Origin of the sequence: Salegentibacter sp. T436 (assembly GCF_001932675.1) — a bacterium.
GTDB classification, from domain to species: Bacteria; Bacteroidota; Bacteroidia; order Flavobacteriales; family Flavobacteriaceae; genus Salegentibacter; species Salegentibacter agarivorans.
The window spans coordinates 1,035,275-1,092,945 of sequence record NZ_CP012872.1 but is presented as its reverse complement, the minus strand read 5'-3'; the positions used below and the strand labels follow the sequence as shown (position 1 = coordinate 1,092,945).

Below are 57,671 nucleotides of genomic sequence, written 5' to 3'. Positions count from 1 at the left end.
TCGGTAAATCATGTGGCTTTTAATAAAGCAATTCCGCTAGGAAGTGTAGTTACTGTAGAAGCTGCGGTTTCCCGTGCTTTTAAATCGTCTATGGAAATCTTTATCGATGTTTGGGTGGAAGATAGAGAAAGCGGAAACCGTTCTAAAGCCAATGAAGCTATCTATACATTTGTAGCCGTAGATGAAACGGGTTCTCCTGTTGCAGTGCCGCCTTTAGAGCCTGAAACAGAACTCGAAAAACAACGTTACGCCGCCGCTTTAAGAAGAAAGCAACTTAGCCTTGTTCTAGCCGGTAAAATGAAGCCAAACGAAGCTACAGAGCTTAAAGCTTTGTTTAAAGACTAACCGTCTGGGTTCTGTAAATGAAGCCTTACTCCAAAGCCAACTAGTAATAAGCTTTGCTTATTGAAATAATCGTTCAGAACTGGCGGGGTATCTATTTCCATTCTGTCCCAGCGCAATGTAGCTTTAATAAAAATCGCGGCGGTTTTATCTAACCGATATCCTAATTCGCTTCGCAACATTAAACTGTTTCCATCTTCGGTAAAACGAGAATCTGGAGCTCTACTTCCATTTTGTACCCTCCCAAAACCGGCAAGGCTATGTAAATTCCATTCTTTATTAAAAGCGTGATAATAACCCAAATGAAGGCCAAAATAATGGGAGTTAATTCTATTTATACGCCCGGTATTGCTTATATTTTCCTCTTTAAGATTTCCGCCCATAAAATTATATTGAGCTCCAATTGTCAAAAATGGAAACACAAACCAGTTAAAATCCAAACCAAAACCTAATTGGGAATAGTTCTCCCAGCTTGAATTATTTACACTATAACCTCTAAAAAATTCTCCAACAAAAAATACGGTTTCAGGATCTGTAGCTACATATTGATTTTTATGAGGTTCAGGAATGGTATCTTGCGCAGTAAGTAACAGCGGAAAAAAGATGGTGATTAGGAAAAGCTTAATAGCTAAACTCATACACAGGATTTTCGGGAGTTATTTCAACATTTATAGTATCGTAAACCGCTTCAGCACTAAATTTATAATAAAACTGAAGATCGCTGTCTTCTATAGTTTTAGCTGAAATTGTCATTTCATCTTCTCCAGGCAATATTCTATTCCAATATTCACTCTCCCCCTGAAACCAGAGGGGATTATCAAATGAATCTTCGTGAAGTTTTCTATATATTTCAGTAGAAGAATAAGAAAATTCAAAAAACAAAGTATCGTTTCTGTCCGAAGTATTATTCAGCTTAACCTGAAATTCTTGAATTTTAGGTAATTGTATATTTGTCAATTCAAAAGAATTTCCTCTCGAGCCAATAGAATCTAAAAAGTGAATAGTGCTAAATTCTTCCCGGAAATCGTCGTGATTTGGATGGTTTACACTTACCCCATAAAAACTATTATCGGTATCTAAGCTTACAAAAGAAAATTCCCCGGAAGCATTTGTAGAACTTTCTCCAAGCATTTGGGCCGGCCTTGCCCATAGCCTATCGTATTCTGAGCCCGATGCAATTACACTTATATTTTCTATCGGTGTATTTTCAGCATTTAAAATATTTCCCGATATCAGCATTCTCTTACTGCCAACCACTCCCACGTTATGCCTGACGCAACCGGTAAAAACAATAAATATTAAAAGAAGTAATACTTTTTTCATAATAATGAAGAATGAGCTTCTCTTTCTAAGATGCAGGAATTATCAAAAGGTTGCGTAAGAAAACTACATTTCCAGAATCCAATCTGCCGGATCCATCTTCTGCATGTTTTTGTAAATCAGGAAGTGTAAGGTAGTTTTTCCTGAAGTTCGGCTCGTAGCCACGGCGCCCAGTTCCTGCCCGGTATTTACCACGTCTCCTCTTTTCACAAAAACTTTCTCAAGATTATCGTAAATAGTTATGTAATCTCCATGCCTTACCATAACCGCTTTATTAGCTCCTTTCAACACCTGAACTTCACTCACGGTACCGTTAAAAACAGCGCGGGCTTTTCCGCCGGGATCAGTATCAATATTTACCCCGTTATTATTAATACTAATGGTTTTTACAACCGGGTGCGGTTGTTTTCCAAAACGGGAGGTAACAACACCAGACCTTACCGGCCAGGGCAAACGGCCTTTGTTTTTCACAAAATCGGCTGCGAGAGCTTTTGCTTCGGGAGTTAACTCGTAAACATCTCTTTCAGCAGAACCACTTTCTTCGTTGGATTTTGCAATAGACTCACGAATCATTTTCTCAATTTGCGCGTCTATTCTATTTATTTCCTGCTGTTTCTGTCTTATTTGTGCAGCAAATTCCCCTTCTTTACTTCTAATATTCTGCATTAAATCTTGCTGTGCCTTTTTATTTTTTTCCAATTGGGCACGGGTTTGCCTGTTCTCTGCGATAAGGGCATCTTTAGTTTCTTTTTGGTCGGCTAAATCGGCGTTTAGTTGCTGTAATTCTTCTGTACGCGCCTGTATCTCATCGCCCTGTTGTTTTCTGTAGTTTGTATATTGCTTCATATATTGCAGGCGTTTATAGGCCTGCAAAAAATTTTCTGAAGAAAGCAAAAACATAATTCTACTTTGGGTAGATTTACTTTTGTAAGATTTCTCAATCATACGGGCATAATCTTCCTTAAGCTGTTCTAATTCTTGCCTAAGACGGGAAATTTTATTTGTATTTGCACTAATTTGATTAGTAAGAAGGTTTGCTTGCTGGTTGGTTACTTTTATTAAATTCTCTGTGCTTCTAATTTGTTGATCCAGGTCTTCTACCTGGCTTAAAACTGAACGCTCTTTTTGTTTATTACTGCTTCGTAATTCGTTTATACGCGTAATTTCATTTCTAAGCTCTATCCGTTTTTTTTCCAGCGCCTCCCGGGTAGTTTGAGCTGATAGATTTCCAGCAGAAAGCAGTAAAAATATTAAGCAAAATAAGATGTTAGAAAATTTCTTAAGCTTCATTATAGACTAATTTCTTCATAACCCGACGGAATATCAAACGGAAAACTCAATTCTCCGCGATCAAATTCAAGAGAGCGGTATGTGAGTTCTATCCTGGTGCTGCTTCCAGCTTCATTAGCAATAATATTAATTTCTTCCGGAAAAATTTTTCCTTCTACTTCCTGAAAATCTGAATAAGTTACCGTTACACTTTTATTCTCCTGGGTTTGCGCCAGTTGCTGGGCAGCGGTTTTAAAATTTTTGGGATTCAACAGGAACATTTTCTTTATTAATCCTTCTTCAGCAGGCATAAATTGAAAGCCTTTGGCGGTTTGAGAGAATTCAAATTCTTCTTCCCTAAGATCGTAAATTGCCTGCCCTATTAGCAAATTTTGAAGTTTTTGAAAATCTAAAGGTGTCCCTAACAAATCACTTAGCAATCTAAAATCACCATCAAAATAAGTTTGACTCACTTTTTCGTAATAGCTTACTCGCGAAGGGGTAATGTAGGCTTTTGCCACCGGGAATCCCAGCACTGAAGCACTCATCCAAATCGCCTTATCTTTTTCCATTCTAAAACTAAGATTTACCGATTGGGTGCGTTCTTCGCTTTGATAAACCGTTCTTAATTTTCCGCTAAGAGTTTTAAAATCGGTTTCAGAATTATAATGACTTTCTATAATATTAGCGGCTTCGGCATTTTTAGTAGCAATCCCTTTTACTCCTTTTCGGCTTCCGCAGGAAACAACAAAAAGGCTTAACAATACCAATCCTAAAATCTTTCTATACATCTATTCAATTTCTTTAATTAATGCTTCGGCCTTCTTCAAAAATTCAACCGATTTTTCTTCTTCTCCCAGTGCTTCATGTGATCTGCTTAATTGGGTATAGAAGTCTACCTGCATTTTGGGACTATCTATTAAATAATCCAGGCCAAATGTAAGTATTTCTATGGCTTCCCGATATTCTTCCAGTTGATTTAAAGCAATTCCCTGTAATAAAAACAAAACAGGCTGTGCGGGAAATACCTCTAGCATTTCCTTACTCAAATCCCGGGCCTCTTTATACTTTTCTAACTCTATTTGCAATAAAATAGTATTCTTAACTAACTGAAAATCTTCGGTACTTTCTGCCAGCCCGGCTTCAAAAAAATTAAGCGCCTCTTCAATTTCACCTCTATTTAAATAATATTGCCCCAATTGGCCATAGAGTTTTAGAGCATTCTCACGTTCACTAAGCATTTTGCTTACCTCCATTAATTCCTCTTCAAATTCTGGATTATTATCTACAAAAAGCAGAAAATCATTTAGTACTTTAAATTTAGATTCGGGATCTATTTCTTCACTTTCAAAGACAATTTTCATTGAATTTACAGCGTCTTCTGGTTCTTGCCTTTCCAGGTGAAATTTATAAAGTGCCAAATGTACAAGGCTTGATCCAGGATTTGCAGCTAATAATTCCTGTGCAGTATTGTAAGCTTCTTCATTTTCCCCTAAATCGCTGTAGATATAAATGAGGTTGAGATAATTCTGTTCGTTTTCAGGATTATTTCTAATACTTTCTTCCAGATTTTCTATTTGTGCCGCGGTATCACCGGTGCGGGCAAAAATTTGTGTTCGTAATTTATTCCGGTAAGTGCTGGGGCCTTCCTGTTGGTCTAGTTCATCTATAGTTTGCAATGCCTCGTCATACTGCTGATTCAGTAAATAAATATTGGCAAGCTTTTCTTTATAATCATCGTCAAACTTTTGAAGTTTTACCAGGGTTTCTATAGCAGCATTATATTGCTGCGCCCGGGTGTAGCTTTTATAAAGTTCATTTAAAACATCTTCTCTTTCTGGGGCTAACTGATGGGCTTTTTCAAGGTTTGCAATCGCCTTATCATAATTCTCTAATTCATTATAATTTCTGGCCATTTCAAAATACACCACCGGATTACCAGGTTCTAACTTTTGGCATTCTTCTAATGCAAGTATAGCTTTTTCGTAATTTTCAATGCCTTTCTGTTTTAAGGCTTCAAAGAATTGCTCCTGAAATTCGTCGGTTACATTTCCAAGATCATCCTGATTTAGATCTTCAAGCACCACTTCTTTTTCCTGGGCAGAACTTTGTTGAAAGGAAAACAAGGCTCCTGAAAGCATAGCAATAATGAAGAAGTACTTTTTCATAAATAATTTTCAGGATAAAATTGAAGTAAAGAGGTTGTTTGAAGCTGAAACCAGTTCAGCCTGACGAAACCGCATTTTTCAAACAACCTCTTCAATAAGCTTATTCTAAAGTTGAATAATCGCCAATGCTAATTTGGGTAAAGTTCCCGTCAAATTTCGCAAAATTACCTATCATCGCATTATCCAGTTTTGCATTTCTCACTTCAGCAAAAGTTTGAATTAAGCTATTCTTTACTTCAGCATCAGTAATTTTAGTTCCGTCGCCTACTGAAACATTCGGGCCAATTTTAGCATTTACCAGCTCTACATTTTCGCCAATATAACAAGGCTCAGTAATTTCAGAATTAGTGATCTTTACAGAATCTGAAATCAGTTTTTCACCATCTTGGTGAAGGAAATTCAGCATTCTGCCATTGGTTTCCACTGTTACATTTTTGTTTCCGCAATCCATCCATTCATCTACGGTTCCGGTCTTAAAGATCCTGTCTTCAGCCATCATTTTCTTAATACCATCATTAATCTGGTATTCGCCACCGTGCATCAGGTTTTCATCAAGCACTTCTTCCAGCTTTTCTTTTAAAACCGCGATATCTTTAAAATAGTAAATACCAATAACCGCCTGGTCACTTACGAATTCTTTTGGCTTTTCAACCAATTCTATAATCTCGTTCTTTTCATTAAGGTTTACCACCCCAAAAGCTTCGGGATTCCCTACTTTTTTAGTCCAGATCACCGCATCTGCATCTTTGTCAAGTTTAAAATCAGCTTTTATTAAGGTGTCAGCATAAGCTACAACTGCGGGACCAGAAAGGGATTCCTTGGCGCTCATAATAGCGTGACCGGTCCCTAAAGGTTGATCCTGACGGTAAATAGAAGCTTTTGCATTTAAACCCTTTGCCAGTCCTTCTAAACTTTCTACGATATCATCTCCGAAAAATGCAGGATCACCCAAAATAAAAGCAATCTCGTCTATAGGTTGGTCAAGAACCTTTGCAATATCTTCTACCAGACGATGCACGATTGGCTTTCCAGCTACGGGAATTAAAGGTTTTGGTACTGTTAACGTATGAGGACGAAGTCGTGAACCACGACCCGCCATAGGAACTATAATCTTCATTTATTTAATATTTGTCATTTCCGCGCAGGCGGAAATCATTGATTAAAATTAATTTTATATAATATAAGCTTATTAGATAGCTTAATTACTTCCTGTACTGCCAAATCCACCCGCGCCACGAGTGGTTTCTTTCAGCGTTTCAACTTCTTCCCAGGAAATATGTTCGTGTTTAGCAATCACCATTTGAGCAACACGCTCACCATTTTCTATGGTGAATTCTTCGTTGGATAAGTTCACCAAAATCACGCCTATTTCTCCACGATAATCGGCATCTATGGTGCCGGGTGCGTTTAATACAGTGATTCCCTTTTTGGCAGCCAGGCCACTTCGTGGTCTAACCTGGGCTTCGTAACCTACCGGAAGTTCTATAAAAAGTCCGGTTTTAACGATAGCTCTTTCTAATGGTTTTAACGTAACAGCTTCAGAAATATTGGCTCTAAGGTCCATTCCTGCTGAAGCTTCAGTCTCGTAATGCGGCAGTTTGTGTGCCGATTTATTGATGATCTTTACTTGCATAGTTAAGATTGTAATATTTTAATGAGTTGTTTTCTTTCAGAAACATATACTGTTCCGAGAAAGACTATTAATAAGCTAATTCCAACGAAATAATTTCCGCGGAAAACATAAAAGGAAAATACCGAAAATAAGACGGAAAGTACTAAATAGCCGCCTATTTTTTTAAGGTTATATGGAATAGGATAATATTTTCTTCCGTAGAAATAAGAAAGGAGCATCATTACTCCGTAAGCAACCAAAGTTGCGATCGCAGAACCGGTATAGCTTATATACGGAATTAAAATAATATTGAGCACCAGGGTAAATAGTGCACCTACTACCGAGATATAACCTCCAAACCGGGTACGATCAGTAATTTTATACCAAACCGAAAGATTATGGTAAATGCCCAGAAACAGGTTTGCCAGTAAAATAAGCGGAACAATATGCATTGCCTCCCAGTAAGTACTATTCTGAATTAAAAGTTCTTTTAAAATATCTATAAAAACAATTACGGCTACGAGGATAAAACTTCCAAAAACCACGAAATACTTGGTAATAATCGCATAGGTTTCCTGGGCGTTTTTAGCTTCAGCGTGACTAAAGAAAAACGGTTCTATTCCCAGTCTAAAGGCCGTAGCAAAAAGCGTCATAAACAAGGCTAATTTATAGCAGGCCGCATACGCACCAATCTCATCTCTGGCAATATTCTGCGGAAGCAGATAATCCAACATTATCCTATCAAAAACTTCGTTTATCGAGAAAGCAAGTCCGGCGATTAAAACCGGAAAAGCATAAGACATCATAGCTTTCCAGAGTTTGCTATTAAACCTGAAATCTATTTTAAAATAGAAAGGAAGCATCATTAACAGCGTAACACTGCTGGCCACCAGGTTGGAAATAAAAATATAACTGATCTCAAAATCTGGAACATAAATACTTTGGAAAACTGAATTTTCTAAAGCCAAATCTTCCAAAAACAGTAAAAAGAAAATATTTAACCCCAGGTTTATGCAAACATTTATGATCTTAATTACAGCAAAACGCATAGGTTTTTCAGCTGCTCGAAGCCAGGTAAACGGTATAATAACCAGGGCGTCCAGGAATAGAATCCAAATAACCAGTTGAATATATTTAACCGGGATATTTACCATTTCCGCAATAAAATCCTGCACTAAAAAAGCCGCAGCGAAGAACACTAAAGAAGTCGTAACCAGAGACCAGCCGGAAGTACTTAGTACTTCTTTGCTATTCTTCATTTTATTGTAAAACCTAAAAAATGCGGTTTCCATCCCATAAGCAAGGATGACATTAAAAAACACAAAATAGGCGAAGATTATAGAAACTTCGCCATATTCTGCTTTTGGTAAAACGTGGGTATAAAGTGGTATTAATAAAACATTCAGCATACGCGGCAACACCGTGGCGAGGCCGTAAATAAATGTTTGCTGAAATAGTTTTTTAAAGGTACTCAACAGGAGAGAAAATTAGATTTTAGTTCTGTTCTTGGATTCCTGTTAACTTGTAATATTTGGTTTTCTCATTCTGGGAAAACACGAGAATTGCTTCATCATCTTCAATCTCAAAAGGCATTTGTTCTGTTTTTTGTGGTACCCTATTTTTGTTTTCTTCAGCAGGATCAGAGCTCATAATATCCATACCATTGGTACCGAAATTAGCAATAAATAAATTGGTTTGTTCGCTATCCTGAACCAATGGAGATTTCATTCCTCTAAAATAAACACTTTTCAAATTCACACGATTATCCTGAATAACGGCCACAGGAATGTGGAGATCTAACCCATTTTCACCCTGGGTATAATAAATACCCTGAAACTGTGCGGGTGCGCGCTCCTGCAGTTCTTTATTGCTACCGCAACCTGTAATTAAAGTTAAAGCGAATATACTGCTGAATAAAAAAAGTAGTTTTTTCATAATAGAAAGTTTGTTGTTTAAAAGTACAAAAACAAAACGCATACCAAATAAAAAACCCGTAGTTAACTTACGGGTTTTTAGAACGGAATTACTTCCGGAATATTATTTTTGGTTTTATCCATTCAATGCTTCGGCACCACCAACAATCTCAAGGATCTCATTGGTAATAGAAGCCTGTCTCGCTTTGTTATAAGACAATTTAAGATCGTCTCTTAGCTCTTTGGCATTATCGGTTGCCTTATGCATAGCCGTCATACGAGCGCCGTGTTCTGAAGCGAAAGAATCTCTTAATGCTTTAAACAATTGCATTTTTAAAGATTTAGGAATAAGCTCTTTTACGATTTCGATCTTTGATGGTTCGAAAAGATAATCCAACTGTTTTTCTTCTTCGGTATCAAATTGTTCAATGGGCAAAAATTGCTCATGCTGTACAATTTGAGTAGCCGCATTCTTAAACTGGTTGTACACCAATACTATTTTATCATATTTTTCGTCTAAGAACAACTGCATCAATTCTTCTGCGATTTCAGATACGTTTTCAAACGTTAGATCGTCGTAAATTTCGTTGTTATTCTTATATACTTCGAAGTCCTTTTTAAGAACATCATTGGCTTTTTTACCTAAAGTATAAAGTGAAACATTTTTAGACTGGTCATCGTTTTTGGTTTTATACCTAACGCCTTTTACAATATTAGTATTAAAAGCACCTGCAAGACCTTTGTTAGATGAAATAGCAACAACCAATACGTTTTTTACCTCACGGTCTTCGGCGTATTTACTGCTGGTATCATCATCCAGGGTTGCACTTAAATCCTGTAACAGCTGGGTTAATTTTTCAGAATAAGGTCTCATTTGCGTAATTGCATCCTGAGCCCTGCTCAACTTTGCCGCCGACACCATTTTCATGGCGCTGGTGATTTGCATCGTTGAAGATACTGAAGTAATCCTGCTACGTAATTCTTTTAAGTTTGCCATTTTATTTAGTATTGAGTATCGAGTATTTAGATTTTAGACAAAATACTCGATACCTATAATTTATTTAAAGTTTAAATATGAACTTAAGTTTCTAACTACTCTAAGCTCAATACTCAATACTATTTTTTATACTTAGCTGAAAGCTCTTTCGCTACTGAAACTAAAGTATCTGTAACTTCATCGGTTAATTTACCGGCTTTTAGAGTATCTAAAACATCTCTGTGTTTAGTATCTAAAAACTGTAAATAATCTCTTTCAAATTCTTTTACTTTTTCTACCGGCACATCCTTTAGCAAGTTTTTAGAACCTGCATAAATAATTGCGATTTGGTCTTCTACCGGGTAAGGATCGTTTTCTGCCTGTTTAAGGATTTCTACGTTACGCTTACCTTTTTGAATAACTCTTAAAGTGGTTGGGTCAAGGTCTGAACCGAACTTAGCAAAAGCCTCTAATTCACGGTATTGTGCCTGGTCTAATTTTAAAGTACCGGCAACTTTTTTCATCGACTTAATTTGTGCTGAACCACCTACACGAGATACAGAAATACCAACATCAATCGCAGGACGAACCCCCGAGTTAAATAAATCTGAAGTTAGGAAAATCTGTCCATCGGTAATCGAAATTACGTTGGTTGGGATATATGCTGAAACGTCTCCTGCCTGAGTTTCAATAATTGGAAGCGCGGTTAAAGAACCTCCTCCTTTTATTTTTCCTTTAAGAGAATCAGGAAGATCGTTCATATTTTGTGCAATGTCGTCGTCATCAATAACCTTTGCTGCACGCTCTAATAATCTTGAGTGTAAGAAGAAAACATCTCCAGGATATGCTTCACGTCCCGGTGGGCGACGTAAAAGCAAAGATACCTCACGGTAAGCAACGGCTTGTTTAGAAAGATCATCGTAGATAATCAAAGCCGGGCGACCGGTATCCCTAAAATACTCTCCAATAGCTGCACCGGCAAATGGAGCATAAACCTGCATTGGAGCAGGGTCTGATGCATTTGCGGCCACTATGGTAGTATAAGCTAAAGCTCCTTTATCTTCAAGTACTTTGGCAATCCCTGCAACGGTTGAGGCTTTTTGCCCAATCGCTACATATATACAATGTACAGGTTCCCCTGCATCATAAAATTCTTTTTGGTTAAGAATGGTGTCAATACAAACGGTAGTTTTACCGGTTTGACGGTCACCAATCACAAGCTCACGCTGTCCTCTACCTACAGGGACCATCGCATCAATAGATTTGATTCCTGTTTGCAACGGTTCTGTTACCGGCTGACGGTAAATTACACCTGGCGCTTTACGCTCTAATGGCATTTGAAAAGTTTCCCCTTCAATATCACCTTTACCATCTATAGGCTGTCCTAAAGTATCTACTACACGACCTACAATTCCTTCACCAACATTGATGGAAGCAATTCTTTCGGTTCTTTTTACTACAGATCCTTCTCTAACATCCTTAGAAGGCCCTAATAAAACGACACCTACATTGTCTTCCTCAAGGTTTAGTACCATTCCTTCAAGGCCGCTGTCAAACTGAACCAATTCTCCGTATTGCGCGTTGGCTAAACCATACACATTGGCGATACCATCACCAACAGTAAGAACAGTTCCCACCTCGTCTAAAGAGGCTCCGCTTTCAAAACCTGATAATTGTTTCTTTAATATTGCTGATACTTCAGCAGGATTTACTTCTGCCATAATTATTTAAGATAAAATGCCACTATAATCTCGTGACTGTTTTTATTAAATTTTTCAAAGCCCATTATAGGCATTTTATAAATAAGACCAAAAACGATTCGAAACTGCTTTTGACCGACAAATTTTATATAGTAGAACTATATGAATTATCTTTTAATTCTCTTTTTAACCTATTGAGGTTTCGGGATACGCTGGCGTCATATTGTAAATCGCCAATTCTTAAAACAAAACCTCCTATAATATCTTTATTGATAACATTTTTAATCTTAGCGCCGGCTCCGGTTAATTTCTTTACCTTGGCTAAAATCTTTTCTTCTAGTTCTGCTGTTAATGGAACTGCGGTAGTCACTATAGCTTCCTGAGACTTATTCAAGGTATTGTAACGTACTATATAATTTCTTGCTACAAGATCAAGAAGATTAATTCTTCCATTTTCAATAAGTACATCAAAACTGCCCTGAGTAATTTCACCGGCATCTTTAAAGATTTCCTTTAAACTGGCTTTTTTAACCGATGAGTTTACAACCGGACTTTTAAGCATATCGGCAAGATCTGGACTACTTGCAATGGTTTGAGAAATTTGCTGCATATCTGTAAAAACAATATCTGCTGTATTTTTCTCTTTTGCCAAGTCCAAAATTGCTTTGGCGTAACGTTGTGCTGCCCTGGTTCCTTTCATTACATCTTAGTTTAAGGTAGCGTCTTTCAACATCTTATCTATCATTTGATGTTGTTTCTCTTCGGTAGATAATTCTTTTCCAATCACTTTTTCAGCAATCTCAATAGAAAGTGTAGCTACCTGGTTTTTAATATCGGCCATTGCTGCACGCTTCTCCATCTCGATGTTTTCTTTAGCTTTGGCTACAATTTTATCTGCCTTTTCCTGGGCATCGCCTTCAGCTTCAGCAATCATCTTCTCCTTCAACTGGCGTGCTTCTTTAAGCATTTCGTCTCTTTCGGCACGAGCTTCCTGCAATAATTTTTCATTATCTGCCTTAAGATTTTGCATTTCTTTACGCGCATCTTCAGCAGAAGCAAGGGCTTCATTAATAGATTCTTCACGGGTTCTTACCGCACCAAGAATTGGCTTCCAGGCGAATTTGGCAAGAATAAGCATCAGCACTAAAAATACGATGGTTTGCCAAAATATTAGACCAACTTCTGGAGTAATTAAATCCATAATTCTTTATTTATATAATACCGTTAACATCATTTTTTTTAAAAAAGCCCATTCGCAACCAACCGTTACGAATGGGTTTTTGAAATCTTCTTAGGTGGTCAATACACCTAAAAGCGCAGCTACAACTCCAAAAAGAGCAACACCCTCTACAAGTGCAGCAGCAATAATCATTGCAGTCTGGATTTTTCCAGAAGCTTCTGGTTGACGGGCAATAGCGTCCATTGCGGCACCGCCAATTTTACCAACGCCAATAGCGGCTCCAACAACTGCTAATCCAGCTCCTAAAGCTGCAAGACCTACGTGTAATAATTCCATAGTATAAAAATTAAAAATTAAAATTAATGATGTTCATGTTCCGCAACCGCCATCCCAATAAACAGGGCCGACAGCATTGTAAAAATAAACGCTTGAAGGAATGCTACTAACAATTCCAGTATTGTGATGAAAAGGGCAAAAGGAACCGAAATCCCGGCAACTCCAGCGCTTTCCAATATAAATATCAATCCAATTAAACTCAATATAATAATGTGACCCGCGGTAATATTCGCAAATAAACGAATCATAAGTGCTACCGGCTTAATGATTAAGCCAAGCACCTCTACCACCGCCAAAATTGGCTTCACAAAAGTAGGTATTCCCGGCATCCACAAAGTATGTTGCCAAAAATCTTTATTTCCGTTAATTAAAATTAAAGCAAGGGTAAAAAGACCTAAAGAAACGGTTACCGCGATATTTCCTGTTACGTTGGCTGCACCTGGCAACAAACCTAAAAGGTTAGTGATCCAAATAAAGAAGAACACTGTTAATAAAAACGGCATAAACTTCATATACTTCTTATCACCAATTTGAGGTCTTGCGATCTCATCGCGAACAAAAAGCACTAAAGTCTCTAAAATATTATTGAAACCAGCAGGAGCTTTTTTATTCTTTTTGTGGTGACCGGCCAAACCGAAGAAGAAAATCAACATTAAAATAACAGTTAAGAACATAGCAGCTACGTTCTTGGTTATAGAAAAATCCCAGGGTTTACTGGCATTTAATACGTTATGCTCTTCATCAAACTCCACAGTTTCTGCACCTGCGTCTAATTTGTAAATATCTTCGTGATAATTCACAAAACGCATCCCATCTTTTTCTACCACGTGATGCCCTTCGGTATCGTGATGAAATTCACTAGACATAAAAGTTACAAAACCACCTTCTTCAGTAAAAAGAATTACCGGTAATGGCAATGTAAAAGAACTATCTCCTTCCCCAAAGAAATGCCAGCCGTGAGAATCACCAATGTGGTGCATAATCATATCGGTAGGATTAAATTCTTTAGATTCTTCTGCCTCCGGATCTGCTTTGGCAAAAGCGTTAAAAGGAAGTAAGGCTAAGGCTAGTGTAAACGTCACTATAATCTTTAAAGATTTATGTGCTATCATAGTACCTGGTCTGCTTAAAATTATGGGCTTTAAATTCGGCTGCAAAGGTATACTTTTAATTTTTATTTGAAAGCACCCCAACTAAAATTTTAGCAAAAGCGTTATTTTTATCATTATAACTGATAAACAGTATTTTAAGTCTTGTTTATTAGTTTCACTGCGTACAGGGTCTCAAAGACCAAAAACAAAAAGTAAGGAATAAAAAAAGCAAGAACATTTACAAAGACTGCATTTACCTCGCTCAAGACTAATGGCAGCAAAAAAATTACCGCCACTACCATTTTAAACAAGCTTAATCCCATAAATGCAAACCCGGTTTTATCGGTGAAATTCTTATAAACAAAAACCAGGCTTAAATAAATTAGAAATGTGGCCAGAAAATGAAAAAGATAAATACTAAAACTACTATAGTAAAATTCTACTTCAAATACATACTGCTGTAATAGGAATTGAATAAGCCATAGTAAAATACTAAAAGGAAGCAATCGCTCTAGGAAAGCTAATAATTCATTTTTCATTTTTTTCGTCTTCTTCGCTCATTTTAATTACACTTCTATAAACCTGGTAAAGCGCTATAAAAACGCCCAACAAGGATAAGGAAATTGTAAATGCCGAATATTTATTCGGAAATTTCCCGTCTAACCAAATGCCCAATAACACACCTCCGGCGATAATAATTCCCATCTGGAAAGCAATATTCACAAAACCCAGGTATTTATTTAAATTATCGTTTTTCATAATTTAAGCTGAAAAAATCTTAATTGATCGGTTGTGGGTATTCTTCTAAATTCTTTTGAATTTGTATAATCCTATAATTTTCTGAGGAAATAGGCATTGATTCTTGTTCCACTAAATAATCTTCATTTATTTGAAGTAATTCAGCAAAACCTTCTGCACGATTAAGATCTTCAAGGCCGTGTACCATTACAAAAATCGTTTCCGGATTATAAACATCTATAGAAACTGAAAGATGATCGTATTTAATTTCTGAAATCGCTGTCTCTATTTTTTCTTTTAAGGCTGAAGCTGCTTCCTGTTCTGAAATATCAAACCTGTAAAGTAGTTTATAATTCTGCTGAAGACTGTCGGTATTAAATTCCAAACCACTTAACTGTGGAATTGTTTTATTTAAAATTCCCTGGGCTTTTTTTCCTTCCTGGGTTTGCGGATAGGTTAAAGCCACGTGATTTAATGCATTTTTATAAGCTTCCAAACCTAAAAGTCTTCCGCTGGCCTGGGCTTTTAAAAGTTCAAGCTTTGCAACAATGGGATCTCCAGCAAATTCTGAAATATAACGGTTTGTTTCAGCAATAGCCTTTTCAAAATTTTGTGCCTCAAAATTTCGGTAAAGTTCTGCATAAATTGCTTCATGAGAATTTTCATCTTCTCTAATACTTTCAGGATTCAAAATATAGGCGGCATAGCGGGAATCTGGGTAATTCTCCAAAATTTCCTGCTTCATTTCTTCAGCCCTAAAACTTTGATTTGTGGCCTGGTAAATCTGGTACAAATTATACATAGAAGGCAAAATAAGGCGTTCGTCTGAAGAAATTTCTAAAACAGCCTCCAATCTATCCTGCGCCATTTTATATTCCCTGAAATTCTCTTTATAAATTATTCCGAGTTGATAATACGCAAAATCCCTGTCCCGGGTTATGGTATCCAAAACGGCCAAATCTGTCGGGATTTGATCTATGTAGGTATAAGGATCCAGCCGCGGATCGTTGTCTAAAACCTGCTGTGAAAGCCCGGCTTCTTCTGCCACTGCATCTTCCCTTTCAAAACTAACTTCTGCCCAGCGCCAGTTATCTGCTAACGGCCTATCTCCCCACTGATTCAAAAATTCCTGTCTCCCCTGTTGAACCCTCACTTCACTATAAAAATAAAAAGTACGCGCAGAAGCTGGTGGCTGCCTGCTTTCTATGGCCGGTAAATTCACAGGCATAGCAGCTGCATTATTATCGGCTTCTAATTTAGCTCGTAAATCTGTGGTATAATTCTTAAAATAATCCAGTTGTTCAGCCGGCATCATTTGGCTTAACTGCAAGATGCTATCGTTTTTATAAGCTATGTCTTCATACCTAATAACATCTTCCAGGTTATCCCTTTTCTTTTTTATAGTTCTAAATTCTCTTAGTTGCGGATCCATCTCTGCCAGGGTACTGTCAAAATATTTACTGGCGGCCAGGTAATTGCTTCGGTCAAAATTAATATTGGCCAGGATTTCATAATTAATGGAACGTAAATAAATATCACTCGCCGGTTCACGCAGCGATTTTTTATAATATTCTACCGCAGTATCTACAGAATCTAAACGGTTATAATATTCACCAATTTGGAAATAAATTTTATCTAAAAATGGTCGATTTTCGCGGTCTTCTTCCAATTCACGAAGCATTTCCCGCAATTGGTATTTATTGCCCTGCCCCATTTCAAAATTCCGGGCTTTTTGCACATAGGCATTAATCATATAAATTCTAGGGGCTTTCCTGTTCAAATCTATCACTTCATCAAAAGCAGCGTTTGCTTCAGAAATTTCTCCCAATCGATTATGAAGTTGGCCAAGAATATAGAAATAGCGTCCTTTTTCTTCGTTGTTTTCGGTAAATTCGGCTGCATTCCTTAAGGGAACAACCGCACTGTCTAAATGCCGCAGATTGATATAAGCCTGGGCCATAGTTGCACTGGCATCAGCAATATCCTGTTCTTCAAGATGCTCTAAATCCAGTACTTTTTTGAGATTATTCACCGCAAGACGATTATTATCCAGGCGCATATGGGTTTTTTCTCGCCAAACACGGGCGTGAATAATATTGTTGCTGGCAGGATAACGTCTTAAAATATAATTGAAAGCTTCTAACGCTGGAATAAAGCGTTGATCAAAATACCGGGCTTTTCCCAGCAATAAATAAGCTTCATCTATTTGCGGATTTCTTTCTTTTCCTTCTATCAGCATCGAGTGCCGCTGAATTGCTTTTACCGCTTTTTCTTCGGCGTAGCCAAAATTCTGATTTCTGATGCTATCTGGCAAAACGATGTTTTCATCAATTTGCATACGCTCAATGGGTAAGATATCCCAGTAATTATCGGCGTAGTTTTGGTTGAGTTCCTCCTTACCTTGCTCCAGGCCTAAATTACCGTTATAGAGCGTATTATACTCTGTAGTAATGGCGTGCCAGTTTCGGTTTACAAAGGTGTTATTTTTGCGTGAACAGCCAGCGATGCTCCCAACCAGGAGCAACAATAAAGTAAGTTTGGTAATTGTATTCAAAATTAACCGGTTCTCGATGGCTTTATAACTAAAAATCAGTTTGTTTAGTGTGCAAAAATACGCTTCTTTTTACAAACGCAAACCAATTTGCTACAGTTCTTCAGCCTGAGCCGCGCCTACTTCACCAGAAAAATAACTTTCCAATTCGTTTAAAGTAGCCTCAGAAGTTTTAATATCTTTTACCGGTATACCTTTAGCTAAAACCACAATTCGCTCACACACTTCGGTCACGTGAATAAGGTCATGACTGGAAATTAATACAGTGGTTTCACGATTTTCGGTAAGATCTTTAATAATCTTTTTCAATCGAATTTGAGTTGTTGGATCTAAATTGGCAAAAGGCTCATCTAAAATCACCACTTTGGGATTTCCTATTAGCGCCGCAACAATTCCCACCTTTTTCTGATTCCCTTTAGAAAGGTCTCGTAAATATTTTCTACGTCCAATAATTTCTCCATGGAAGAAATCTTCAAAATTGGCTAAAAAAGCATCAATATCAGCTTTATTAGCGCCACGTAAATCCCCTACGAAATAAAAATATTCTTCGGGAGTTAAATAGCCAATAAGGAAACTTTCATCTATAAAAGAAGCGGTAAAAGGTTTCCAGTCTTCACTCTGGCTTACGGTGATCTCGTTATTAAAAATATTCCCCGTGGTTGGCTGAATTAAATCCAACAATAAACTGAAAAAAGTGGTTTTACCGGCACCGTTGTTACCAACCAGGCCAAAACTTTCTCCTGTTGGAATATCAAGATGATCTATATTTAGAACTTTTGTGCCTCCGTATATTTTACTAAGGTTTGTAGCAGTTATCATATTTATAAATTTTATTCGCCGGTTTGTTTAAAACCATTAATCATTGCGTATTTTCTTTTTTGGTAAACTCCGGCAATGTATTTCATTAAACTAGATCGCAATAGCAGACCAAGAATTCCCAAGCCGGAAAGCCCAATTAAACCAGCTTCAAATCCTATGAAATAATCCAGAAGCCAGAAGATTAAAATTGGTAAAAACATTAAGGGTAGGCCAACTATCCATTGAGCTGCGCCTGTGCCCTGATAATTCATAAACGGACTTTTATCCAGGTCTATTCTCTTTTTATTAAAAGAGCCTGAATACAGCAAAATAGGAACATTTACGCCAATATTATATAAAGCGGCCACCATATTTATCAATAAAATATTCCAGCCAAAATAAATATAAGGTGTGCTTAAAATAGCCAGTATTATTACGCTAAAGCTAATTAACATCGCTTTGGAAGACAGGTAATCTTTTAACGGGATGTTTTGCGACATAATCATTGGATAATAAGATGCATCCCAGGAAGGCACAAATTGACCAAAATTGATCATAAAAATTCCGGTCATAAAAATACCGACAAATACATACATAGCTGGATGCCCATACATATCGCTAGGGTAAATAAATAAACCGTAGCACAACAAAAGCAAGGACATATAAATTGTTGTTTTTGGTCTTTTATTTCTCCAAATTAGTTTTAAATCTAATTGAAGAAAAGGCGCAAGGGCTCCAAATTTTTTAGTCCAAACAAAATCTTTTGTATCGGCATCTTTTTGTTTTTCCTTTAAACCGGCATCGAGATAAAACTTGCTTTCCAGGTTAAGTTGGTTCCATTTATAAAAAGCAATTACCAGAATTATAGGTACAATAGCCAGGTAAGGGTTTAAAACCAGGTAATCCATCATTTTGCCAAACCAGAAACTTATCTCAAAAACTTCAAAATATTCCAGTGCGCCCAAAATCACTACTAAAAGAATGGCGGGAATTAATGCTTTTAGATTATCGGTAAATTTCTTTTTAATAATAAAATTTAGAAAATTTATGCATTGAGTTGTGGCAATCATCGCTACCATCCAACCCAGAATATTCCAGATTCCATAATCACCTTTATAAATGCAAAAAATTCCGAAGGGAATAATTATAAATAATGGCAGAAAGTTAAAAAAGGAATACATAGACTTAAGCAGTACAAAATTCACCGCTTTTCGTCTGGGAATTGGCAAATTTAAAAGTGGTTTTATATCTAAAACCGGCAGTGTTTGCAGCATAAACCTAAAACCGAGTTCAAAAACCAGCCACAGTAAAACAAAACGGTTTACCATTTGTAAAGGATCCTGGTCTGGAAAAGTTTCCTGCAGCAAAGGATAAAGACCAATTCCCAAAGCGAGAAATGCTACAGAAAAATATAAAGCCAGGAAAATAAGCAGAACTTTTAATCCAATACTCTTCCCCACACTTGCGGAACGGAAAAAAGATTTCCATTCTAACCATAAAAACCGTTTAAACATAATTTAATAATTTAACCCATTAACGGGATTAAAAATACTAACCCAAAATGATTAAATACCCAAAATAAAACACCAGTATAATCAGGTTACGGGCATATTTACCTTACATGTATAGAAATTTAGGTATTTGTTACACTCTTTAATTTCACATACTTTGTATTTTTGCCAAAAATAAATTTTTGATGAGTCAGTTTTTTCCGTTAGAAATAAAAGAAGTTATTAGGGAAACCCCGCAGGCAGTGAGCTTGTCGTTTAATATTCCAGAAAATTTAAAAGAAGAGTTTAAGTTTGACGCGGGCCAATATATTACGATAAAAATAAAATTAGGCGACGAAGAATTAAGACGTGCTTATTCGCTTTGCTCGGCACCAAATTCAGGAGAATTCAAAGTTACCGTGAAAGAAGTTGAAGGCGGTAAATTTTCTGTAATTGCCAATAATAAACTTAATGCCGGCGATGTTTTAGATGTTCACCCGCCAGAAGGGAAATTTATTTTAAAACCTACCGGTGAAGCTAGAAATTATGCAGCCTTTGCAGCAGGAAGCGGGATTACCCCGGTGCTTTCTATTATAAAAACTGTTTTAGCCGAAGAACCAAAAAGTCGGTTTGTACTTACTTATGGAAATAAATCTCCAGAAGAAACTATATTTTTCAAGGAATTGCTGGAACTTCAGGCTAAATTCCCCGATAGACTTTTTATTGAATTTGTATATAGTCGTACCCGGGAAGACAATTCACATTTTGGAAGAATTGAAACCAGTACGGTGAATTTTGTGGTGAAAAACAAGTTTAAAGACCACGCCTTTGATGCTTTTTACCTCTGTGGACCTGAAGAAATGATTAACCAGGTAAGCGATGTTTTAAAAGAAAACGGCGTTACCGAAGACAAAATTCTTTACGAACTTTTTACTTCTGAAGAAACGGGAGCTATAGAAACCAATGTAGAAGGCCAAACTGAACTTACCATTATGGTAGACGATGAGGAAACCACTTTCTCTATGGATACCAAAGAAACGGTTTTAGACGCCGCTTTGGAGCACGATTTAGATGTGCCTTATTCCTGCCAGGGCGGAATTTGCAGCAGTTGTATTGCCAGGATCGTAGAAGGAAAAGCCGAAATGCGTAAAAATCAAATCCTTACCGATGAAGAGATTGCAGAAGGCTTGATTCTTACCTGCCAGGCGCAACCGCTTACCCCAAAACTAAAGGTAGATTACGACGATGTATAGTTTCTTACCGGAAAAGTCTGAAAAGCTTACCTTGTAGGAACAAAAAATATTTATGCTGAAACTCAAAAATGTCTCCTTTGCCTATGCTGAAGAACCGGTTTTAAAAGATATCGGTTTTACACTGGAAAAAGGAGAAAACCTATCTGTAATTGGGGAAAGCGGCTGCGGAAAAAGTACGTTACTAAAACTTATTTACGGCCTGCTGCATACCGATGGCAAGATTTTTTGGGGAGAAAAAGAACTTTTAGGCCCCAATTTTAACCTTGTGCCAGGCGAGCCGTTTATAAAATATCTCGCGCAAGATTTCGATTTAATGCTTCCTTTAAGTGTTGCTGATAATATTGGGAAATATCTTAGTAACCAATATCCTCAAAAAAAGAAAAAACGTATTAAAGAGTTACTGGAAGTTGTTGAAATGACCGAGCTAGCCAATAAAAAAGCGAAACTCTTAAGCGGTGGGCAACAACAGCGCGTAGCTCTGGCAAGAGCACTGGCCAATGAACCCGAATTGCTTTTACTGGACGAACCTTTTAGCCATATAGATCATTTTAGAAAAAATAATTTACGCCGCAGACTTTTTGATTATTTAAAGGAAAACAATATCACCTGCATTGTCGCCACCCACGATAGTACCGATGCACTTTCTTTTGCCGATAAAACCATTGTTTTAAAAAACGCAAAAATTTACGCTGAAAATTCTCCGGCAGAATTATATCAAAATCCGCCTAATAAGTATGTGGCGTCCCTCTTCGGCGATGTAAATGAGTTAATACTAAAGGAGCTGACTGAAGATGAAAGCAGTCGAAAAAAAGTAATTCTTTACCCCGAAGAAATTAAACTTACCCAAAAAGCAGGAATTAAAGCCGAAGTAAAAAAATCCTGGTTTAAAGGCGAAACCTGGGTAATTGAAGCCGATTTAAACGGGAAAATCATTTATTTTAATCATTCGAAAGCTTTAAAAGAAGGGAAAAAGATAAGTCTCAAAGTTTCCGAAAAATTAATTAAATCAAGGTTGAAGTAGTTTAAGCTTTGCCACAAATACACGAATTGTTTTAGTCTCTTTTCCGAAGTTTTTTTCTTCAATCTTAGCGTCAAACGAGCCACTCAGGAGCGCGGTAATCTTTGGAATGACTGTTTCAGTTGTGCAGATTGCTTCAGTCGTACCTTCTTCCTTGGCACAGTATTTATAGATATTTGCTCGGGAAAAAATATTAAAGCTCCTCCCATTTTTTCAAGGGGAGGTGGCCGTAGGCCGAAGGGGTTTGATATCAAAAAGTTTTTCAGTTGTTATTTTATCGGTTGTCCAACCACCCCGTTCTTCAGCTGCGCTGAATTCATTCCATCCTTTGAAAGTAGGGGAGCTATTTTATAGAATATTCGTGAATTCGTGCCTAATCATTTTAATTTAAAAGACTTCCAAAATTTCAGCTGATTTTCCATTAAATGTAATTTCTTCACCGGCTTTTTTATGAAGCAATAATTGCGCGATTGGGGAATTGGCGCCAATGGCAAAATACTCTTCGCCATCTACAATAATACGATCTGCCGGGATCGCGATAAAATAATTAGCCATATTGGTCTTTACCGCAGTTCCTAATTGAGCGGAACCATTGTTAGTTCGGCTTTTAGCAACATTAAGCGTATTTCTTAGATTTTTAAATTGCTGTAGCTGTTCGGCTAGTTTATTTATTTCCAGGTTTATCATTTCCCGGCCGGTTTCATATTTATCGCCCGCACTGCTTTTGGTTTCGTTTTCCAGATCACTTTCAAGTCCGGCCATAGCAGCTTCAATACGCTTTATACGTTCGTCCACATAAGCTTCACAGGCTATATAAAGTTTTTCTTTTATTGCATTCATAGATTATTCTCTTTTTGAAATATGAGAAGTTTGTAGAATCGTCATCCTGAATTTATTTCAGAGCATGCTCCGATATTTGTTCGGAGTTCTAAGCGTTCATTAATCCTCACCAATTAAAAAACTGAAACCAGTTCAGATTGACGGTAATTTTTTTACTGATTTACTCTAAACTAAACTTCCCGTAATTCTGCATTTGCCTTACAATCCAGTTTTTTCTTTGATTTATATAATTACTGGCAGGATTTGCCCGGTATTCTCTAGGATTCGGTAAAATAGCCGCAATTGCAGCAGCTTCGTAGACAGAAAGATTTGCAGCCGATTTGTTAAACCAATGCTGTGCAGCAGCTTCTGCGCCGTAAATTCCGCGGCCCATTTCAATACTATTTAGATAAACTTCTAAAATTCTTTCTTTACTCCAAAAAGTTTCGATCAAAAAAGTGAAATATACCTCCAGGCCTTTTCTTAACCAATTTCTCCCCGGCCATAAAAATACATTCTTTGCGGTTTGTTGGGAAATTGTGCTGGCGCCGCGTACCCGCTTTCCTTTCTGATTATCTTCAATGGCCTTTTCTATAGCTTCAATATCAAAACCATTATGTTTTACGAAATTTTGATCTTCACTGGCAATTACGCCAAGTTGCAAATGCCGGGAAATATCTTGTCGTGGCACCCAGGAATGTTGAATTTTCTCCTCAGGATTTTCAAAATATCGAATAGCCATTAACGGCGTAAACGGTACCGGAAACCATTTGAACAGCAATACAATTAAAAGCGAAAACAGGAGTAAAATTCCTGCAAGTTTCAATAGAAATTTGAATATTTTTTTAATCATTTTATCAATTCTGAAAGTTCTTTCCCTACTAAACTGCCAATAGCAACACCCATTCCGCCAAGGCGAACTCCGCAAAAAACATTATCTGAAATTTGTTTAACGACCGGATTTTTCTGCTTTCCAACGCCCATAATACCGCTCCAGCGTTCATCGATCTCAAAAGCAGTTTCAGGCAAAATTGTGGTTTTTAGTAATTTCTCCAGTTTTTGCTGAATAAGTTTCGTTTGAGCGATTTCGGTAGTTTCTTCGGTTTTAAAATCCAGGTTTCTGCCACCGCCAAAAAGAATACGATCGTCAATATTTCTGAAATAATAATAACCCTTATCCAAATGAAATGTACCCTTAATTTCCAGGTTTTTAATCGGTTTGGTGATCAAAACCTGGGCGCGGGCGGGTTTTACCTGAGCAATTCCCAATTTTTCTGAAAATCCATTAGTAGCGATCAATAATTTATTTGCTGAAAAATCTAATTTATCGGTTTTAATCTTTACTGAGTTCTTTGTTTCTACAAATCCTTCAACTGTAATATTATTCAGGATTTTGATGCCGGACTTCTGCACTTTATGTAGCAGAGCTTCCATCATTTTCCCGGTATTTAATTGCCCTTCAAATTGATTAAAAATGAGTTTTTTTTGAATATTTTTAAATCCAAAACTGTCTTTTTGAACACTAAAAACAGCGTCTCCAAATATTGGTTTCAGCATTTTATTAAGTTGTGGTAAAGCCGACCTACATTCTTCAAAAAGAGTTATATCCTCATTGACAAAAAGTTCGTAACCGCCATATTCTTTATAGCGAATATTTTGATCTCCAAGATTCTTCCGAAGCAATTTTAAACCTTTTAACCGTTTTTGTACTAGTTGTAGCACTTCCTCTTCAGAATGTGAATTTAGATCGTCAAGAATCTCTGAAACACTTCCAAAACAGGCAAATCCGGCGTTTTTTGTACTCGCACCATTGGGTAAAATTCCGCGTTCCAAAATCAGGATTTTCGATTTCGGGAACCGTGTTTTTAAATCAAGCGCACAATTTAGCCCGGTAATTCCGCTACCTACAATACAAAAATCGATATTTGAAAACCAGGTTTTGGTTTCCCAGTAAGAAAAGTTCATTGAATGAGTTAATTTTCAATGAAAATACGAAATTAAAAAAGGAGGCTGTCTGAAAATTCTAATCAACCTGGTTTAAGTTCAGAGCATATTTGTATTTGTAACTTGTTAGATTCTGATACAATCCCTGCTGAACGACAGGGCAGGTTCAGAATAACGTAAATCCAGTAAATAAAAAGACCTCACAGGTTTTGGAAACCTGTGAGGTCTTATATTTAGATTCACTGAAAAAACTTAATCCTCTTTTTCGAGTGGTTTCATTTTAAAATCTTCCATAAACTTAGTGGTGTAGTTCCCTTCAATATAATCGGGGTGATCCATAAGTTGCCTATGGAAAGGAATCGTTGTTTTTATCCCTTCTATTACAAATTCATCTAAGGCGCGTTTCATTTTATTGATCGCTTCTTCCCTGGTTTGGGCAGTAGTGATCAATTTCGCGATCATAGAATCGTAGTTTGGCGGAATAATATATCCACTATAAACGTGGGTATCTATTCGTACTCCGTGACCGCCGGGAGCGTGCAAATTCGTGATTTTTCCCGGTGAAGGCCTAAAACCGTTAAAAGGATCTTCAGCATTAATTCGGCATTCTATAGAGTGTAACTGTGGGAAATAATTTTTCCCAGAAATTGGCACTCCTGCCGCTACAAGAATTTGCTCTCTAATAAGATCGTAGTCTATTACCTGCTCGGTAATTGGGTGTTCTACCTGAATACGGGTATTCATCTCCATAAAGTAGAAGTTTCGGTGTTTATCTACCAAAAATTCTACGGTACCGGCACCTTCATACTTAATATATTCGGCAGCTTTTACTGCGGCCTCTCCCATTTTCTTTCGAAGGCTATCGGTCATAAAAGGAGATGGAGTTTCTTCGGTTAATTTTTGGTGACGGCGTTGTACCGAGCAATCCCTTTCTGAAAGGTGACAGGCTTTACCCGTGCTGTCTCCTACAATTTGAATTTCAATATGGCGAGGCTCTTCAATAAGCTTTTCCATATACATCCCGTCGTTTCCAAAAGCAGCGCCTGCTTCCTGGCGGGCAGAATCCCAGGCATCTTCAAGATTTTCTTCTTTCCAAACGGCTCGCATTCCTTTACCACCACCACCGGCGGTAGCTTTTAGCATTACAGGAAAGCCTATTTCTTTCGCAAGTTTTTGGCATTCCTTAAAATCTTTCATCACCCCTTCTGATCCTGGAACACAAGGAACTCCCGCAGCTCTCATAGTGGCTTTTGCGGTAGCTTTATCTCCCATTTTCGCGATCATATCTGGAGAGGCGCCGATAAATTTTATATCGTGCTCTTCACAAATCTTTGAAAACTTGGCATTTTCTGAAAGAAAACCATAACCGGGATGAATAGCATCTGCATTGGTTATTTCTGCAGCAGCAATAATATTTGAGATTTTTAAATATGATAAATTACTGGGCGGAGGTCCAATACAAACGGCCTCGTCGGCAAATCTTACGTGAAGACTTTCAGCATCTGCGGTAGAATAAACCGCCACAGTGCTAATTCCCATTTCTTTACAGGTGCGAAGTATGCGCAATGCGATCTCGCCCCTGTTTGCAATCAATATTTTTTTAAACATACCTATTGTTTTTTTGGCCCGGGAAAAATTTCCCTTAAGCTAAATGGGCAGTAATTTATGATGGATCTACTAAAAATAATGGTTGGTCGAACTCTACAGGAGAAGAATCGTCTACCAATACTTTTACTATTTTCCCTGAAACTTCGCTTTCAATTTCATTGAAAAGTTTCATAGCCTCAATTACACAAAGCACATCACCTTCTTTAATTGAATCTCCTACTTCTACAAAAGTTGGCTTATCTGGAGAAGGTTTACGGTAAAATGTTCCAATTATAGGAGATTTTACGGTAATATAATTTGAATCTTCTCCTGCAGGTGCTTTTTGCTCTTCTTTACTCTGGGAATCACTTTCCTGAGAAGGAGCAGGTGCCTGTTGTTGAGGTTGCTGTTGAGGCTGTGGCTGTGCAGGCATTTGCTGCATTTGGCCGCCCATTGGCACATGTTGAACAATAGTTTCTTTCTCGTCTGAGCCTGTTTTAATGGTGATCTTTACATCGCCCGTTTCCAGTTTTACCTCGCTGGCACCAGATTTGGCTACAAACTTGATTAAATTCTGAATTTCTTTTAAATCCATAATAATAGGGTGTTGGTTTTTTTAAGAATTATATGCCCATTTTAAATAGGTCGCCCCCCAGGTGAAGCCGCCCCCAAATGAAGCAAAAACTAAATTATCTCCTTTTTTAAATTGCTTCTCGAAATCGCTAAGCAATAAAGGCAAAGTAGCCGATGTAGTGTTTCCGTAGCGCTCAATATTCATAAGCACTTTTTTATCTTCCAGTCCCATGCGGCTAGCCGTTGCCCCCACAATTCGTTTATTTGCCTGGTGCGCCACAAGCCAGTCTACATCTTCATTGGTTAATTTATTACGTTCCATAATATTAGCACTAACTTCTGCCATATTGGAAACTGCAAATTTAAAAACCGTTTTACCGTCCTGTCTCACATAATGTAATTTATTGGCTACAGTCTCTGCAGTAGGTGGCATTAAAGAGCCTCCCGCTTCTATTCTAAGAGAATCCCTTCCAATAGAATCGCTTCTAAGCAGCTCGTCCTGTAAGCCAAAACCTTCTTCATTTGGTTCCATAAGTACTGCACCGGCGCCATCTCCAAAGATAATACACGTAGTTCTATCGGTATAATCAATAATAGAAGACATTTTATCGGCTCCAATTACCAGTACTTTTTTGTACCGACCAGATTCTATATACGCTGAAGCGGTAGACATTGCATATAAAAATCCTGAACATGCTGCCTGAAGATCGTAAGCAAAAGCATTTATAGCACCTATTTGGGTCGCAACGTGAACTGCGGTTGCAGCTACAGGTAAATCTGGAGTGACAGATGCAAGAATAACAAGGTCTATCTCTTTTGGATCGAGATTAGATTTTTCTAATAAATCTTTAGCTGCTTCTATTCCTAAGTATGAAGTTCCTTTATTAGGGTCTTTAAGTATTCGGCGTTCTCGTATTCCGGTTCGGCTGAAAATCCATTCATCATTGGTCTCAACCATTTCTTCCAACATTTTGTTGGTTAACACATCTTCGGGCACATAAGCACCCACAGCGGTAATTGCTGCTGTGATTTTATTCATAGATTTGACTTTTAACCCCTTTTACGTTCTAAAAAAACGTAAAAACTTAAAAAGAAAAGTACTAATTTTTCTTTGAACGGGGGTGCAAATTAAGGTCTTTTTAGCACTTATTCAACTTCAAACAAAAAACTCTCACGTGGGTGAGAGTTTTTATAAAAAGTTAAAGCTCTATGTTAAATTAAGCTTCTATTTCTTCGGTATTGTCAATTAATACCTGGCCTCGGTAATATAGTTTACCTTCATGCCAGTGTGCTCTGTGGTACAAATGCGCCTCTCCTGTTGTAGGATCTGTAGCTATTTTAGGTACCGAAGCTTTATAATGTGTCCTTCTTTTATCTCTTCTGGTTTTCGAGATTTTTCTCTTTGGATGTGCCATGGCTTGCTGTTATTTATCGTTTAATAAGTTTTTTAATTTATCCCAGCGAGGATCTATTTCATCCTCATCATTTTTATTCTCGTTATTATTAATACTTAATTCTTCAAGTTTATCAAGTACGTCAGATTCTAAAGTACCGTCTTCTACCCCGGGATGCACCCTTTTTAATGGTATAGACAAAACTATAAGTTCGTAAATATATTGCTGAATATTTACTTCAAATTCACCGTGTGGCAAAATAAGTAAATCTTCATTTTCATCGTTAAATTCTTCTCCAAACTTAATTACCAAAAACAAACTGCCGTCTATAGGCTGATTGTATGGCTCATTTGTGAGGTCACAATTTACGTTTACAGCACCCGAAGCTTTAAAAGTAAGCTCCATCATTGTTGTTTTCTTCTCCAACAACAAATCAACTTTAACATTGGCACTATTTAAATCGTCGTACTCAAAATGCTCAAAGAACTCATTATCAATATCGTATTCAAACTGGTGTTTTCCCAGCTTTAATCCCACAAAAGGAATTGTATACGCTGCTAATTTCCTCATCTCATCGTCAATTTCTTGCCCGGGCCGCTTCGGCTTAGGCGGGTGCAAATATATAAAAATTAATAAATTAGAGCGCTGTTATAAACAAATTTTTGTTTATAACTTTCTACCCTGTTTCTTTAAAGGGTTTTTGGTGAGTTCCTTATATTCTTCACGGCATTTATGAATTTCTATTGCTCGAAAAACAGCTTCTTTAAAAGAATTAATATTAGCCGAATTTGTTCCAGCTATTTCAAAAGCGGTACCGTGATCTGGCGAGGTTCTTACCTTACTTAAACCAGAGGTAAAATTCACCCCATTCCCAAAAGAAAGTGTTTTAAACGGAATTAAACCCTGGTCATGATAAGAAGCCACCACTGCATCAAAATTTACGTAATTTTTTGAACCGAAAAAACTATCGGCTGAAAATGGGCCAAAAACCAAATCGCCTTTATCACGTAATTTCTGAAGGGTAGGCTTTAAAATCTCTTCATCTTCTTTTCCAATTACTCCATTATCTCCACTATGCGGATTTATTCCTAAAACAGCAATTTTTGGTTTTTGCACCCTAAAATCCTGTTTTAAGGTTTCCTGAATTATGTTTAGTTTCTTTTCAATTAACTCTGGGGTAATTGTATTCGCAATATCTTTTAGTGCTACGTGATCTGTAAGTAAACCAATTTTTAAGGTGTCGGTAATCATAAACATAAGACTCTCCCCTTCAAGTTCCTTAGCTAAATAATCGGTATGGCCGGGAAAATTAAAATCAGCCGACTGGATACTGTGTTTATTGATAGGTGCCGTAACTAACACATCAATTTCATTTTCCTTAAGCGATTTTGTTGCAGCCTGAAGCGATTTAAAAGCATATTCACCAATTTTAGGATCTTCTTCGCCAAAATTGATATTTACCCCCTCTTTCCAAACATTTACAACATTAATTTTTCCATCTATAGCTTTTGAAGCCTCATCTATTCCCTGGTAGTTAAGGGAAAGATTAAAATGTTTCTTTAAAAAAGTGAGTACTTTAGTGGAAGCAAAGATTACCGGGGTACAGAAGTCTAACATCCTGGAATCATCAAAGGTTTTAAGCATTATTTCACTTCCAATTCCATTTAAGTCTCCTATGCTTATTCCTAATTTCACCTTTTCTGCTTGCTTCATCTGCTTATAATTAGTGGGAATATTTCTTGCTAATAAATTACCATTTTCAATCCAAAATTAAATCTGGATTTGTTCTGGGCTATTTCATTAAACTTCCCGTGTTTATTTATATTTTTACATCACAAATGTAAGAATAATCCAAAGATATGTTTACCGGAATTATTGAAGAAGTAGGAGAAGTAAGCCGCATAGAAACCGAAGGGGGAAATATGCATTTTCACATTAAAGCAGCAATGATGCCCGAATTAAAAATAGACCAAAGTGTAGCGCATAACGGCGTTTGTCTAACTGTGGTTTCAATTAAGGATAATGAGTATACCGTTACTGCAGTAGCCGAAACACTGGAAAAAACGAATTTAAAGAATTTGGCTGAAGGCGCACCGGTAAACCTGGAACGTGGAATGAAGTTAGGTGACCGCTTAGACGGCCATATTGTACAGGGACACGTAGACCAAACCGCAATTTGCAAAAAGGTAGAAGAGAGAGACGGCAGTTGGGAGTTCACTTTTGACTACGACCCAACTTTGCAAAATATTACGATTGAGAAAGGTTCTATAACCGTAAATGGCGTGAGTTTAACTGTTGTAAATTCTAAGAAAAATGAATTTAGCGTCGCTATAATTCCTTATACCTACAAACATACCACATTTAAAAACCTTACGGAAGGAGCTATTGTAAACCTGGAATTTGATGTTATTGGGAAATACGTTAAACGCCTGCAGGATTTAAAGTAATTATTTTCTATTCTTAATATGATGAATACCCAGCGCTAACCCAGCAGCGATTAAAGCTGAAATTCCAAAATCTATGGGAAGACCTGGGGGTGGAGGAATTGCAGTTGGACTAGGCTCTGGAGGATTTTGTCCTAATACTACTTGAGAGAAAAAAAGGAGTATTAAAACAAGTATATATTTAGAATAATTATTTCTCACATCAACCCTCATAATTCGTGCGTAATGTACTACATTAATGTTATTCGCCAAAAAACTTTGTTGTGGAGTAGATATACGTAAAAGTTAGCAAGTTGGTTTTTGTACGGGGCATACTTTATAAAAATAATACAAATTTGCTATACTTTAACCATTTTTACAAATTAATCTATTTCCCTATTAACTCTATAATTTAGTACAGGCTATTCAGCGCAAATTTTAATCCTTTTATCCCTGTACCCATTTTTCAACCTTTTCGAACAATTGTTTTTTCTGAAAAGGTTTGGCCAGGTAATCATCCATACCAACCTCAGCACATTTTTGTCTTTCGGTAGCCATAAAGTTAGCTGTTAATGCTACAATAGGCGTTTTTAACCCCATTTCTTTTCTAAGAAATTTCGTAGTGTCATACCCATTTTTGACCGGCATTTGAACATCCATAAAAATCAGGTCATAAGTGCTTTTCCTCAAAAACGAAAGAGCTATTTCTCCATTAGAAGCAATATCTACCTCAAGACCTTTTCCTTTTAAAAGGGCCTTTACCAATCGCTGATTTAGTTCACTGTCTTCGCAAATTAAGATTCTTCCTGAATACTTTTCCTCAAAATTATCTTTCGCATCTTTAACAAGCTGTTTTTCCTGAGTGGCTTTTTCAAAAGGAATTTCAACAATAAAATCGGTTCCTTTTCCGGGTTCACTCTTTACTTCAATTGTTCCTCCCTGTTTTTCTATCAACTGTCTGGAAATATTTAGTCCTAAACCTGTGCCACCATACTTTTGAGAGGTATTTTTATCTGCTTGTAAGAAACGTTGAAAAACAGTCTCCAATTTATTCTTCGGAATACCAATTCCGGAATCTGAAACTTTAAATTTCAATATTGTTTTATCAGCAGTTTCTTTTGTCACACTTAAAAATAATTTCACACTTCCTTCTGAAGTAAATTTTATAGCATTTCCCAAAAGATTAATAAGTACCTGCGAAAGTCTATTTTTATCTCCCATTAATAAAGCAGGAACATTAAATTCAATATGCGGTTCAAACCCAATTTTCTTTTGGTGCGCCTTTAAATGTAAAATTGAAAACACTCTATTTACGGCATCCCTAATATCAAAAACATCTTTATCTATTTGTAATAGGCCTGCATCCATTTTTGAAAGATCCAGGATATCATTTACAATAAATAGCAAGGAATCTCCTGCGATTTTTACCGCTTTTAAATAATTTGTTTTATGCGCGTCTTTTTCATTCTCCAGTAAAAGATCGGTAAATCCTAAAACTGCGTGAATTGGTGTTCTAATTTCATGACTAACATTTGCAATAAAGTTATCTTTCTGTTCATTAAGGCTTTCGGCCATTTCTTTGGCCTTTTCCAAAGAAATTTCTGCTTCAATTTCTTTAGTAATATCCTGTGAAATCTTTACCACTTTTATCACATTCCCATCCAGGTCCTGAATTGGATTATAAGACGCCTGTAAATAAAATTCAGATCCATCTTTATGGATTCTACGTACACGACCCGTTTTATATTCACATTTTCTTAGAGAAGCCCATAGTTGCTTATTTTCAGCATAATCGGCCGGAGTAATAAACTTATGATGAGGACTCCCTAACAGTTCCTTTTCAGTATATCCTGAAATTTCTTCAAAATTTCGGTTTACAGAAATTATCGTTCCATCTGGTTTAAATTCTACAACTCCGCTAGAATTTTTAATCGCCTGCATTAAGGATCTATTCTCGCTCTCTTTGAGTTCGAGTTTCTTTTCTGTGCGTGCGATTCGTTTTTCGAGAATACTATTTAATTCCTTTCCCAGACTTTTATTCTTTTTCCTGGCTTCTATGAGGTGCATTGCCTGATTGGTAAGTAATTTCAAGGCTTGTCTTTGCTGGGCATCAAGCTTTCTTGGTTTGCCATCTACAACGCAAACCGTCCCAATATTATGGCCGTTTTCAGCCTTTAAAGGCATCCCGGCATAAAACCGAATTCCATTTTCTGAAGTAACGTGAGGATTATCTTTTACCCTTTCATCTAAACGAGCATCAGAAATTTCAACCAGTTCATCCTGCTTAACAGTATATTGGCAGAATGTTTCTTCTAACGGTGTTTCACTGCCATCAAGACCTACCTTGGCTTTATACCACTGTCTTTTATCGTCTATCATTGCAATAAAAGCAACGGGGACATCGCAAATTAGGGCAATAAGCTGCGCTAGCTCATTAAAATCTTTTTCGTAGGGTGTATCAAGAATATTATAGGAAAGTAAGGTTTGAAGCCTTTTTATCTCCTTATTCTCATCAATTTTAGTATTATTCATAAGGGGCGTTATGAGCGGCTAAGGTATTAAATAAGAACTCTCTGCACTTATGATTTTGATAAGGTTTTACTAAAATAGTTTATAGAAAAATTAACCCAGAGGTTAAATTTCAGGTTTCCACCCGGGGGCGTATTCACGGCCCCAAAGCTTCATCGCATGCCTGTCAAAAATTCTTCCTGTTTTATCGTCTATATCAAAGCCTCTACCCAATTGATCGGCAATATTGGTATAGTGTACCATGGTCATACTTATGTTTGCATCATCTATGGGCGCATTTAGTTTGGCTGTGCCGCGTATTCCATCAAAGAAATTAAGCATATGCGCTGTAGACATATCTCCTCCACCCCCTAAAGCTGTCCCGGCTTCATCAGATGCTGAATTGTATTCTTTAATTATTTCACCATTTCTATTGGTAAGCACATATTTCTCACGGTCTACAAATACGCCACCATCGGTACCATAAATTATGGTGCCGCGGCCGCCACCATAGGTATCGTAGGCATTTCGGCTTTTACCATCCCACTGAATAACCTTATTGTCTGCAAACTTAAAAGTAGCCTCCATGGTATCGTACATTTCCCAGCCGTCATCTTTAAAATGTCGTTTTCCTGATTGTACATCGGTGCGTAGCGGGATTCCAACCTGTAATGCCCAACGTGCTACATCCATTTCGTGGGTTCCGTTATTTCCGGATTCGGCTGTACCATAATTATAACCATACCAGTGCCAGTTATAATCCCAGGTTTCTTCAGTGTATTCTCTTCTTGGTGCCGGTCCCTGCCATAAATCCCAATCTAATCCATGCGGAACAGATGCTTTTTTCTGATTTGGCACCTCGCCACGTGCATTTGTATAAAATGCCACTGCTTTATAAACTTCACCAATCGCCCCCTCGTGAATATCCTTTATAATTTCAATCGTATGATTTGAAGAGCGTTGCTGATTTCCCATTTGCACCACTTTTCCATATTTCTTAGTAGCTTCTACCAGCAGTTCATTTTCAAACATATTATGGCTGGAAGGTTTTTCAACATACACATGCTTCCCGGCTTTCATTGCCATAATAGAGCCCGGGGTGTGCCAATGATCTGGTGTAGCGTTAATAATGGCATCTACCTTTTTATCGTCAAAAACTTTACGAATATCGTTTTCAAGTTTTGGTTTGTAATCTATATGTTCTGAAAAACGCTCTAATGCATTTACCCGCTGACTTTCCATCACGTCGCATAAATACAGGAGTTCTACATTAGAATCTTTGCGAGCAATAGGATCAAAATAAGCACCTAACCTTCTTCCCAAACCGGCTATAGCCACATTAATCCTATCGTTAGAACCTATAATTTTGCGGTAGCTTTTAGCGCTCATTGCCATTGCCGAACTTCCAACTGCAAGAGCAGTTCCGCCTAAAGCTGTTTTTTTTATAAAATCTCTTCGTGAATTCATATTTATTCTGCTTTGATCTTAATGTTTTTAAAACTCACTTTATTACCATGATCCTGAAGCAGAATATGGCCCTCCTCGGCTTCTCCAAAATTTGGCCAGTCTACATACTTGCTTTCAGAAACCAGCTGGCGGTACTCTTCACTTTTTCGTCTATATTCCAGCACTTTCTCGCCATTTAACCAATGTTCTACTTTTTTATCTTTTGAAACAATACGGGCGGTGTTCCATTCTCCTATTGGATTAACCGATTTAGCGAGATCGGCTTGAATTAAATCATATAAAGAAGCCATTGTTCTACTTCCCTCGTGGTTACCCAATTTGGCATCAGGATGACGTTCATCGTCAAGAATCTGGTATTCCAAACCTATTGAAGAACCCGGACCTTTATTGAGATCGGTATCCACAAAATACTTAATGCCGGAGTTGGCACCCTCGGTAATTTTAAAATCAACTTTTAATTCAAAATCGCCATAAAGTTCTTTGGTAACGATATCCCCACCGGCTTCAGATTCTCCGCCACCGCTGGCCAACACTGTAAGTACTCCATCTTCTATTTTCCATCCTTCTTCCGGAAATTCATCTAAACGTGCACCACGCCAACCTTCAGTGGTTTCACCATCCCATAACATTTCCCAGCCGTTATCTTTTTCAGCTGTAGTTAAACTGTTTTTGGTTTTTACAGGTTCCAGGGGAGTTTCTTTGCTATATTTCTCTAAATCTTCGGTAAGAATTTTAATGTTTTTCCACATTACTTCGGTGCCTGCCTCAGCATCTTCGCCAATGCTGTGTACCTGTAGGGCAATAAACCCTTCTGAAGTTTTATCATCTATTAAATGCGAAGCGGGAACCCCGTTTATCCAGGTTTTAATAGTGTCGCCAATGGCCTCAATTCTATAGGTATTCCATTCGTTTTGTTTAAAAGCCTGCTGAGCTTTAGAATTTTCGCCTAAGTCCACCAACCAGCCACGGCGTGCTTCATCATAAATTCCACCGCTCCAAGCACGGTCTGAGGGATCAATTTCTACCTGATACCCGTGTACCCGACCATCCATATAATTGTCTAAACTATTGCTTCTAATTTGAATCCCGGAATTCATAGTGGGATGCAGCTTAAAATCCACCTCCAGAATAAAATCTTCGTAATTTTTATTAGTAGTAAGAAAGGTGTTGGGCGTGTTATGTTGGGTAGTGCCAATTATTGCTGAATTTTCTACCCGGTACTCGGCATCGCCACCTTTTTTAGTCCATCCATCCAGGTTTTCTTCGTTAAATAATTGGGTCCAGGGTGTCGCATCTTTTTCTGAGTCGGCACAGCTTGTGAATACCAATGCTGAAAACAGGAAAATAAAAAGGTTTCTCATAAGGTAGGATTTAAAATATCTGTAAAATATACATAAATTATTAATCACCAGCCAATTCATTAAAATAAAAGGCCAGCATACGCTACTGGTATGCCGGCCTTACTAAAAAAGGGGGGGATTTTTATTTATAAACCTTTACATAATCTATTAAAAACTGCTTCGGAAAAATAGAATCATCAACTTCTGGCCCACCAAAATTACCGCCTACTGCAAGATTCAATAAGAAATAAAACGGGTGCCTGTATGGGTATGTTTCCTCATTCTTTTCTGAAGGAGAAAATGTATAGGTTTTTTCACCGTCAATATAAAAAGTGATCGCATCCTCCGTCCAGTTCATTTTAAACACGCGAAATTCTGAAGTTGCATTTTTTACCGGCGTGGTTTTAATGTTTTCGGTATCACCGTGGCTTGCTGGAGTGTGCAGCGCATTATGAATAGTGTCGGGCTGTCTCCCTACAAATTCCATAATATCAATTTCACCGGAAGCCGGCCAGCCTACCACATCAATATTATCTCCAAGCATCCAGATTGCCGGCCAAAGTCCGTGGCCATCGGGTAATTTTGCTCTTACCTCAACAGTACCGTACTGAAACTCAAATTTATCTTTGGTATTTACTTTCCCACTGTAATACTTATCCCCAACTTTATCGGCAGTAAGTACTAAATTCCCGTCTTTTACCTCTACATAATCTTCGCTATAAATCTGGCGCTCATTATTTCCCCATCCGCAAAGATCGGGACAACCGTCACCGGTTTCGTAGCTCCAGTTTTCCATATTCAGCGAATCGCCTTCAAAATCTTCTTCCCAAATTAATTCCTGAGCAGAAACCTGCAAACCCGCACATAGAACCGCGCTCAATATTATATTCTTTTTTTTCATCTTTATTTTTTTAAACTGAATGTAGCTTTTTGAAGATCTCTAGAATTCCCGCCTATAAAAACTTCAAATTCCCCGGCCTCAGATTCCCATTTTCTATTGGCGTTATAAAACTGAAGCATTTCTTCATCTATCTCGAAAGTGACCGTTTTAGATTCCCCGGGAGCTAAGTTTACCGCTTCAAAACCTTTAAGTTCCTTTACAGGCCTGGTTGTGCTCGCCACAAGATCTCTTAAGTAAAGCTGAACGATCTCTTTTCCTTCAACGTTTCCAATGTTGCTTAAAGTTATGCTTGCCTCGATACTTCCATTGGCATCCATTTCTTCTGAAGAAAGTTGCAAATCCCCATATTCGAAATCGGTATAACTAAGTCCGAAACCAAAAGGATAAAGTGCATCTTTCTTTTCATCGGTGTATCCTGAATAAGTCACATGTGTGGGATTGGATGGTCTTCCCGTACTTTTTTGATTATAATAAAGCGGTTCCTGGCCTACGGCTCGCGGAAAAGAAACCGGAAGTTTTCCCGAAGGATTGTAATCTCCCAGTAAAACATCGGCAATTGCATTTCCGCTTTCAGAACCTAATTGCCAGGCTTCAACAATAGCCGGAATATTTTCTGCTGCCCAGGTAATTTCCAAAGGTCTGCCGTTGATTAAAACCAAGACAACATTTTGATTCACTTTATAAATTTCTTCCAGCAATTCCTGCTGAACTCCGGCCAAACCAATATTTACCTGGCTTCTTCCTTCACCGGTTTGAAAAGCATCTTCTCCCAGTGCCACAATCACCAAATCGGCTTCTGAAGCGGTATTAATCGCTTCTTCAAACCCCGATTTATCGGTTTCATTAATCTCAAGAGGCATTAAAAAGCTTCGTTCCCCAACGCCCAGGTCGGCTCCTTTAGCATAAGAGATTTCAACATTTTCATCGTTATTATTTTGCAAACCTTCCAGCAAGGAAACAGCTGAATTAGCCTCTCCCTGTGCTCTCCAGTTTCCAATTGGAGTATCTTTATCATCGGCCAACGGGCCAATAACAGCAATCTTTTTGACGAATTCTTTTATTGGAAGTAAATCTTTTTCATTCTTCAGCAGCACAATAGATTTTTTCGCCACGTCGCGAGCTACAGCTTTATGTTCTTCAAAAGATATCTGGTCTAAAAGATTGGCATTAGAATATAAATAAGGATCATCAAAAAGTCCGAGTTTAAATTTTACCCTTAGCACTCTTTTCACCGCATCATTTATATAATCTTCGCTTACTTCTCCTTCTTCAACCAAATCTACGAGGCTAGACTCGTAAGCACCACCTTCCATATCCATATCGCTACCGGCATTTAAGGCGATTTTAGCAGCTTCCTTTTTATCTTTTGCAATTCCGTGAGCAATCATTTCTGGAATAGAACCCCAATCTGAAACTACAAATCCGTTCCAGTCCCAATCCCGTTTAAGAATATCTCTTTGTAGGGTTTTATGCCCGGTTGCGGGGATTCCGTCTAAATCGTTAAAAGCGTTCATAAAAGTAGCAACTCCTGCATCGGCTGCTGCTTTAAATGGAGGAAGAATAGTATTATGCAGTTCGTTCTCTCCAATGTGCACCGTATTATAATCCCGGCCGGCTTCACCAAAACCGTAACCTGCAAAATGCTTGGCTGTAGCGGCTATACTGCGCGGATTTGCAAGATCTTCACTTTGATAGCCCTTTACTTTGGCTACCGCAACTTTGGAAGTTAAATAAGGATCTTCCCCAGAACCTTCCATAATTCTTCCCCAACGCGCATCTCGAGAAACATCTATCATAGGCGAAAAAGTCCAGTTAACCCCGTTAGCCGCAGATTCTAATGCTGCAATTTCTGCCGTTCTCTCCATAGCTTCCAGGTCCCAGCTAGCTGTTTCTGCCAGCGGCACAGGAAAAATAGTAGTATACCCGTGTATTACATCATACCCGAACATCAACGGAATTTGAAGTCGGGAGTTTTCCATTACGAGCTTTTGTGCTTCCCGGGTGGCATCTACCGAAAGTACATTAAGCATAGCACCTACTTTACCGGCTTTAAGATTTTCTTCCTTTTGTTTATTATTCATTTCAGAAGCAGGTCCCGTAAGGTCCCAACTCCCGTTATATTGTACAAGTTGTCCTACTTTTTCTTCGAGGGTCATTAACGTTAAAACCGAATCTACTTTGGCTTCTACATTTTTAACCGAACTTTTTATAGTTGAATCCTGTGCTTTGACCATAAAACAGCCTAACAGGAAACACCCTAATAAATTTAGTTTTTTCATAATTTGAAGTAATCTACCTCGGGACATGCCCAGGAGGCATAATTGGAAAATAAAATTTAATTGCGAGCCACAGCCCATCTAAATAATTTGGGCAGGTCTCACCACTCCCGGCATTAAAGCGACATACGATTAGCGAATAAAAAAACTGCCTGAAGTGTGTTTAAGAAGTTAAGTTTGTGGCCTACAAACAAATAATCTTCAACCGTAAATTCAGAAAACAATAACAGTAATCAGGCAGTCTTATCATAAATTTTGTTACTCTTGATAAACCCTGATGTAATCAATTTCCATGGAGCGTTCATCAAATGCCGGATCAATCTCTCCGCCAAAAGTTCCACCCATCGCTACATTTAGAATTATAAAGAAGTCTTTATTAAATGGAGAATCAGGATTGTTCGCATAAGTATGGTATACTTCACCGTCTACAAGAAATAGTATCCTTTCGGGAGACCATTCTACCGTATAGGTATGGAATTCGTCACTTACACCGGGAACTTCTATAGAACTCCCATCAGCATTTCCACCAGATCGACCCGGATAATGAAGGGTACCATGAATTATATCCTGTTGGTTTCCCACGTGCTCCATAATATCTATCTCACCAGTTTCAGGCCAACCCACTTCATCAAAATCAGATCCCAGCATCCAAATTGCAGGCCAGGTTCCGGCTCCTTCAGGTAACTTAGCACGAGCTTCTACTCTTCCGTATTGAAATTCAAAATTGTCTTTTGTAGTTATTCTTGAAGATGAATAATCAAAGCCGTTGGTTTCTTCTGCCTTTGCAGTAATTACCAGGTTTCCATTTTCTATTATTGCGTTATCCTCGGTATAATATTGAGATTCCTGGTTTCCCCAACCACCATTATTACCGATCTCAAAATTCCAGATACTGCTATCTACAGGGCCATCGGTATCAAAATCCTGTTCCCAAACAAGATTTTCATATTCGGTTTGAAATTCTTCAGGCTCTTCTTCTCCGCCCTGGGAAGTGGTGAATTTTAAATACCAGGCCAAAGCAGGATCGTTACCCGGTATTACCCTAACATCCATTGTAGTTGGTGTAATATTAAGAACTTCGTAAGAACTTGAACCTACATAGTAGCTCATCGTTCCGCCGCCAGCGATGTTAATTACCGTACCGGTAGTAGCATCTTCTGGCAATCCAGACGTTGAAGGAGATAGAGAAGCACTAAAGTCTCCAGTATTACTAAAATCAAGACACTGGTCTTCAGAACCATCTCCACCAAAATCACCGGTGTAAGCAACATTTACAAAGGTTTGCCCATTGTTATTGTAATTATAAACTATATTATCATTTTCGTTCAGGCTAAACGTCATTTCATCGGTATAGAAACAAGAACTAACATCTGCGCCGGCTTTTTCAAAAGGAGCAGCGGCATAATATATAGGAGCCGTAAATCCTTCTCCAGAGCTTGGCCCAACTCCCAGGTGAGCCGGCTGTGAAGCTGCTACATACCAGGTTTTTGAACTTCCGCCGGTAAGCAATTCCTTAGTTTCCGGATCGCTAAAATCACTAAAGACAGTTACGGTGGTGGTCATATTCGAGGAAACTCCCCCTGTACCAGATGCCACAACTGTTACTGTATAATCATTTACACCGTTCTCGTTAAAACTATGGGTGGTTTCTCCAGAAGCAGAAACTTCTTCAAAACCATCACCATAAATAAACTTGTAGGTCATGGCGTTATCGGCGCTGGCGCTAAAACTTACCGCTCCACTACCGTCGCCATTAGGCATTTCCTCAGTTTGCCCTACCACTTCAGCGCTAACACTAAGGTTAGAAGGTGTGGTAATATTACCTATATCATAATCGTCGTTGGAACAGGCGCTGAAAAAAACCAGCGAAAGTACCGCAAGACTTGTTTTAAATATATTTTTCATTTGTGTTCTTTTTTAATTCGTAAGTTGAATATCGTCGTAATAATAAGTGCTGCCGTCACCTGCTACACCTTCAATAATTTCAAAGAATAAAATCACTTTAGAATATTCCTGCACAATTTGCTCATCTGAAAATTCAAAAACTAATTCTTCCCATTGATTGGCTACAGTAGTAATAGCATCTACTTCGGCAAATATTCCAGAGTCATCGTTATTTTCTAATTTCACTCTAACCGGAATATCAGCCTTTGGTGAATACACTTTTACGCTAATTTTATTGTTTCCGTTAAATTCTATGGGACCGTCTAACTGAAGTGTTGTACCAGCGTAAAATAGGGCACCTTCGGTTTTTGTACTTCTCACAACAGTATTACTGGTATTGATGCCTTCTTGAAAAGGGTTTTCTTCAACTGCAGAATCTGCTCCTTCAAAAGGAGTTAGAGAATAGGTTAAAGAAGAGTTTTCAAAAGTCGCCGGTAATGTAACAGCAGTTGCATCACTCTCTGAAAAAAAATAAAGATTGTCAATATAAAAAGCACCACCGGGAGCAGTTCCCACATCAAATTTGAACTGAAAAATATCGCTTATATTAAGATCCTGACTGGTAAATTCAGACAAGGGAATTTCAATACTGTTCCATTGATTTGGAGTTACATTCAAGTTTACACTTTTTTCTCCTGAACCAGAAGAAATAAGAAAGAATGGTATTGAGGAGTAATCTCCAGACCAAACATCTATGTGAACAGATTCAAATGCAGTTACATCTATAGCCTCTCCAATATCAATTCCCTGATAATTTGCGTTGCCATATTTAATCGCCTCATTTCCATTTACAGAAACCACTTCATAGGTTGTTGATTGACCCCAATCTGGATAATAGTCAACGCCTGCGGGATCTGAATACTTATCACTAAATATTGACTTTACATCCTCTTCTAAATGAATTGGGGTCGGAGCGGCATTTACCGGCGAAGTTGGCACCTGTACACTTTCATCATAAAAGAATACATTATCTACTAATACAGTAGTCTCACCTTCAGGTGTAGCTGAATAAATCAATTGAGAAATATGTGCTCTGGTGGTTAAATCTGTAAAGTCTTCCAGAGGAATGTCAAGAGTTACCCATTCTCCCTGGGGCATGTCCTCAATTACCACTTCATGCTCAACATCATCACCACCTCCATCATAAACACCGTTAGGTCCAAAGTCTACAAGTTTAACTTTAAAGGTTTCTGTATCTAGAGAGAAAATATCAGTACGTAAATGAGTCATGTTAGTTGCATCAATCTGAGTGCTTTCAGTTAAAATTCCAGCATAATTTAAATCAGTATATTTCTTAATATCATTTCCTTCAATGTCCGTTTCTTCCAGTTCTGCAGCTGACCAATCCGTGAGCCAGGTATCTACTGGTACATTTGTATAAGTATTACTGAATAGTGAGATAACACTTTCAGGTAATTTATTGGGAGTAGGTGCAGGAACTGGTCCATTCATTTCTACAGTTTCTGTATATTCAACCGTTGCTGTACCACCACTTAAGGCAATTACCTTAATATCATAGGTTCCTATTTCAGCATAGGTATGAGTAATAGATTCTCCTAGCATAAGTAAGGTTGGCACCTCATCTTCTTCATCACCAAAGTAAACCTCAAACATTGCAGCATAATCTGCTGCTGCAGAAACAGAAACCGAATATCCATCAGTATTCTTTGTAATATCCACCTCCAGGTTTTCAGGAGCAAGGAAAGAAACGGTTAAAGGTTGAATTCCCGAAGTCATTTTACCGTTAATATGAGTCCCGGTAACCTCTACTTCATATTCACCTTCTGCATAAACGTGTTCTACGGCATCTCCTACTTTAATCCCTTCTGCAGGAGTAGAACCATCACCGAAATCTACGGTATACACCGCAGCTCCTTCACCGGTTGGGGTAATCTCTACCAAACCGGAATTATCTTGAGTTATTTGAAATGTTGCACCCAAATTTGCCGGTGCCTGTACCTGCTCAAGATCTACAAGGGCATCGTCATCACTCTCGCAGCCAAAAAATGGTAGAGCAAGAAGGAATGCAAAAATTATTTTATAATGTCTTTTCATAATTCTAATGTTTTAGTATCCCGGATTTTGCTCCCAGTTGCCCTGAGAAAATTCTATTTCTTCTAACGGAATAGGGAAAAGTTCATTTTTCCCTGCAGTAAATCCTTCAATGTTATCTGCGGCTCTGCCGGTTCTTACCAAATCAAAGAAACGGTGACCTTCGCCTACTAATTCTTTTCTTCTTTCTTCGTAAATAATTTCGGTAAGTGCATTTCCTGCAGCATCTACTCCATCTAACCCTGCTCTCTCACGAACTTCATTAAGGTAAGTTCTAGCCTCACTATCGTCTATTCCGCCACGGTTCAGGGCTTCAGCAGCCATTAATAAAACATCGGCATAACGAATAGAACGGTAATTATTAGGCTGGGTAAGGTTAGCATCACCTACGTTATCATTTTCTCTTGGAAGGTATTTTCGGTTAAAATAACCGGTGTGTTTGTAGCCTTCAGCATAAGTTGCGCCGGTTTCTGCCGCCCAGGCTTCGATATCTAAAATGGAAAGATCTCTACGAATATCATCTTCTGTAAACAAATCGTATGCTTCCTGAGTAGGAACATTAAAACTGAAACCAGGTTCAAAAACAGGACCCGAATAATTTCTTATTCCCTGGAAACCTACGGCTACATTACCTTCACTACATTGTAAACATCCAAAACCTGCTCCTTCTTCACCGGTGTATTGCACCTCAAAAACCGATTCTTCGTTATTCTCACCTTCCTGTAAGAAAAGAGTATCAAAATCTGCTAAAGCGTAAGGACCATTTTCGATCAAATCTGTCAACACATTTGCAGCTTCATCAAATTCTTCCTGATATAAATGCGCTTTACCAAGCAAAGCCATTGCAGCTCCTTTGGTTGCTCTACCAGTTTCAGGTGCAGCATAATTAAGGTTTTCTATAGCAAATTGTAAATCGCTTTCAATTTGCGCGTAAACTTCTTCGGTAGAAGCTCTTGGAACAGAAGTCTCATCTCCTAATACAAAACGCTCATCTCCTTTTATTGGAATTGGCCCAAACCATTTTACCAATTCAAAAGTGAAATAAGCACGTAAAAAACGAACCTCAGCAATAATCATTTCGAGACCTTCAAAATCTGTTTTGTCCTGAAATTCCAAAACATAGTTTGCGCGTTGTACCCCGGCAAAATTCCAATCCCAAACATCGTCCAGGTTATCGTTTACAGGAGTATGTGTCATTTCATCTACTTGTTGAAAGCCTATAACATCATTGGCGCTTTCACCTCCACTTAATGTATTATCTGAAGCAATTTCGCCCAGCAATACATTTACGTAAGTAGATTGTAAAATATCATAAACGCCAATTAACGCGTTGTAATAATCTTCTTCAGAATTAAAATAATTCTCAGAATCTATATTGTATTCTTCGGTTTTTTCCAAATAATCTTCGCTGCAACCAAAACTGAAAGCCAGCAGGAGCAGAAGAAGCATTTTATTGAATATGTTGTTATATCTCTTCATTGTGCGATTTTTTAAAAGTTAAGGTTTAAACCTGCAAGGAAAATTCTTGGTACAGGGTAGAATCCGTAGTCAATTCCGCCACCAATAGCTTCACCGGTAGAGGCCGAAGGATCAAAACCTTTGTAATTAGTGAAAGTGTAAAGGTTTTGTACCGAAGCATAAACTCTTAAGCGGTTTATACCTACTTGCTCTAAAAATGTTTCAGGCAGGCTATAACCCAGCTGAACATTCTGAATCCTTGCATAAGAAGCGTCTTCAACATAAAAATCTGAAAAAGCCACATTAGAAGTTGCACCTGTTGTTACACGAGGCACTTCGTTGCTTGTTCCCGGCCCGGTCCATCTTTCTAAATAATAAGCGTGGCGATTTACATTTGGCTGATTACGCTCGTAATTTCTTACCATATCGTTCCCTAAAGAAGCGTATGTATACGCGGTAAAATCGAAATTCTTATAATTGAAATTAAGATTTAAGCCCATTGTAGCGGTAGGAATAGGATCGCCAATATTGGTACGATCATCTACATTTATAACTCCGTCACCATTGGTATCTACATAACGAATATCGCCAGGCGAGGCTTCAGCACCTAACGATTCCTGTGAAGGATGCGCATCTACTTCTTCCTGCGTTTGGAAAATCCCGTCGGTTTTATATCCGTAGAAATAACCAATAGGGAAACCTTCCTGAAAACGTGCCGGTTGTGGTTGTCCCACACCAAATTGACCGCCGGGAAGAAACTCGGTTCCATTTACCGCGGTTACTTCATTCCTTAAGAAAGTGGCATTATAACCAATTCCAACTCGAATATCGTCCCCAAAATTTTCTTTATAATTAATAGCAAATTCAAAACCTTCATTTCGGGTAGTTCCAGCATTTATAGTTGGAGCGCCAGATCCCGGTGCGCCACCACCAAAAATCCCCGAAACAGGAATTCCTGCAACCAAAAGATCTTTTCGATCTTCTCTAAAAATATCGGCGGCAATATCAACTCTGTTATTAAAAAGCCTAAGATCTATACCAATGTTTGTTTTTTCGGCTTCTTCCCAGCCTGCCCCGGGATTTGCAATTCTACCTAAAGCGGTACCGTTTACTAAACTCCCATTTAAAACATAAGTAGCTTCACCATCTAATAATGAACGGTAGAATTCTGCGCCACCGGCTTCATCATTACCAAGTATACCAAAACTTCCTCTTAATTTTAAGAATGAAATTACATTAGAATCTTCTAAGAAATCTTCTTCAGAAAGAATCCAACCAGCCGTTGCTGACGGGAAATAACCTACACGGTTTTCCGGGCCAAATCTTGTGGAAGCATCTCTACGAAGCATCCCAGAAACAAGGTATTTTCCTTGATAATCGTACTGTAGCCTTCCGAAGAAGGATAACTTTCTAATGTCATATTTATAAGCACTGTTGTTCAAACCATCGTTTGTTCCCGTAGTTAGGCTAATATCAGCAAAGTCCCAGGAGTTATTTGGAACATCATAACCAGTAGCATATAAACCATCTCCCCAGTCCCTAATTACCGTCATCCCGGCAGTACCGGTTAAATGGTGTGTTTCATTAAAAGTATTCTCGTAAGTCCCAAAAAGGTCATAGGTATAAGAATTATCGTTAATTCGGTTTTGGTTTACCGTACTACGAACATTGTTAAAAACCTTTCCCGGCCCATAATCTATAATTGGCGCAAAATCTTTTCCTTTTGAATTAGATAGACTGTAACCAATTCTGGAGGTGAAGGTCAATTCTTCTATAGGCGTATAATCCAGACTGAAAGAACCGTTGAATTTATTAAGATTATAGTCATTAAAGGTATTTTCAATTTGTGAAAGTGGATTAATAATCTCGTTTCCTAATCTTCCTTCCAAATCTTCCTGGTCGCGGCTAAATGTGGACGGAATATTCAAGGCGTTAAATAAAACAGAACCTAAGCCGTTTTCGTTAATAGATCTTCGGTTTAGACTTGTATAAATTGAATTGGCGGTAAATTTAAATTCATCTGAAATATCTACCCCAATATTAAATCTCGCGGTGCTTCTTTGAAAATCAGATTTTTCAGCGCCAATTATTCCTTCCTGGTCAAGGTGTGAAACCCCGAACGAATAGGTTACTTTTTCTGAACCTCCATTTAAAGTAAGGTTATGACTCATAATTGGAGAAGTGTCAAAAACCTCGTCCTGAAAATTTGTTCCCCTACCTAAATCGCTAACATTGGGATAAGGCAAGGCCTGGCCATTGTTGGCATAACTTTCATTTAAAAGTAAAGCATATTCTGTGGCATTCAATAGTGGTAATTTTCTTGAAGTTTCCTGCATTCCTACATAAGCATCATACTGTACGGTAGGCGCGGTATTCTTTTTACCAGATTTTGTAGTTACCAAAACCACTCCATTAGCTCCTGCAATACCATAAATTGCGGCTTGCGCATCTTTTAGGATAGAAATAGATTCAATATCGTTAGGGTTTATAGTGTTTAAATCTCCCTGGTAACCGTCTATAAGAATTAGCGGGCCATTTTCACTGTTGGAAGCGATTCCTCGAATATTTACATTAATTCCTGCTCCCGGTGCGCCGGAAGATGAGTAACATTCACCCCGGCCGCAGTACCCTGCAGGGCCTGCTCAATTTTAATAGGATTAAGTTCTTCAATAGTTTCATTGGAAACAACGGAAACGGCACCGGTAATATCTTTACGTTGCTGGGTTCCATAACCAATTACTACAACTTCTTCTAAAGCAGCAGCATCTGTTTTTAATGTAACATCTATTACATTCTGATTTTCTCCCACGGTAACTTCCTGCGGAAGAAACCCCACATAGGAAAATACTAAAACGTCTCCGGCTGAAACTTCATTAATGGTGTAATTTCCATCAAAATCGGTTACCACTCCATTAGAAGTATTTTTTACAATAATGTTTACTCCCGGTAGTGGAAGTCCGGTATCAGCTTCATCTACCATTCCCGAAACAGAAAAGGTTTGTGCCTGCAAGGAAAAGGTTCCTATACAAAACAAAATTAGTACGAGTATTTTATTCATTTGTTGATGATTTAAATTCGGAAATCAATGTATTAAGAAAGCATTAACAGCAATAATAAATCACCCTTACAAATAGTATACAGGAAAAATTATTAGGTGAATTTTGCGAAATATGCATACAAAACCCGCTGGAATCAATGAATACGCAGCCTATAATTATTTTAAGCTAAATATTGATTTTCTGTGGTTTACATTAAATGTTGTGGTAATGTTGAGGAAGAATACGTTCATGTAAAGGCACTAAAACTTAAGGATGTATTCTACCAATCCCTGATCATGCTCTAAATTCATTTTCTTCCGCAAACGATATCGTTTTATTTCTACACTTCTCACCGAAATATTAAGCAGTGGAGCGATCTCTTTTGAGGATAAATTGAGCCTTAAATAAGCACAAAGTTTAAGATCGTTAGAAGTTAGGTTAGGATGTTCTTTTTTTACAGATTGCAGGAAATCCTTGTCGGCATTATCAAAAGCTTCTTTAAATAGTTTCCAGTTATCTTTTTCGGCAATATTCTTATTAATAATAGAAATGACCTCCTGAATATCTTCCTTTTTATTGGCTTCAGTCAGTTTGTTTTTAAGCTGGGTAAGAAATTCATTCTTTTTAATAATATTCATCGTAGAGGCCGCTAATTCCCGGTTTTTAGAAGCTACATCAGATTCCAGTTTTTGATTTTGAAGTGTAATAATCTCCTGTTGCGATTCTAATTGCCGTATTTCCAGCTTCTTTTTATTCTGTTCCAATAATCTTTCCCGCTGTTTTCTGTAATATCCCGTGTAAATTTTATGCAAGATAAAAATGAGCAATAAGAAAAGTAAAATATAAACTACAATTGCTACCGTTGTAGCGTACCATGGTAAAGCAATAGTGAATGCGTAAGTAGCTATTTCACTTATACTGTTATTATATTTACCACGTACTTCAAATACATAATCTCCCGCCGGAAGATTTTCAAAAGTTGCGCTACCGTTGCGTTGCCAAGTGCTCCAACCCGTACTAAAACCTTTAATTCTATAACTATACACCGGTTTTGCAAGTTTGGAATAGGCCGGTATACTAAATTCAAAATTGATATTATTAACCGAGTTTGGTAATTCTAATTGATTAAGGTCTAACTTGTGACTTTTAAACTCCTCCTCCAACGCAGCAGTAGAAACCTTATTTATATTAAGTTGCTCCATAGAAGGCAAATCTAAAGGGGTAGAAAATATAGTATAGCCTACATTAGAACCCACCAGATATTCACTTTCCCCAATTAGGGAAATATTTTCAAAACCCTTCGCAATACTCCTATATTCTAAGGGAATAGCTGCCGATTTTGCGCTTAACCTATCCTGAAAAGCATCTCGGGTAACATATAAAAGATTGTCTTCACCAAATCCCCACCAGGTATTATCGGGTAAAACGTGGGAAATTCCGCTAATTCTTTGCTCCTGAATTAAATTATTTAATTCATTTTCAAGGCTGAAGGTGTCAGTTTTTGGTTCATATTTATAAATTTCATCTTCAGTAGAATAATAGATAGCGCCATTAAACTGAAATACTTTAAGTCCCATACCACCATCGTAGGATACGCTGTAATTTTCCAGGTCTAAAACTTCATTTACTTCAGCATTAATTTTTAATTTAAAAACTCCCTTATGATCGTGGCCCACCCAAAAAGTAGAATCATTCTGTACCACTAAATTTCTCGAAGAAAGATCGAAATTTGCTAAATAAACGGGATCATTTTCAACATTTCCTTCTTCCCAAAAACTAATTCCGTCGTAATGCCCCTGAAGCAGTCCGTTTTTAAATTCCCTTATTTCCCAGACCCCGGGACCATCTGAAATATGGGTTGCACTGTTCCCTTCAATTGCAAAAATTCCGCGGTCATGCCCGGCGTAAAGTTTTCCTTTAATTTCATTAATACTCCATACCTGACCGCTAGTGCCGGGAATGAGTTCATAAGTATTAGAAGTTCCTATTTTAAGATACAAACCCTGGTTAGTACCTAAATACAAATTATCCCCAAATTGATGACTGCAATAAACCGTGCCTACTTTTCCCGAAATATCGGTGAATAACCTAAACGGACTTTTACGATTAATAAGCACAAGTCCATTATCCAGCCCACCCCAAATATTACCGGCTTTATCCTCCAAAATTGATAAAACCGTATTATTATTAATTACCGGTTGGAGCAATTGGTAATTTTGTGAAGTTGCCAGGTCATAAACGTGCAGCCCATTACCAATGCTTCCTAAAACAAGGGTTTGGTCTTCCAGCAATTTTGCGGTAAAAATACTTTCATTTAAAGGATAATCTTTAAACTGAAAAGGCTCCCAATTAGAATTTTCAATAGTGAAAAGCCCGTCATCACGGGTAACGGCAAGCATTTTATTTTCTTCAAAAGGAAATAGACCTACAATGGGTTTGTCTTTAATTTTAGCATTAGAAATAACCTGTTCAATCCTCCCGTTGTCTATGGTGTAAAGTCCGTCTTCTGCAACCTGGTAGTAAAGTTTATTATTTACCTTAAATAAATTGGAGATAATATTACCGGCATTAATTGTATTAATTTCTTCGGTTTCCCGGGTAAAGCTATAAAGCCGACGTAAACTTTGAAAAATAATATATTCTTCCAGGGCTTCAATATGCCAGAATTGTTCGCCATCAAGGATTTTTTCTTCAGAAAGGTTTTTTAGGCTGGTATAATTTAGTTCTCCTTTTTGGTCTGTGTCCCAATATCCAAAATCCATATAAGACCCCGTATAAATTCTTTTATCCTTGGCTAACACAGAGCGAACCGCACTGGCATTTGGCACCCTGTGTAAATTCCAATGTTCACCGTTAAAAGAGAGTAAGCCAAGGTTATTGGCTATATAAATATGGTTATTATCTGCTTGCGTCAGCATCCAGTTTTGATTGCCGGCATTGTAAATTCCGGGGTCAAAATTGGTAATTGGCGGCAGCTCCTGAGCAAACAGGCTAAAGCTAAAAAACAAAAAGAGAGCAAGTAAACGCATAGTTTAGCAAAAAACGGAAATTACTAAATAATATGGGCTTTTACTAAAGGGAAAAATTAAGAAAAGAATTATAACGGTACTAAGAAAATCGATCGCTTTTACTTTTAAAATTGTATTAAGCAGTTTATATTACCAACTTATCTAAAAGTTAAGTTATGAAAGAGCAGAAAGTGCTAAACTATATTGAAGAGGTAATAAAAAACGTACCCAATGATTGGTTGAAACTAACCACCCATAGATTGGACATTTATAATGAAAAATTGGCGAAAACTGAATTTCTTGAAAAGTTTGAAACCTTATTTGCTGCTAACAATGCTGAAACCTCAGCACTTAAAGCATTACCCACTGCTTTCGATTATATTCGTTTAGGTCACCCCTTATCGTCTGTTCTGGAATGGGGAATTGCTAAATTGAATAATCTCAAGCCCGAAAATATTATCAGTTTTTCTTCCAGGACGATGCCTGTTTTAGCGGTTTTAAGAAAAAATCTATTCGACAATAAAAATACACAGATCGTTTATACCAATTCGTTACCGGATTTTTTTGATACTGAAGCGCTAAAAAATGTGTACGGATATAATTTTGAATTAAAACAGGTGGAGAATGCTGAAGAGATTTCTGAATTTAACGGGAGCACTATATTTATTTCACAAAAAGACGAAATTGGCAAAGTTGATCTGCATCCAAATATCGACTTTTGGCTTAATACTTATCCAAATACTGGAAGTATTTTACTGGTAAATGGCGAAAAAAATGAGACGTACATTTCTGAAATACAACACGTAAGAAGAAGAGAAAGTATTGCTATGACCCCGGCAGATTCTTTTTCTGCTTTAAAACAATTAGCAGGAAAACCTTCTTCTAACCGCAATAATACTGAAAACAATAAAGCTAGTGTAATTGCATCAATCCAAAATATTACCGGCACAAATTCAAATGCATTACTTGCCTCGTGCGGACTTTCGATGCAATATGCCATTATAATGGGACTTATTGACGAAGCCCTGGAGAAACATCCTGGAAAAGCGATTAAAATTGTTGTTCCTCCTAATTGTTACGGTGGTACAAACGACCAGGCAAGACGGGTTGCTGCCAGCCTGGAAAATGTAGACATTGTAGATTTACCGGTAGACGGTGATAATGATATGGTGCAAAGTACTGATATGGTTTTGGAGCAGGTTGCCAAAGAAGATGCTGTTCCTTATATTATTGCCGAAATCCCTACCAATCCACGAGTTGAAGTTCCCAACCTGGAAAAATTAAGAGACGCTTTAAGCAAAAAACGTAAAACCGCCAGGGGCGAAACGGCTATAGATCCTGTATTTATTTTAGATCAAACCTTTTGTCCTAACGTACAATTTTTAGCCGAAGATGGAATATTATCTTCTATTCGAACAATTTCATATGTTAGTGGATCTAAATTTCCAAGTGGCGGAAAATGTACTGCCGGTTACTGTGTTGCCAATCAAAAAGCTGAAAATTTATTGAGCAAGATAGATAAGCATCTTATTCTTTGTGATAATGAAGCAACTGCCCTTCAGGTTGAAATATTAGCAGAGCAATTACCTTCTATGAATCAAAGAATTGCCGATGCCTATAAGAACACACAGGAATTTGTAGACTTTATCAGGAAAACATTACCAGACGCAAAAATCAATTTTGTATCAGAAGAATTAGCTGAGCAAGGCTTTACTCCCTCTGTATTTTCATTAGATCTTCCTACAAAAGGAAATACACAAGAAGAAAGAGAAGCTTATAAAAGGAAATTAAATCAAAAGCTAATCAATATGATGATTAGTGAAATTCCAAACGAAAGTAAATATTGTGTGAGTTATGGGCAACTAAAGGGTTGTTACTGGACAATCCCTGCCACGTCTACCCAGGGAACTACTAAAGAAGCCGACAAAGATTATATAGCCCGGGTATCTGTATCTCCCGATTTGGATCTTGAGCTTCATAAAAAAGTCTTTTTAGATTTCGTTGAACAAATTTAGAGTTAGGGGAGGTTTTAAGGCCTCCCTCTTTTTTCTATTGTGAGTTAGCTAAAAACTGTGTAGTTTCAATGGTTAAAGCGCTGCGCGCTGTAGAAAACCGCTACGATGAAAAGAAGTACAATTTTACTAATTGTAGGCTTTGTTTTATTATGGAACTCCGGTTTTATAGGAGCCGAATATGGACTTCCTTATACCGGGCCTTTTACTTTAATCTTCCTAAGATATCTCGCAGTAACCGTATTATTATTGCTTTACCTTCTTTTCAGAAATAGATTGAAATGGGTAGGTTTTAAAGCGGTGTCCCTCAATATGCTTATTGGTTTCCTGGCGCATGGAGTATGGCTAACCTGCGTTTTACTTGCGCTTGCGGAAGAAGTGCCGGCGGGGATAGTAGCCCTAATCGTCGCGTTGCAGCCATTAGCCACCGGTGCACTTTCTGGTTATGTTACTAATGAAAAAACCAATAAATATCAATGGTGGGGATTAATATTAGGTTTTTTAGGTGTAGTATTAACCGTAGCTTTTAGAATAGATTTTAGCAAATCAAGTTCAATTTTTGGTTATCTAATTCCTTTAGGATCTGTTGTAGGAATCACTATTGCTACATTAATTCAGCGTAAAATGGAGATAGATGATAAGAACGAGAAACTACCACTAGACCAGACTCTTTTCTATCAAAGTCTGGCCACTATGCTGGCTTTAGCTATCCCTTCAATTTTTGTAGAAAAATTAGCTGTAGAATGGGTTTCTGAATTTACTTTTGCTATGATATGGCTCATTCTGGCTGTCTCCCTCGGCGCCTATATTCTCATGTGGCGGTTAATTGAACGACTTGACGCCACCCGGGTAGCGAGTTTATTTTACCTGGGGCCGCCGGTGACCATGCTCATGGCCTGGATAGCTTTTGGTGATACTATTAGGATTATGGATATTGTTGGCTTAAGCGTAGTATTTTTGGGTGTAATATTAACTTCCCGGTCAAACTAAAGTTTCACCAGCCTATATACCTCTCTCTTTATAAAATTGCTGAATAATTAAAATTCTCTTTCCACTAAAACACAACTCCGGTCTATTTTTTTAACTGAGAACCTTCTTTTTTCACTCATTAAATCTTCAAAAAAATTATTGCTTTTCCCATTCTTTTTAACTGAAAAATAATAAAGTGTGTATTTAACAATTATTTTATACTTTTATAAAAACTAAACACTTATGCATAGAAATTACTCAGTTCAGAATTGGTTACTCATTGTTTTTTGCAGCTTATGTACCGGCCAAATATTTGCTCAACTTGAGCTTAACGAAAAAGAATATTTTGAAACGCGGGGGCTCAATGTCCTTGTTTTTAGTAACGAGTATAACGGATTCTTTTTTGATGAGAAAAACGCAGGAATTGAACTAATTCATCACGGGATGAGAAGCAGTACCGGAGGTGCTGTAAGACTACAAAATACCCCCGAACAATGGGATCTCGTACCTTCACTTTTAGAACGCAAGGTAGATCGTAGTACCAATACCGTAGAAGTAACTACCAGGTATGAGCAATTAGAATTTACATCAAAAATCATTGTTAAACCCGAAGGAAAAAGAATAAATATTTCTGTTTATCTGGATGAACCTCTTCCTGAAAACCTGGAAGGAAAAGCAGGATTTAATTTAGAATTTCTCCCAGCTGCTTATTTTGAAAAATCCTACCTGGTAAATGGTAATCCCGGTATTTTTCCCCTTTACCCATCAGGTAATACTAAGATTAAACCCATTAGTGAAAAAGTACCGCAGTTTGCCGGGCATTCTACCCTGGACACCCGTGGGGAAGAAGAATTTATAGTACCCCAACCCCTTGCCAGTGGTAACACCATTATTCTGGCACCCGAAGATCCTTATCACCACGTAGAAATTACTTCAGAAACCGAAATTTCATTATTTGATGGAAGAAGCCTGGCTCAAAACGGCTGGTTTGTTACCCGCAGTATACTACCGGCAAATAAGACCGGAAAGGTGTTAGAATGGCATTTAGAAGCCAACACGGTATCCAACTGGTTACGCGATCCAAATATTGGCTTCTCCCAGGTAGGTTACCATCCAAGCCAGGAAAAGGTTGCCATTATAGAACTGGACGAAAATGATAATCAACTGCAAACTGCTTCCTTATACCAGGTAACTTCTGAGGGAAAAACAATCGAAAAATTTAGTAAAAAAGTGGCCGAATGGGGAAAACATTTTAGGTATAATTATGCTGAATTTGATTTTTCTGATATCACGGAAACTGGGATTTATTATATTAAATATGGAGATCAAACAACAAATACATTTCCTATTAGTGAGCAGGTTTATGAAACGGCCTGGCATCCAACCCTGGATGTGTTTTTCCCCGTGCAAATGGACCATATGAAGGTGAATGAAGCCTATAGAACATGGCACGGCAGACCATTTATGGATGATGCTATACAAGCCCCGCTGGATCAGGAACATTTTGATGGCTACAGTATGGGCTCTTCTACCGATACTAAATTTGAACCCTATGAACATATTCCCGGCCTGGATGTAGGCGGATGGTTTGATGCAGGAGATTACGACATCCAAACCGGCACACATTGTCTCACAATTACAGATCTTGTGGCATCCTGGGAAGAATTTGGGCTGGAGCGCGATCAAACCCATATTAATCAGGAAAATCGTTATGTAGATATTCATCGGCCTGATGGAAAAATAGATATCCTTCAGCAAATTGAACATGGAACCCTAAATCTTGTGGCTCAAATTAATAATATAGGGCATCCGGTACGTGGGATAGTGGTTCCCAACCTGCACCAGTACCATCATCTTGGAGATGCCTCTACCGAAACTGATAACCTGCCCTACAATCCCGATTTGGAACCGTTTGAAAGCGATGGTTTATCCAGTGGAACATTAGATGATAGATGGGTTTTTACAGAGCGTTCTCCTTACCTGGATTACCGCACCGCCGGTGCATTGGCAGCAGCCAGCCGGGCTTTAAAGGATTACAATTCTTCTTTATCTAAAGAATGCATTGAATTAGCAAAGAAACTATGGGAGGAAAATGAAAATATGCCCTTAGAGGAAGCCTCTTCCGGCTATTTTGCACGTTTTCTAAAGCTTAGTGAAATGAATGCTTCCATGCAGCTTTACGTAAGTACTAAAGAGGAAAAATATGCCGAAGCTTTTGAAGAAAAAATCTGGAAAGCGATGGATGAAAGTCTGGACAGAACCATAGATATTGCATTACATGCCGCGCCTCATATGGATGAGAAATTCAATAAAAAACTGAAAACTTATGTTCAAAAATATGTTGATGAAATTGACCAGTTAGAAAAAGACAATCCCTACGGTGTACCTATGTTTCGCAGACCGGGTTGGGGTGGAAATCACGGGATTATTGATTTTGCCATCGCAAATTACAGGGCGCATAAATTATATCCAGACCTGGTAGATAAAGAACATGTATTTAAGGGATTACATTATATTTTTGGAAGACATCCGCATTCTAATCTCTCTTTTGTTTCGGGAGTGGGGACAAAAACTAAAAAAGTTGCCTACGGTAGTAACCGGGCAGACTTCAGTTTTATTGCGGGAGGAATTGTACCGGGCATTTTATTGATGAATCCTGATTTTCCCGAAAATAAGGAAAACTGGCCTTTTTTCTGGGGCGAAAATGAATATATAGTAGATATTGGAGCAAGCTATATTTTTCTTGTTAATGCCACAAATGAACTCCTGAACGAAAAATAAGCTACTGATTCAAAAAGGAGGCTGTTAGTTAAAGTTAAACGGTCTCCTCTTTTTACTCCTATTATTCAAATGAATATTTAACTACTTATAATGTCCTAATATTCAGAATATAAACGCTTTGTTAGCTCTTCTTCCGTTTTTTCATTAATTTCAAAAGAAGAATAGCTTTTAGATTAAAATAAAGATCAAGAATTAAAAATTACCAACTAACCTATAAATCTTTTTCTATAGTTTATAGCCAAACTTCAACAATATGAAATCACTATTACTTTCCTTTCTAATTTGTTTTTCAATAACAACAATTTTTGCCCAAAACCAGGGAGACAGTTTAAAAATTAATGAGCAGGAATATCTTGAAATGCGCGGTCTCAACGTCATGCTTGCGCACGATTTTTATCCGGAAAGTCATCAGGGCGGTGTAGGAATTATTCAAAATGGAATTAGAGTTGCCACCAACGGAGATTTACGCCTGGAGCCTACCCCAGGGCAATGGCAACCGGTACCAAAAGTTGGGGAACGGGTTGTAAATAGGGAAAATAATAATATTAGTGTGAAAATGGCTTATCCCGATGAAGCCAAAAACCGAACAGGCTTTAATCCTATTGAATATCCCGATTTGGAATTTTCTTATAACCTGAAAATAATTCCGCAGGGAAAATCTTTTAAAATCGTAGTAGACCTGGATGAAGCTTTGCCTGAAGAATGGATTGGAAAAGTGGGAATGAATATCGAATTCTTCCCCGGCTACCTTTTTGGCAAATCATATTATATGGATAACGAATTTGGTCTTTTTAACCGCCAGGCAAATGGCCCGGGATCTTATGATGATGACGATGAATATCAAATAAAGCCTATGGCTACGGGAAAAGAATTAGTGATTGCCCCCGGTACGCCCAGGCAAACTTTAAAAATTGAAAACTTAAAAGAAAATAATTTAGAGTTAATAGATGGCCGTGCACAGCATAGTAATGGCTGGTTTGTGGTTAGGTCACTAGTTCCTTCAGGAGCCACCAAAAATGCTATTGAATGGCTTATTACTCCAAACACCTTGGAAGATTATACATACGATCCCGTAGTTCAAATTTCCCAGGTTGGTTATCATCCCGCCCAGGAAAAAATTGCCGTGATAGAAACCGATAAAAATGATACTAACCTGAAAGAGGCGAAATTATTACGGATAAATAATGAAGGTGGTTTTACCGAGGTTCTTTCAGAAAATCCTTCAAATTGGGGGGAATTCCTCAGGTATAAATATTATCAGCTGGATTTTACCAAAATCGAAGAACCCGGAATGTATGTTGTAAAATACGGCGATTATACTACTGAAGCTTTTCAAATTAGCAAAGATGTTTATAAACGTGAGGTTTGGCAACCCACTTTAGAATATTTTTTACCGGTGCAAATGTGCCATATGTTGGTAAA

The 57,671-nt window shown here is 37.8% G+C and carries 48 protein-coding genes (2 of these 48 running past the window's edge); 8 read left to right on the top strand and 40 right to left on the bottom strand.

Going from position 1 to position 57,671, the window contains the following annotated elements; all coding sequences use genetic code 11:
• Positions 1 to 345: the 3' portion of an acyl-CoA thioesterase gene (locus tag AO058_RS04750; RefSeq protein ID WP_075325478.1), read on the top strand. It extends 168 nt beyond the left edge of the window; the window shows 345 of its 513 coding nt (coding positions 169-513); its start codon lies beyond the left edge, outside the window; the stop codon is at positions 343 to 345.
• On the opposite strand, the gene AO058_RS04745 is transcribed toward AO058_RS04750, so the two are convergent.
• The 20 genes from AO058_RS04745 to AO058_RS04650 form a co-directional block, all read right to left on the bottom strand.
• The gene (locus AO058_RS04745; protein WP_075325477.1) at positions 342 to 980 is read right to left on the bottom strand and encodes an autotransporter domain-containing protein; all 639 of its coding nucleotides are present in this window, start codon (positions 978 to 980) and stop codon (positions 342 to 344) included. The two genes, AO058_RS04750 and AO058_RS04745, sit on opposite strands and share 4 nt — an antisense overlap.
• Positions 964 to 1,665, bottom strand: a complete 702-nt coding sequence (locus AO058_RS04740; protein ID WP_075325476.1) for a hypothetical protein — start codon at positions 1,663 to 1,665, stop codon at positions 964 to 966. The genes AO058_RS04745 and AO058_RS04740 overlap by 17 nt, the downstream gene beginning before the upstream one ends.
• Positions 1,666 to 1,728: 63 nt before the next feature.
• A complete protein-coding gene (locus AO058_RS04735) occupies positions 1,729 to 2,952 on the bottom strand; it encodes a murein hydrolase activator EnvC family protein (protein WP_075325475.1) in 1,224 nt (407 codons plus the stop codon).
• Positions 2,952 to 3,722, bottom strand: coding sequence for a DUF4292 domain-containing protein (locus tag AO058_RS04730; protein WP_075325474.1), 771 nt, complete (start codon positions 3,720 to 3,722; stop codon positions 2,952 to 2,954). Before AO058_RS04730 ends, AO058_RS04735 begins: the two co-directional genes overlap by 1 nt.
• On the bottom strand, positions 3,723 to 5,099 hold the full coding sequence (locus AO058_RS04725) for a tetratricopeptide repeat protein (RefSeq protein ID WP_075325473.1): 1,377 nt from the start codon (positions 5,097 to 5,099) through the stop codon (positions 3,723 to 3,725).
• 100 nt (positions 5,100 to 5,199) lie between these two features.
• The gene (locus tag AO058_RS04720; RefSeq protein ID WP_075325472.1) at positions 5,200 to 6,216 is read right to left on the bottom strand and encodes a sugar phosphate nucleotidyltransferase; all 1,017 of its coding nucleotides are present in this window, start codon (positions 6,214 to 6,216) and stop codon (positions 5,200 to 5,202) included.
• Positions 6,217 to 6,297: 81 nt separating this feature from the next.
• Positions 6,298 to 6,732, bottom strand: coding sequence for a dUTP diphosphatase (dut, locus tag AO058_RS04715; RefSeq protein WP_075325471.1), 435 nt, complete (start codon positions 6,730 to 6,732; stop codon positions 6,298 to 6,300).
• 2 nt (positions 6,733 to 6,734) lie between these two features.
• Positions 6,735 to 8,186, bottom strand: coding sequence for an oligosaccharide flippase family protein (locus AO058_RS04710; protein ID WP_075325470.1), 1,452 nt, complete (start codon positions 8,184 to 8,186; stop codon positions 6,735 to 6,737).
• Between the two features lie 19 nt (positions 8,187 to 8,205).
• Entirely contained in the window at positions 8,206 to 8,646 is a 441-nt protein-coding gene (locus tag AO058_RS04705) for a hypothetical protein (RefSeq protein WP_075327883.1), read from the bottom strand.
• Between the two features lie 114 nt (positions 8,647 to 8,760).
• Complete coding sequence (atpG, locus tag AO058_RS04700; RefSeq protein ID WP_075325469.1) at positions 8,761 to 9,621, bottom strand: ATP synthase F1 subunit gamma; 861 nt, start codon at positions 9,619 to 9,621, stop codon at positions 8,761 to 8,763.
• A 119-nt stretch (positions 9,622 to 9,740) separates the two neighbouring features.
• Complete coding sequence (gene atpA / locus AO058_RS04695) at positions 9,741 to 11,321, bottom strand: F0F1 ATP synthase subunit alpha (protein WP_075325468.1); 1,581 nt, start codon at positions 11,319 to 11,321, stop codon at positions 9,741 to 9,743.
• A 124-nt stretch (positions 11,322 to 11,445) separates the two neighbouring features.
• The gene (atpH, locus tag AO058_RS04690) at positions 11,446 to 12,000 is read right to left on the bottom strand and encodes an ATP synthase F1 subunit delta (protein WP_075325467.1); all 555 of its coding nucleotides are present in this window, start codon (positions 11,998 to 12,000) and stop codon (positions 11,446 to 11,448) included.
• Positions 12,001 to 12,006: 6 nt separating this feature from the next.
• Positions 12,007 to 12,501 carry a F0F1 ATP synthase subunit B gene (locus tag AO058_RS04685; protein ID WP_075325466.1) on the bottom strand — a complete coding sequence of 165 codons (495 nt, stop codon included), beginning with the start codon at positions 12,499 to 12,501 and terminating at the stop codon, positions 12,007 to 12,009.
• A 90-nt stretch (positions 12,502 to 12,591) separates the two neighbouring features.
• Entirely contained in the window at positions 12,592 to 12,816 is a 225-nt protein-coding gene (atpE, locus tag AO058_RS04680) for an ATP synthase F0 subunit C (RefSeq protein WP_037318413.1), read from the bottom strand.
• 23 nt (positions 12,817 to 12,839) lie between these two features.
• Complete coding sequence (atpB, locus tag AO058_RS04675) at positions 12,840 to 13,928, bottom strand: F0F1 ATP synthase subunit A (protein ID WP_075325465.1); 1,089 nt, start codon at positions 13,926 to 13,928, stop codon at positions 12,840 to 12,842.
• 134 nt (positions 13,929 to 14,062) lie between these two features.
• On the bottom strand, positions 14,063 to 14,446 hold the full coding sequence (locus AO058_RS04670; RefSeq protein ID WP_075325464.1) for a hypothetical protein: 384 nt from the start codon (positions 14,444 to 14,446) through the stop codon (positions 14,063 to 14,065).
• Positions 14,436 to 14,666 (bottom strand): AtpZ/AtpI family protein, encoded by a 231-nt coding sequence (locus tag AO058_RS04665; RefSeq protein WP_057482400.1) that lies wholly within the window; start codon positions 14,664 to 14,666, stop codon positions 14,436 to 14,438. Before AO058_RS04665 ends, AO058_RS04670 begins: the two co-directional genes overlap by 11 nt.
• Before the next feature lie 19 nt (positions 14,667 to 14,685).
• Positions 14,686 to 17,199, bottom strand: coding sequence for a type IX secretion system periplasmic lipoprotein PorW/SprE (porW, locus tag AO058_RS04660; RefSeq protein ID WP_075325463.1), 2,514 nt, complete (start codon positions 17,197 to 17,199; stop codon positions 14,686 to 14,688).
• Positions 17,200 to 17,289: 90 nt separating this feature from the next.
• Complete coding sequence (locus AO058_RS04655; protein ID WP_075325462.1) at positions 17,290 to 18,015, bottom strand: ABC transporter ATP-binding protein; 726 nt, start codon at positions 18,013 to 18,015, stop codon at positions 17,290 to 17,292.
• Positions 18,016 to 18,026: 11 nt separating this feature from the next.
• On the bottom strand, positions 18,027 to 19,508 hold the full coding sequence (locus AO058_RS04650) for a DUF5687 family protein (RefSeq protein WP_075325461.1): 1,482 nt from the start codon (positions 19,506 to 19,508) through the stop codon (positions 18,027 to 18,029).
• Between the two features lie 182 nt (positions 19,509 to 19,690).
• Between AO058_RS04650 and AO058_RS04645 the strand changes: the two genes are divergently transcribed.
• Both AO058_RS04645 and AO058_RS04640 read left to right on the top strand, forming a co-directional pair.
• A complete protein-coding gene (locus AO058_RS04645; RefSeq protein WP_075325460.1) occupies positions 19,691 to 20,737 on the top strand; it encodes a ferredoxin--NADP reductase in 1,047 nt (348 codons plus the stop codon).
• A gap of 52 nt (positions 20,738 to 20,789) precedes the next feature.
• Positions 20,790 to 21,758 (top strand): ABC transporter ATP-binding protein, encoded by a 969-nt coding sequence (locus tag AO058_RS04640; protein WP_075325459.1) that lies wholly within the window; start codon positions 20,790 to 20,792, stop codon positions 21,756 to 21,758.
• A 384-nt stretch (positions 21,759 to 22,142) separates the two neighbouring features.
• Here AO058_RS04640 and AO058_RS04635 read toward each other — a convergent pair whose 3' ends face one another.
• The 9 genes from AO058_RS04635 to pdxA all read right to left on the bottom strand — a co-directional run bounded on the left by AO058_RS04635 (position 22,143) and on the right by pdxA (position 29,785).
• Complete coding sequence (locus tag AO058_RS04635; protein WP_075325458.1) at positions 22,143 to 22,595, bottom strand: transcription elongation factor; 453 nt, start codon at positions 22,593 to 22,595, stop codon at positions 22,143 to 22,145.
• Between the two features lie 160 nt (positions 22,596 to 22,755).
• Positions 22,756 to 23,427 (bottom strand): monofunctional biosynthetic peptidoglycan transglycosylase, encoded by a 672-nt coding sequence (gene mtgA / locus AO058_RS04630; RefSeq protein ID WP_075325457.1) that lies wholly within the window; start codon positions 23,425 to 23,427, stop codon positions 22,756 to 22,758.
• Positions 23,424 to 24,539, bottom strand: coding sequence for an NAD(P)/FAD-dependent oxidoreductase (locus tag AO058_RS04625; RefSeq protein WP_075325456.1), 1,116 nt, complete (start codon positions 24,537 to 24,539; stop codon positions 23,424 to 23,426). The genes mtgA and AO058_RS04625 overlap by 4 nt, the downstream gene beginning before the upstream one ends.
• Positions 24,540 to 24,770: 231 nt before the next feature.
• The gene (gene accC / locus AO058_RS04620; protein ID WP_075325455.1) at positions 24,771 to 26,126 is read right to left on the bottom strand and encodes an acetyl-CoA carboxylase biotin carboxylase subunit; all 1,356 of its coding nucleotides are present in this window, start codon (positions 26,124 to 26,126) and stop codon (positions 24,771 to 24,773) included.
• A gap of 55 nt (positions 26,127 to 26,181) precedes the next feature.
• Positions 26,182 to 26,700: an acetyl-CoA carboxylase biotin carboxyl carrier protein gene (gene accB / locus AO058_RS04615; RefSeq protein WP_075325454.1), complete on the bottom strand. Its 519-nt coding sequence runs from the start codon at positions 26,698 to 26,700 to the stop codon at positions 26,182 to 26,184.
• A 21-nt stretch (positions 26,701 to 26,721) separates the two neighbouring features.
• Complete coding sequence (locus AO058_RS04610) at positions 26,722 to 27,717, bottom strand: beta-ketoacyl-ACP synthase III (RefSeq protein ID WP_075325453.1); 996 nt, start codon at positions 27,715 to 27,717, stop codon at positions 26,722 to 26,724.
• 178 nt (positions 27,718 to 27,895) lie between these two features.
• Positions 27,896 to 28,093: a 50S ribosomal protein L32 gene (gene rpmF / locus AO058_RS04605; RefSeq protein ID WP_037318365.1), complete on the bottom strand. Its 198-nt coding sequence runs from the start codon at positions 28,091 to 28,093 to the stop codon at positions 27,896 to 27,898.
• A 9-nt stretch (positions 28,094 to 28,102) separates the two neighbouring features.
• Positions 28,103 to 28,642 carry a YceD family protein gene (locus AO058_RS04600; protein WP_075327882.1) on the bottom strand — a complete coding sequence of 180 codons (540 nt, stop codon included), beginning with the start codon at positions 28,640 to 28,642 and terminating at the stop codon, positions 28,103 to 28,105.
• A gap of 96 nt (positions 28,643 to 28,738) precedes the next feature.
• Positions 28,739 to 29,785: a 4-hydroxythreonine-4-phosphate dehydrogenase PdxA gene (gene pdxA, locus AO058_RS04595; RefSeq protein WP_075325452.1), complete on the bottom strand. Its 1,047-nt coding sequence runs from the start codon at positions 29,783 to 29,785 to the stop codon at positions 28,739 to 28,741.
• A 146-nt stretch (positions 29,786 to 29,931) separates the two neighbouring features.
• Here pdxA and AO058_RS04590 point away from each other — a divergent pair, with 146 nt between their 5' ends.
• Positions 29,932 to 30,519, top strand: a complete 588-nt coding sequence (locus AO058_RS04590) for a riboflavin synthase (RefSeq protein ID WP_075325451.1) — start codon at positions 29,932 to 29,934, stop codon at positions 30,517 to 30,519.
• Between the two features lie 423 nt (positions 30,520 to 30,942).
• Here AO058_RS04590 and AO058_RS04580 read toward each other — a convergent pair whose 3' ends face one another.
• From AO058_RS04580 to AO058_RS04535, 11 genes are all read right to left on the bottom strand, one after another.
• Positions 30,943 to 33,027 carry an ATP-binding protein gene (locus AO058_RS04580; protein WP_075325449.1) on the bottom strand — a complete coding sequence of 695 codons (2,085 nt, stop codon included), beginning with the start codon at positions 33,025 to 33,027 and terminating at the stop codon, positions 30,943 to 30,945.
• Positions 33,028 to 33,129: 102 nt separating this feature from the next.
• Positions 33,130 to 34,470: a Gfo/Idh/MocA family oxidoreductase gene (locus tag AO058_RS04575; RefSeq protein ID WP_075325448.1), complete on the bottom strand. Its 1,341-nt coding sequence runs from the start codon at positions 34,468 to 34,470 to the stop codon at positions 33,130 to 33,132.
• Between the two features lie 2 nt (positions 34,471 to 34,472).
• Positions 34,473 to 35,831, bottom strand: coding sequence for a 3-keto-disaccharide hydrolase (locus tag AO058_RS04570; RefSeq protein WP_075325447.1), 1,359 nt, complete (start codon positions 35,829 to 35,831; stop codon positions 34,473 to 34,475).
• Positions 35,832 to 35,952: 121 nt separating this feature from the next.
• Positions 35,953 to 36,711: a glycoside hydrolase family 16 protein gene (locus AO058_RS04565; protein ID WP_075325446.1), complete on the bottom strand. Its 759-nt coding sequence runs from the start codon at positions 36,709 to 36,711 to the stop codon at positions 35,953 to 35,955.
• A gap of 2 nt (positions 36,712 to 36,713) precedes the next feature.
• Positions 36,714 to 38,990 (bottom strand): beta-glucosidase BglX, encoded by a 2,277-nt coding sequence (gene bglX / locus AO058_RS04560; RefSeq protein ID WP_075327881.1) that lies wholly within the window; start codon positions 38,988 to 38,990, stop codon positions 36,714 to 36,716.
• 255 nt (positions 38,991 to 39,245) lie between these two features.
• Complete coding sequence (locus AO058_RS04555; protein ID WP_075325445.1) at positions 39,246 to 40,892, bottom strand: family 16 glycosylhydrolase; 1,647 nt, start codon at positions 40,890 to 40,892, stop codon at positions 39,246 to 39,248.
• Between the two features lie 12 nt (positions 40,893 to 40,904).
• The gene (locus AO058_RS04550; RefSeq protein WP_075325444.1) at positions 40,905 to 42,986 is read right to left on the bottom strand and encodes a hypothetical protein; all 2,082 of its coding nucleotides are present in this window, start codon (positions 42,984 to 42,986) and stop codon (positions 40,905 to 40,907) included.
• 12 nt (positions 42,987 to 42,998) lie between these two features.
• A complete protein-coding gene (locus AO058_RS04545) occupies positions 42,999 to 44,462 on the bottom strand; it encodes a RagB/SusD family nutrient uptake outer membrane protein (protein WP_075325443.1) in 1,464 nt (487 codons plus the stop codon).
• An 11-nt stretch (positions 44,463 to 44,473) separates the two neighbouring features.
• On the bottom strand, positions 44,474 to 46,996 hold the full coding sequence (locus AO058_RS04540; protein WP_335740079.1) for a SusC/RagA family TonB-linked outer membrane protein: 2,523 nt from the start codon (positions 46,994 to 46,996) through the stop codon (positions 44,474 to 44,476).
• Positions 46,997 to 47,007: 11 nt separating this feature from the next.
• A complete protein-coding gene (locus AO058_RS18860; RefSeq protein WP_335740074.1) occupies positions 47,008 to 47,499 on the bottom strand; it encodes a carboxypeptidase-like regulatory domain-containing protein in 492 nt (163 codons plus the stop codon).
• Positions 47,500 to 47,739: 240 nt separating this feature from the next.
• Positions 47,740 to 50,508 carry a helix-turn-helix and ligand-binding sensor domain-containing protein gene (locus AO058_RS04535; protein ID WP_075325442.1) on the bottom strand — a complete coding sequence of 923 codons (2,769 nt, stop codon included), beginning with the start codon at positions 50,506 to 50,508 and terminating at the stop codon, positions 47,740 to 47,742.
• Between the two features lie 155 nt (positions 50,509 to 50,663).
• Here AO058_RS04535 and AO058_RS04530 point away from each other — a divergent pair, with 155 nt between their 5' ends.
• From AO058_RS04530 to AO058_RS04515, 4 genes are all read left to right on the top strand, one after another.
• On the top strand, positions 50,664 to 52,502 hold the full coding sequence (locus AO058_RS04530; RefSeq protein WP_075325441.1) for a PLP-dependent transferase: 1,839 nt from the start codon (positions 50,664 to 50,666) through the stop codon (positions 52,500 to 52,502).
• Between the two features lie 105 nt (positions 52,503 to 52,607).
• The gene (locus tag AO058_RS04525) at positions 52,608 to 53,489 is read left to right on the top strand and encodes a DMT family transporter (RefSeq protein ID WP_075325440.1); all 882 of its coding nucleotides are present in this window, start codon (positions 52,608 to 52,610) and stop codon (positions 53,487 to 53,489) included.
• 222 nt (positions 53,490 to 53,711) lie between these two features.
• On the top strand, positions 53,712 to 56,249 hold the full coding sequence (locus AO058_RS04520) for a glycoside hydrolase family 9 protein (protein ID WP_075325439.1): 2,538 nt from the start codon (positions 53,712 to 53,714) through the stop codon (positions 56,247 to 56,249).
• 253 nt (positions 56,250 to 56,502) lie between these two features.
• A protein-coding gene (locus AO058_RS04515) for a glycoside hydrolase family 9 protein (protein WP_075325438.1) crosses the window boundary here: on the top strand, positions 56,503 to 57,671 show its 5' end (the start). It continues 1,309 nt past the right edge of the window; 1,169 of the gene's 2,478 nt are visible here — the first part of the coding sequence; it begins with the start codon at positions 56,503 to 56,505; the stop codon falls past the right edge of the window.

What these genes read in the sequence shown, in the direction of transcription:
- AO058_RS04745 (WP_075325477.1), bottom strand. Translation starts at nt 980, where the DNA reads ATGAGTTTAGCTATTAAGCTTTTCCTAATCACCATCTTTTTTCCGCTG.
- AO058_RS04740 (WP_075325476.1), bottom strand. Translation starts at nt 1,665, where the DNA reads ATGAAAAAAGTATTACTTCTTTTAATATTTATTGTTTTTACCGGTTGC.
- AO058_RS04735 (WP_075325475.1), bottom strand. Translation starts at nt 2,952, where the DNA reads ATGAAGCTTAAGAAATTTTCTAACATCTTATTTTGCTTAATATTTTTA.
- AO058_RS04730 (WP_075325474.1), bottom strand. Translation starts at nt 3,722, where the DNA reads ATGTATAGAAAGATTTTAGGATTGGTATTGTTAAGCCTTTTTGTTGTT.
- AO058_RS04725 (WP_075325473.1), bottom strand. Translation starts at nt 5,099, where the DNA reads ATGAAAAAGTACTTCTTCATTATTGCTATGCTTTCAGGAGCCTTGTTT.
- AO058_RS04720 (WP_075325472.1), bottom strand. Translation starts at nt 6,216, where the DNA reads ATGAAGATTATAGTTCCTATGGCGGGTCGTGGTTCACGACTTCGTCCT.
- dut (WP_075325471.1), bottom strand. Translation starts at nt 6,732, where the DNA reads ATGCAAGTAAAGATCATCAATAAATCGGCACACAAACTGCCGCATTAC.
- AO058_RS04705 (WP_075327883.1), bottom strand. Translation starts at nt 8,646, where the DNA reads ATGAAAAAACTACTTTTTTTATTCAGCAGTATATTCGCTTTAACTTTA.
- atpG (WP_075325469.1), bottom strand. Translation starts at nt 9,621, where the DNA reads ATGGCAAACTTAAAAGAATTACGTAGCAGGATTACTTCAGTATCTTCA.
- atpA (WP_075325468.1), bottom strand. Translation starts at nt 11,321, where the DNA reads ATGGCAGAAGTAAATCCTGCTGAAGTATCAGCAATATTAAAGAAACAA.
- atpH (WP_075325467.1), bottom strand. Translation starts at nt 12,000, where the DNA reads ATGAAAGGAACCAGGGCAGCACAACGTTACGCCAAAGCAATTTTGGAC.
- AO058_RS04685 (WP_075325466.1), bottom strand. Translation starts at nt 12,501, where the DNA reads ATGGATTTAATTACTCCAGAAGTTGGTCTAATATTTTGGCAAACCATC.
- atpE (WP_037318413.1), bottom strand. Translation starts at nt 12,816, where the DNA reads ATGGAATTATTACACGTAGGTCTTGCAGCTTTAGGAGCTGGATTAGCA.
- atpB (WP_075325465.1), bottom strand. Translation starts at nt 13,928, where the DNA reads ATGATAGCACATAAATCTTTAAAGATTATAGTGACGTTTACACTAGCC.
- AO058_RS04670 (WP_075325464.1), bottom strand. Translation starts at nt 14,446, where the DNA reads ATGAAAAATGAATTATTAGCTTTCCTAGAGCGATTGCTTCCTTTTAGT.
- AO058_RS04665 (WP_057482400.1), bottom strand. Translation starts at nt 14,666, where the DNA reads ATGAAAAACGATAATTTAAATAAATACCTGGGTTTTGTGAATATTGCT.
- AO058_RS04655 (WP_075325462.1), bottom strand. Translation starts at nt 18,015, where the DNA reads ATGATAACTGCTACAAACCTTAGTAAAATATACGGAGGCACAAAAGTT.
- AO058_RS04650 (WP_075325461.1), bottom strand. Translation starts at nt 19,508, where the DNA reads ATGTTTAAACGGTTTTTATGGTTAGAATGGAAATCTTTTTTCCGTTCC.
- AO058_RS04645 (WP_075325460.1), top strand. Translation starts at nt 19,691, where the DNA reads ATGAGTCAGTTTTTTCCGTTAGAAATAAAAGAAGTTATTAGGGAAACC.
- AO058_RS04640 (WP_075325459.1), top strand. Translation starts at nt 20,790, where the DNA reads ATGCTGAAACTCAAAAATGTCTCCTTTGCCTATGCTGAAGAACCGGTT.
- AO058_RS04635 (WP_075325458.1), bottom strand. Translation starts at nt 22,595, where the DNA reads ATGAATGCAATAAAAGAAAAACTTTATATAGCCTGTGAAGCTTATGTG.
- mtgA (WP_075325457.1), bottom strand. Translation starts at nt 23,427, where the DNA reads ATGATTAAAAAAATATTCAAATTTCTATTGAAACTTGCAGGAATTTTA.
- AO058_RS04625 (WP_075325456.1), bottom strand. Translation starts at nt 24,539, where the DNA reads ATGAACTTTTCTTACTGGGAAACCAAAACCTGGTTTTCAAATATCGAT.
- accC (WP_075325455.1), bottom strand. Translation starts at nt 26,126, where the DNA reads ATGTTTAAAAAAATATTGATTGCAAACAGGGGCGAGATCGCATTGCGC.
- accB (WP_075325454.1), bottom strand. Translation starts at nt 26,700, where the DNA reads ATGGATTTAAAAGAAATTCAGAATTTAATCAAGTTTGTAGCCAAATCT.
- AO058_RS04610 (WP_075325453.1), bottom strand. Translation starts at nt 27,717, where the DNA reads ATGAATAAAATCACAGCAGCAATTACCGCTGTGGGTGCTTATGTGCCC.
- rpmF (WP_037318365.1), bottom strand. Translation starts at nt 28,093, where the DNA reads ATGGCACATCCAAAGAGAAAAATCTCGAAAACCAGAAGAGATAAAAGA.
- AO058_RS04600 (WP_075327882.1), bottom strand. Translation starts at nt 28,642, where the DNA reads ATGAGGAAATTAGCAGCGTATACAATTCCTTTTGTGGGATTAAAGCTG.
- pdxA (WP_075325452.1), bottom strand. Translation starts at nt 29,785, where the DNA reads ATGAAGCAAGCAGAAAAGGTGAAATTAGGAATAAGCATAGGAGACTTA.
- AO058_RS04590 (WP_075325451.1), top strand. Translation starts at nt 29,932, where the DNA reads ATGTTTACCGGAATTATTGAAGAAGTAGGAGAAGTAAGCCGCATAGAA.
- AO058_RS04580 (WP_075325449.1), bottom strand. Translation starts at nt 33,027, where the DNA reads ATGAATAATACTAAAATTGATGAGAATAAGGAGATAAAAAGGCTTCAA.
- AO058_RS04575 (WP_075325448.1), bottom strand. Translation starts at nt 34,470, where the DNA reads ATGAATTCACGAAGAGATTTTATAAAAAAAACAGCTTTAGGCGGAACT.
- AO058_RS04570 (WP_075325447.1), bottom strand. Translation starts at nt 35,831, where the DNA reads ATGAGAAACCTTTTTATTTTCCTGTTTTCAGCATTGGTATTCACAAGC.
- AO058_RS04565 (WP_075325446.1), bottom strand. Translation starts at nt 36,711, where the DNA reads ATGAAAAAAAAGAATATAATATTGAGCGCGGTTCTATGTGCGGGTTTG.
- bglX (WP_075327881.1), bottom strand. Translation starts at nt 38,990, where the DNA reads ATGAAAAAACTAAATTTATTAGGGTGTTTCCTGTTAGGCTGTTTTATG.
- AO058_RS04555 (WP_075325445.1), bottom strand. Translation starts at nt 40,892, where the DNA reads ATGAAAAATATATTTAAAACAAGTCTTGCGGTACTTTCGCTGGTTTTT.
- AO058_RS04550 (WP_075325444.1), bottom strand. Translation starts at nt 42,986, where the DNA reads ATGAAAAGACATTATAAAATAATTTTTGCATTCCTTCTTGCTCTACCA.
- AO058_RS04545 (WP_075325443.1), bottom strand. Translation starts at nt 44,462, where the DNA reads ATGAAGAGATATAACAACATATTCAATAAAATGCTTCTTCTGCTCCTG.
- AO058_RS18860 (WP_335740074.1), bottom strand. Translation starts at nt 47,499, where the DNA reads ATGAATAAAATACTCGTACTAATTTTGTTTTGTATAGGAACCTTTTCC.
- AO058_RS04535 (WP_075325442.1), bottom strand. Translation starts at nt 50,508, where the DNA reads ATGCGTTTACTTGCTCTCTTTTTGTTTTTTAGCTTTAGCCTGTTTGCT.
- AO058_RS04530 (WP_075325441.1), top strand. Translation starts at nt 50,664, where the DNA reads ATGAAAGAGCAGAAAGTGCTAAACTATATTGAAGAGGTAATAAAAAAC.
- AO058_RS04525 (WP_075325440.1), top strand. Translation starts at nt 52,608, where the DNA reads ATGAAAAGAAGTACAATTTTACTAATTGTAGGCTTTGTTTTATTATGG.
- AO058_RS04520 (WP_075325439.1), top strand. Translation starts at nt 53,712, where the DNA reads ATGCATAGAAATTACTCAGTTCAGAATTGGTTACTCATTGTTTTTTGC.